A 57,234-nucleotide genomic window follows, 5' to 3' on the forward strand; every position below is an offset into this window, starting at 1 on the left:
CGTGACACAATTCCCTGGTGATGAAGAGTTGAAAGGGAAGATCATCGATACAGTAGAAAAAGGATACTACTTAGGAGAAAAAGTAATTCGCTTTGCGAAAGTTGTGATAGGAGCTTAAGATGGCAAAAAGAGATTATTACGAGGTTTTAGGAGTTAGTAAAGGCGCAACGGAAGATGAGCTAAAGAAGGCGTATCGGAAGATGGCCATCAAATACCATCCCGATAAGAACCCGGACAATAAAGAGGCAGAAGATAAATTCAAAGAAGCTGCTGAGGCCTATGAAGTGCTGAGCAATGCTGAGAAGAGAGCACAGTATGATCGGTTCGGTCATGATGGCATGCGCGGTGGATTCGGTGGCGCCGGAGGCGGCATGAATATGGATGACATCTTCTCTCAATTTGGCGACATCTTCGGTGGAGGAGGATCTCCTTTTGAAAGTTTCTTTGGTGGCGGCGGCGGTGGTCGCAGACAACGCAAAGGATCTAACCTCAGGATCAAACTAAAATTGACCTTGCAAGAAATTGCCGATGGTGTTGAGAAAAAGATCAAAGTCAATCGACTGGTTGAGGCGGATGGGGTAACCTACAAAACCTGTAATACTTGTGGCGGTTCAGGCCAGCAAAAGAAGGTGGTCAACACAATGTTGGGTCAAATGGTGTCTGCCAGTACATGTTCGGCTTGTAATGGCGCGGGCAAGACCATCGACAGACGACCTCCAGGTGTGGATAGCACAGGACTCGAAATGAAAGAAGAGATCATCCCGATCAAAATTCCAGCTGGAGTTTCGGATGGTATGCAGCTCTCCATGTCGGGTAAAGGAAACATGTCACCCGGTGGAGGAATTCCTGGTGATCTTTTGATCGTCATTGAAGAAATTGAAGACGAGCAATTGAAGCGCGATGGAAATAATGTCGTTTATGATCTATACATCAGCTTCCTCGACGCCGCACTAGGGGGTAGCATGGAAGTGCCCACCATTGATGGAAAGGTGCGTATAAAGATCGACCCGGGAACCCAAAGTGGAAAAATTCTTCGTTTGCGTGGCAAAGGCGTTAAAGACTTGAATGGTTACGGAAAAGGTGACCAGCTCATCCATGTCAATGTTTGGACACCGAAGAAGTTGACAAAAGAAGAGGAGGAAATTCTTGAAAACCTTAGAGGCTCAGTCAACTTCGAGCCTAAACCAGGGAAAGGTGAAAAAGGATTCTTTGATAAGATCAAGGAGTTCTTCTAAAACATTATAAAAAGGCTGCATCGCAGCCTTTTTCATTTTCATGTATCCTTTTTACTCGCATTTACGTTACTACAAAGTTGCTGAAAAAATAAAATGCAACCCTTAGTCAAACAGAACGTAAAGAACCCCATGTATAAAATTTTTGTACTGCTCACACTAAGTGCCTTGGTTGGGTTTGAAGCGAAGGGGCAGACACAAGAACATTTCAAGATTGAGGATCATGAAGCTGTTGATAAGATTCATTTTTACCTCAAAGCCGCCTCTGGAACATGTGAGATTCGCACCCGGAAAGGGAGCATGCCGATCAACATCATGGGGCACCATGATGAAGAATTCACCTCTTGCGAGTTTGGGGAATCAATGGATGGCGCGACCAAGCACTCCTGGTTTAAGATTGCTGATAAGGGAAACGAAGATTTCGGGACCAAACTTTCCAGAATTTTTGGTCGAAAGACAACAGATGAAGATAACTACTGGAACATTTACCTCACGGATCAAAAGCCGTACCGATTAGACCTTAATTATGGAGTAGGGAAGGCCTACGTGGATTTATCCAATATTGCCGTAGAGAACTGTCGGATCAACTCCGGAAATGCCCATGTGAAGGTTGGCTACCTCACCTTGGAGAAAAACAGAACGACAATGGATACGATGATCGTTTCTGTTGACCTAGGAGATGTGGAGATCGAAAACCTCAACTTGGCAAGAGCTTCTAACATTTTGGCAGAGGTGGGTATCGGATCCCTTGTGATGGACTTCAATCAATCGCCCATGGAACGATCTGATATCTGGGCTCGAGTAGGTGCCGGTTCTCTATACGTGAATTTACCGGAAAACGGCATGCCTGTGCTGATAAGGATGCGAGGAACTTCCTACAATAAATTCAAATTGCCAAGCGACTTCAGAGAATTGGAAGACAATGTCTTTGTCAATCCAAGCTATGATAAGGACGCCATTAACCTGGTAAGTTTCACCATAGACCTCTCTATGGGAAGCGTCATATTCAAGACCGACTAAGAGGCTATCGTTCAAAAAATCCTTTGCTCGTTGCAATATTCCGCTTAGCCCTATTCTTTTCAGGTGCTAATCATACTTTTTCATATTTGTTTGCCTTTCATCTGAGCGGAAAGGATTAATTTCAACGAAAACCAAAACAACAACGATTTGAATATTCTAGAAGCCAATAACGTGACCAAGAATTATGCGGTGCATAAAGCCTTGGACGATGTCAGCATCAGTATTCCTAAGCAATCGATCTTTGGGTTACTTGGCCCAAATGGGGCTGGCAAAACGACCTTAATTCGAATCATCAATCAGATCATCATGGCCGATGAAGGACAAATCTTCATCAATGGCGAAAAGCTCCAGCCAAAGCATATCGGAGTGATCGGATACCTGCCTGAGGAAAGAGGTCTGTATAAGAAAATGAAAGTGGGCGAGCAGCTCATGTACCTGGCGGAACTCAAAGGCTTGTCTAATGCCGAAGCCAGAAAACGGATCAAGCATTGGCTCGACCGAATGGGGCTCACGGATTGGGCTGGAAAAAAAGTAGAAGACCTTTCAAAAGGAATGGCCCAAAAAATACAGTTCATTGCAACGGTACTGCATGAGCCCGATCTTTTGATCTTAGATGAGCCTTTTTCGGGTTTCGATCCGGTCAATGCCAACCTCATCAAAGACGAAATATTTGAATTGCGAGACAAAGGGGCGACTGTTATTTTTTCCACACACAGGATGGAATCCGTTGAACAGCTTTGCGACCACATTGCCTTGATCAATAAATCGAAAAAGATCTTAGATGGTCCTAAGAAAGAGATCAAGGATTCTTTTAAGCTCCATAAATACAGCGTCAGCTACAAAGGAGATCTCGTGGGTTTAAGCAATAACTTCACAGCCTCTGAAACCAAAGAAGAGGATGGATTGAATCATTCGATCATACAGGCCAATGGGCAAAATCCAAATGAGGTATTGCAAGAGCTCATTAGTAAAGTAGAGGTACACGCATTTGTTGAAGAGGTACCCTCAGTAAATGATATTTTCATTCAAATTGTGGAAGGAGCAAATCAATGAACCAGATATTCTTAGTATTAAAAAGAGAGTACTTAACGCGTGTAAAAAAGAAGACCTTTCTTCTGGCAACGATCCTGACGCCTTTAATTTTTCCCGCCTTGATCTTGACCATCGTTTATTTTGCGACGCGAGAAAAGGAGTCAAGAAGCGAGGAATTGTTGGTTCTTGATCAAAGTGGTCTTTTTGCCGATGCCTTTGACATCACTTCTTATGATTTTCAGTATATCGAAGGAGAACTCGAAGCAGCCAAAGAAGAAATGACCGAAAGGGGGGCTTTTGGATTACTTTATATTCCAAAATTCGAGGTCAACGATGCGTCGCAGATCAACTATTCAGGATTTGAGCTGTATACGAAAACCAATGCCAGCGTAAGTGCGATCAATCGGATGGAAAGTGCCATTCGAAGTCGCCTTGAAAGCATAAAACTTCAAAATTCAGGACTGGAAAAAGAAGTCATCGATAATCTGCGTGTGCGCGTTAGCCTAGATTCCTTCAATTTGTCAGATACAGGAGAAGCCAAAAAGAGTAACTCACAATTGAGCTTTGCCATTGGTTATGGTACTGGCTTTCTGATCTACATGTTTATCTTCATCTATGGCTCTCAGATCATGCAATCTGTCTTGGATGAAAAGACCAGTAGAATTGTAGAGGTAATTGTTTCATCCGTTAGACCGTTTAACCTCATGATGGGAAAAGTACTCGGCGTAGGAGCCGTGGGCTTTACCCAATTATTGATCTGGTTTGTCCTGATCGGCACCTTGTCAACAGCAGGATTGAGTATCATGGCTGGTGGAGGTAGTGAGGCCATGATGGATGCCGCCGCGCAACAAATGCCTGCAGAAGCGGCACAGGCTATTGAACAAACGCAGCAACAAGTAATGGTTGCTGAAATTCAAGAAATGATCGCTTCAGTGCCGGTGGTGAAGATCTTGGCTTGTTTCCTTTTCTTCTTTTTGGGTGCTTATTTCTTATACGGGGCCTTGTATGCCGCGATCGGCTCTGCCGTGGATAGTATCCAAGACGCCCAGCAATTTATGTTTCCGATCATCCTGCCCATCCTAGTGGCGATCATGTCCATGTTCTTTGTATTGGATGATCCCAATGGAGGCTTAGCCGTGACGATGTCGATGATACCGTTTACATCACCGATCATCATGATGGCAAGAATACCATTTGGTGTACCTGATTGGCAATTAGCCCTCTCCATGGCCCTTTTGGTGGCAGGTTTCGTGGGCACCATTTGGGTGGCCGGACGCGTGTATCGAGTCGGTATTTTAATGTATGGTGCCAAAGTCAATTGGAAAACGATTGGCAAGTGGTTCACCATGAAAGTTTAACTGAAAGGCGTTCAATTTGAGCGCCTTTTTTCTTTCCCATGCTTACCCTCAAGCGACTTTTTCCTTACATTTCCGTATGCAAAACCCATTCAGTGGATCATTCACGGTTGATTTCTACTCGAATCAATCCACCATCAAGTGGGTCATCTTAGTTGTTGCGGCCATTATTGGACTCGCCTCTATCATCTACACCGATCGATTGGTTGAGGAGCTAAAAGCAAGGGAGCGAGAAAACATTTACCTCTGGGCACGGTCAATTGAGTTTTCGTCGAGGAGTGACCTTTCTGCCAACGACCCGGGGCTTACATTCATCAGCACCAACATCATTGCTCCTGAAAATTCGATACCCGTTATTTTGATCGATTCGCTTACACAGGAGGTGCTGCTTACCAGAAATATAGACAAGCAAAGCGATCAAACCATCCGCAATCTGATGGAGGAGATCAAAGAAGAGAATCCACCCTTTCGAATTGCCGTAAGAAATGGACCCAATGGAGAGATCACCGATATTCAATACGTCTATTACCGAAACTCGTATTTGCTAAGACAGTTAGGTACTTACCCTTTCATTCAATTGAGCGTCATCGGCATATTTGCTTTTATCGCTTATTTGGCCTTTAACTATTCGAGGAAAGCAGAACAAAATCGTGTGTGGGTTGGATTGGCAAAAGAGACCGCTCACCAATTGGGGACACCTCTCTCTTCGCTGATGGCTTGGTTGGAATACATCAAGGGCATGCCCGAGATGGCGGGGAGAGAAGACATTACCATGGAACTTGAGAAAGATGTTGAACGATTGGAAATGATCACGGCGCGCTTCTCCAGTATTGGTTCGTTGCCTGTTTTGCAAAAGCAAGACCTGGCGGAAGCCATGACCGATTGCATCAATTATTTAAAACCAAGGGTTTCCTCTAAAGTGCGCTTTCAATTGGACTCGCCTACTGTTTCTTTGCAAGCCGCCTTGAATAAGCCTTTGTTCGTTTGGGTCGTAGAGAACATTGTCAAGAACGGGATCGACGCCATGAGCGGAATTGGTGAGATCAAGATCACCATCGGGCAAGAATCAGCGAATGAAGTATTCATCGATATAGGAGATAATGGCAAGGGCATAAAAGGCAATGTAAAAGACGTGTTCAAACCCGGTTTTACCACCAAAAAGAGAGGTTGGGGTTTAGGCCTCGCGCTAGCCAAAAGAATCATTGAAAACTATCATCAGGGGAAGGTTTTTGTCAAAAGCTCCCAAGCAGATGTCGGCACCGTCTTTCGAATCATTTTACCTGCCTGAATTTCTCAGTAAAATTGACCTGTATTTTCATCATAACGGTTTGGTTTAATTGTTATTAAACTTACCTTTGCACCCAGAAAAATCAAGCGTAAGCTGCGCTGAACAAATAAATCGAAATGGCAAACATTGGAAAGATCACTCAGGTAATTGGCCCGGTAATTGACGTTAGCTTTGACGCCGAAGGAGCCCAATTGCCCAACATCCTAGACGCACTAGAAGTAACAAAAGAGAACGGCCAAGTGGTTGTTTTAGAATGTCAACAGCACCTCGGCGAAGACCGCGTAAGAACCATTGCAATGGATTCTTCAGAAGGGTTGAGAAGAGGTATGGAGGTTGTGGACCAAGGTACACCGATCTCAATGCCTGTTGGTGACGACATCAAAGGCCGACTATTCAACGTAGTAGGTGAAGCAATCGATGGTATCGAGCAACCAAAAGGAGACAAGAGATTACCGATTCACCGTTCGGCTCCGAAATTCGAAGATCTTTCTACATCAACAGAAGTGCTCTTTACGGGGATCAAAGTGATCGACTTGATCGAGCCTTATGCAAAAGGTGGTAAAATTGGATTGTTTGGTGGTGCCGGTGTGGGCAAAACGGTATTGATCCAGGAGTTGATCAACAACATTGCGAAAGCTTATTCTGGTCTATCTGTTTTTGCTGGTGTTGGAGAGCGAACTAGAGAAGGAAATGACCTGCTTCGTGAGATGATCGAATCAGGTATCGTAACCTATGGCGAAGGCTTCAATGAGTCAATGGAACAAGGCGGATGGGACCTTTCCAAAGTAGATAAAGAAAAATTAGCGGAGTCTAAAGCGACTTTCGTATTTGGTCAGATGAATGAGCCTCCAGGTGCGAGAGCAAGGGTGGCCCTTTCAGGATTGACCATGGCAGAATATTTCCGTGATGGTGATGGTGAAGGACAAGGAAAAGACATTCTTTTCTTCGTGGATAACATCTTCCGTTTCACGCAAGCAGGTTCTGAAGTTTCAGCCCTTCTCGGTCGTATGCCTTCAGCGGTAGGTTACCAGCCTACCTTGGCAACAGAGATGGGTGCCATGCAGGAAAGAATCACCTCAACAAAGAACGGATCGATCACTTCAGTACAAGCGGTTTATGTGCCTGCGGATGACTTGACTGACCCGGCTCCGGCAACAACCTTTGCTCACTTAGATGCCACAACGGTATTGTCAAGAAAAATTGCCGAGCTAGGCATTTACCCAGCGGTGGATCCTTTGGATTCTACTTCAAGAATTTTGACTGCTGACATCTTGGGTGATGAGCACTACGATTGCGCGCAACGAGTAAAAGAGACCCTTCAGCGTTACAAAGAACTGCAAGACATCATCGCCATCTTAGGTATGGACGAATTGTCTGACGAAGATAAATTGGTCGTTTCACGGGCTAGACGTGTGCAACGGTTCTTGTCACAACCTTTCCACGTAGCTGAGCAGTTTACTGGTTTGGCGGGTGTATTGGTTGACATTAAAGATACCATCAAAGGTTTTAATGAGATCCTTGACGGTAAGCACGACGACCTTCCTGAAGCTGCGTTTAACTTGGTAGGTACTATCGAGGAGGCAAGAGCAAAAGGAGAGAAAATGATGGCTGACGCCGCTAAATAAGCGCTTATGTTATTAGAAGTTGTAACACCAGATCAGAAAGTATTCGAAGGGGAAGCCACCGCGGTGACTTTTCCAGGTAGTGATGGTGAATTTCAAGTATTGAGCAATCACGCCCCGATGATCTCTGCCTTGGGTAAAGGTGAGATGAGAATCATGGCTTCCGGAAAGGAAGAAAAAGTAATGATCGACGGGGGTGTAGTCGAAGTACTCAATAACAAAGTAGTGGTTTTGGCTGAATCAGTGATAGAAGCTTAGAACGGTTAAGCGTTTCGATAGAAACCCTGACACTCTAAAGAGGTCAGGGTTTTTTTATACCCCTCTGGTCTTCGACCACCGGGGGTGGTTGGACCCTCCAGTTTCAGTCATTTTCTGACTTAGTAAGCGTATGAGAAGCATACTTTAAAGCTGCAGGCGCTAAAAACGAGTGCTAGCCATAGAAAGGTAATTAATTCTTTGACGCCCTCGTTGGTGTTGTCACCAACGAGCTATGAAGATGTTGGTGACAACACCAACATCGGCTGAATGTGAGGTAGCTTTTGGTTAAACTTTCAACGTCATTCCCGCGTATGCGGGAATCTCCCTTAGTCTATGCGTGTGTACATCGCGTACGATAAAACCACACTCGTTACAAACGAGTGCAAGTATAAGGGCTATTCAACTGATCATTTGATATCCGTCAGGGAAACGTTCATTCCACGAAATAGCTTATGATCTTGCGCGATCATGGCGCCTGAGGAAAGCGTCTTATAATTTTCCCAAGTGAATTCTAGTCCGCCAATCGGAAGAATCTGCACCCACATCTTGATGGCAACAGGTCGATAGTTGTCATCCAAGATCCACACATAAGAATCACCAGGTGTGGATCCACCAGAAGTATAGGTGACCATTAGCCCTTTTCGACCATCGGGCAATTCAACGAGGCTTCTTTCCGTACCAGGGTCAAAGGCTTTGTAAGGAGCGGCCAACCAAAAACTGTCGTTGTTGAAAAAATCAATGGCTTTTTGAACGAGTTCATTGACTTCCGCATAGGCATAGTTTTGTCCATTCGAAACGATACCTGATTGGGTCGCTGTATTGAGAATGACCTCATGATCATCCCATCGAACCGTCACCAGATCTTCTGCCTTATTCCACTCATAGTGGTGTGGGCCACGAAAGGTCCAACTGACTTGATCTGTGGCTTGCCATGCCTCGTAATTGAGGGATGCCATCATCTCCTTGGTGAGAGCATCCGCCTCTTCACCAGCTTGGCCCTCAGGAAGGGCCTCATCAGAGATGAAAAAGAAAATGGTGGCCAAAGCGATCAAACCAAGGAATAGAATGCCAATGACTTTGAGAAATTTCTTCATGACATGAAGATAGGATTTACCTAGATAAAGTGAACAACATCAAGAGTTGCAATATTCGATGACGGCCTCATTGATGCGTTGAAAGGTTTGACTTAAAATGTCTTCATCTTCCTCCAGAAGAGTGACTCGGAACCCTAAAAGCTCTGAGCTAAATGAAGAGATCGGCACCACACAGACCTGTTTTGCAGCCAATAAATAGTAAACAAAGCGTTTATCTGCTTTCATATTTTTTTCCTCCAGCCAACTCGCTAAAAGCTTTTTGAGCTGAGGATCTTCTACTTGAAGCTGCTGCTCGCCCCTGAGGACCCACGGTTTGAAGATGATGGTATTGTAGAAAGCGCCAAAGGTTTCATTGAAATTGAGGTAAGGTGGTGGAGCAGACCTCCAGCATTTTTGCGTTGGCTAAGGTTTGAAAGAGTTTATTGAACAGACTATCGGAACCTCGATTATAGAACTCAAGCCATCCGCAGCGAGAGCCTGGCCAAGGCAAGTCTTTTGATATCCCTTTCATGGAAATGCCAGGAACATCCTCTATCACTTCGGAAAGAGGAGTGTGGGTTGCTCCATTGTAGGTGATAGACCTGTAGATCTCATCAAAGATCAGGAAAAGATCAAATTTGCGCGCTATGCTTACGATGTCCTGAAGCACCTCTTTTGGATAGACCATTCCTGTCGGGTTATCGGGATTGATCACTAAAATACCGACAATGTTCGGGTTGTATTGTACCTGGTTATAGAGCTCGTCAAGGTCTGGCAACCATTTATTGGCAGGATCTAAAGGGTAGGTCAGGGCTTCTGAATTGGCATGAGCAGCTTCGCCACTGCTGTGGGTCGAATAGGCAGGCGACGGCCCAATGATTCTAGATTCCGGCTTAATGAATTGGTAAAGGGTCGCTATGCCATCTCCAAGGCCATTGAAAAAAATGATGTCGTCTTCACTGAGTTTCGTGCTTGATCGCGCATTGTTTTGATCGGCGAGGTACTTACGAATATGGCGTTCCCCCATAGAATGCGAGTAGCCGTACGTTTTGTCTTCATGGACCAAGGTGGCGATCACCTCTTTGATCCAGCTCGGAATCTGCCAATTCTTTTGAATTGGATCACCGATATTCTCCCAATAAATGGCGTGTCCTAAGTCTTGAACTTGATCGGCTTTTTTAACGATCTCACGAATTTCGTAGGATAACTCAGAAGCCCCCGGGCTGACAATGGGTTGGCGCATTCATGAAGTTCAAGTATTTCAATCTTAAATGGAAAAGCTTTTGCCCAAAAAGCCTTCAATCGATTGCCTTACATGGAAATTCGCAATTAACAATGCACAATATAATTCTGCTGACTCCCGACCGTAAACTTCTGACTCCTTAATACATCTTATCAATGTTCTTAGGCTTTATCTTGGTTTTGTCCAAGGCTAAGAATTGTTCCCAGAACTGATCCCGAGGTAGGCCCGCAGTAACAATCAATGGTTCTTTTTTGATCGGATGTTCAAAATAAAGCTTACGGGCATGGAGGTTGATGCTTTTGTCAGGGTTGGGTTTGGGAAAACCATAACGTAGATCGCCTTTGATCGGACAACCAAACTCCGACAGGTGGACACGGATCTGATGGGGTCTGCCTGTTAACGGTTCTACTTCTATCATGTAGTGGTCGTTCATTTTACCCATGACCCGAAAATTGGTCTCTGCTTTTTGTGCACCATCAACAGATTCAGCATAAGCCGTTACGATGTTTTTCGATCCGTCCTTTTTTAACCAGCTCACCAGTTTTCCTTTGTTTTGCTCGGGTCTATTTTTCACAATAGCCCAATAGGTTTTCTGCACTTTGCGGCTGGCAAATAACTTGTTCATCCGTTCCAGACCTTTTGAGGTTCTGGCAAACACCAAGACGCCAGAAACGGGTCGATCCAAGCGATGGACGGGATGAAGAAAGACAGCCCCTGGTTTCTTGTACTTTTCTTTGATGTAGTCTTTACAATAGTCAGTTAAGGTCTTATCACCCGTCTTATCTCCTTGAACAAGAATGCCACTCGGCTTATTGACGATCAGTAAGTGATTGTCTTCGTATAGCGGTTGTACGATCGGTTCCATTAGAATTCGCTTGTAAAGTGGAAGTCAATATCGGGAAAATTATCTTGTACCATCTGCAACCAGCCTTTTGATTCAGCCATAAAAACCAATTTATTGTCCTTATCTCTGGCAATATGGCGTTGCTTAGACTGTATGAATTCATCGAGTTTGGTCGGGTTTTCAGAGCTGATCCAGCAGGCTTTGTAGAGTTGCATCGGGGCAAATTCAACAGTAGCACCGTATTCATGTTTCAACCGATATTGTATCACTTCGAATTGTAGTTGACCGACCACGCCCACCGCTTTCCTGGCTCCGAGCTCAAAGCTGAACAGCTGGGCAACTCCCTCGTCCATAAGCTGCACCAAGCCTTTTTCCAGCTGCTTGGTTTTCATCGCGTCCTTGTTGATGACCTCTCTAAAGATCTCAGGTGAGAAGCTTGGAATGCCGCGATATTGCCCTTTAGCCCCTTGTGTTAGCGTGTCACCGATCTTGAAATTCCCCGTATCATACAAGCCAATGATATCCCCTGGCCAGGCTTCGTCGACAGTTTCCTTGTCTTGCGCCATAAAGGCAGTGGCTTGAGAAATTCTAAATTTTTTGTCTTGCCGGGTATGGTAATAATTGGCTCCTCGTTCAAATTTCCCTGAGCAGATCCTTAAAAAGGCGATGCGGTTGCGGTGCTTAGGGTCCATGTTGGCGTGGATCTTAAAAACGAAACCGGTAAACTCTTCGTGCGTCGGTTTGATCATGTCATCATCGAGCAACCGAGGCTTTGGATTGGGGGATATCTTTAAAAAGGTGTCCAGCAATTCCTTCACTCCAAAGTTATTCACAGCAGAACCGAAGAAAACAGGCGCCACGTCACCATTCAGATAGGCGTTAACGTCAAGCTCTCCATAAAGGTCCAGGAGCATTTCAACATCTTCACGCAATTGCTTGGCATGAGCTGCTCCTACAAATTTTTCTAGTGCTGGACTTGAAATGTCTTCGAAACGGGTCGCTTCTTCATGCAATTGTTGTTGTTTGGCTTTGAAGAGTCGCAAACTTCGGTCGTATAAGCTGTAAACGCCTCTAAAGTCTTTCCCCATGCCAATGGGCCAACTAAGTGGATGCACATTGATGCCCAGCTTGTCTTCAATTTCATCCAACAAGTCGTATGGATCACGCCCTTCGCGATCTAATTTGTTAATGAAGGAGATGACAGGAGTACTGCGCATGCGACACACTTCCATGAGCTTTTCTGTCTGCATCTCGACTCCCTTGACACAATCGATCACCATGATCACGGAGTCCACCGCTGTCAGTGTGCGATAGGTATCTTCAGCAAAATCCTGGTGACCGGGAGTATCCAGCAAATTGATCTTGGAGCCTTCGTATTCAAATGCCATGACGGAGGTGGCCACAGAAATACCACGCTGCTTCTCGATCTCCATCCAGTCAGAGCGTGCGTGCATGTCGATCTTATTGGATTTGACCGCACCGGCCTTTTGGATGGCACCCCCGAAAAGTAATAGTTTCTCCGTTAGTGTGGTTTTCCCGGCATCGGGGTGACTAATGATACCAAAAGTCCTGCGTTTTTCGATCTGCTCAGCTAGATTCATCCTCCTTAGTAATTGAGCTGCAAAAGTACTCAAATAACCAGTCTAGCCCAATTCAAAAAGACTTACTCTTCGCCTGGCTTGCGTTTCCGCTTCCATCTCTTGTGCGTCCACAGCCAATAGGCAGGAGCTTTTAAAATCTGCTTTTCTAATGCCGCAACGTGAAGTTCTGATATGCGCCCATGAGGCTCATCTAGTGGACTCTCGGTCAACACCTTAAAGGTTACGCTGAATTTACCTCGGCCGAGTTTTTCATTGTCTCCCCAGATCACAACAGCATTGCGCTCTTTAGCGAATTTTTCTGCACCAAAGGCCACGGCGGTTTCCTGTCCAAGAAAGGTTGTCCAATACACTTTTTTCGCTATTGAGGGCGATTGATCTGTCCCGAAGATGATGCCTATCGGTTCAGTAACCGTATCATAGTAACCGTCTCTTGTTTGTTTGCGGGATACCATCAAGGTGCCTCCTCTACTTCTGGATTCCAGAATGATCTTTTCAAAGAACTTATTCTTCAGCTGATGATAAATGGCAGACATTTGGTGTTTGACTCTGGGTGGAAATGCATGGGTAACAAATTCCCAGTTCGAATAATGTCCTCCACAGATGACAAGATCTCTTCTTTGTGCATAGTAGGCATCCAAGAGTTCAGGATTAGTGACTTCCATTCTGGCCATAATTTCTTCGGAACGGGCACTAAACAGCTTAATGCTCTCAACGATGATATCGAAGAAATGATGGTAAAACCTATCTCTGATTTCAGCAATTTCTTTTGTGGTTCTGTCTGGTAAGGAATTTCTAAGGTTGGCATTAACTACTTGAGTTCTGTACTTAAACAGTTTATATACGATCCAATAGAGACAATCAGAAATGAAATAGAGCGCCCTCCAGGGCAGCAAAGAAAGTGGTTTGATGAGTAAATAATAGAGAATCGCCATGACGCTAATCGGATACAAAAGTAGACTTTGTCAGCCGTTCAGCAATAATAGCACTGATTTTCTGACAAACTGTCACCAATTGTCATTAAAAATCCTTTGGCACATTCGTTGTTTAACAGTCGATGTAACATTGAAATTAAAATATTTAGTAATAGATCATGGGAAAAATAATTGGCATTGACTTAGGAACGACCAATTCATGTGTAGCCGTGATGGAGGGTAATGAGCCTGTCGTTATTCCAAATAGCGAAGGTAGAAGAACTACGCCTTCAATTGTGGCTTTCTTGGATAATGGTAATGGAGAAAGAAAAGTGGGTGATCCTGCAAAGCGTCAGGCAATCACAAATCCGCAAAACACCATCAGCTCAGTGAAGCGATTCATGGGTAAGAAACACAGTAATGTGTCGGAAGAGCTGAGAGGGATTGCATATACAGTTGAAAAAGGAAATAATGACACCGTTCGCGTCAAGATCGGTGACAGAAACTATACTCCACAGGAGCTGTCTGCTATGATCCTTCAGAAAATGAAGGCAACAGCAGAAGACTATTTAGGCACTGAGGTAACAGAAGCAGTAATTACTGTACCTGCCTACTTCAATGATGCAGAAAGACAAGCAACGAAAGAAGCAGGTCAGATCGCAGGACTTGAAGTGAAACGTATCATTAACGAACCGACTGCCGCTTCCTTGGCTTACGGTTTGGATAAAAAGGACAAAGACCAAAAGATCGCTGTTTATGACCTTGGTGGAGGTACATTTGATATCTCCATTCTTGAGCTAGGTGATGGTGTTTTTGAGGTAAAATCGACCAACGGTGATGTGCACCTGGGTGGTGATGATTTTGACCAAGTCATCATTGACTGGTTGGCTGACGAGTTCAAAAAGGATGAAGGATTAGACTTGACCAAAGATCCGATGGCATTGCAGCGTTTGAAAGAAGCTGCAGAAAAAGCCAAAGTAGAGCTTTCTTCTTCTACGTCAACAGAGATCAACCTACCGTATATCATGCCGGTTGATGGTGTACCAAAGCACTTGGTGAGAACCTTGTCAAGAGCAAAATTCGAGTCATTAGCAGATAACTTGGTCAAAAGATCAATGGCACCTGTTAAAAAGGCGCTCGAAGACGCGAACTACACCATTTCAGACATCGATGAGGTGATCTTGGTCGGTGGTTCAACTCGTATTCCTAAAATCCAGGAAGAGGTTGAAAAATTCTTCGGTAAGAAACCGTCAAAAGGAGTAAACCCTGATGAGGTGGTTGCCATTGGTGCAGCGATTCAAGGGGGTGTGTTGACTGGTGAAGTAAAAGATGTCTTGTTATTGGACGTTACTCCGCTTTCACTGGGTATCGAAACAATGGGTGGTGTATTCACCAAATTGATCGAGTCTAACACGACTATTCCTGCCAAAAAATCGGAAGTGTTCTCAACTGCGGCTGACAACCAGCCCTCTGTAGAGATTCACGTCTTGCAAGGAGAGCGCCCTATGGCCAAGGACAACCGAACCATTGGACGTTTCCACCTGAGTGATATTCCACCAGCACCAAGAGGAGTGCCTCAAATTGAAGTGACCTTTGATATTGATGCGAACGGAATCATGAATGTGTCTGCCAAAGACAAAGGAACAGGAAAAGAGCAAAACATCAGAATCGAAGCTTCTTCTGGTTTGACAGATGAGGAAATCGAAAAGATGAAGCAAGAAGCTGAGGCCAATGCTGAAGCAGATAAGAAGGAGAAGGAAAAAGTAGAAAAATTAAATACTGCCGACTCTTTGATGTTCCAAACAGAAAAGCAGCTGAAAGAATATGGTGAGAAGCTTTCTGATGGAAATAAAAAACCGATTGAAGAGGCCTTGGCTCATTTGAAAGAGGTTCACCAGAAGCAAGACTTGGAGGCCATTGACCCTGCAGTGGAAGCGTTGAATAAGGCGTGGGAAGGTGCTGCACAGGAAATGTACGCCGCACAAGGTGAAGCAGGTGAACAACCAGGTGCTGAAGCGGGTGCTGAAAGCAAAGCCGAAGGTGGAGACGATGTCTCTGATGTCGAATACGAGGAGGTGAAGTAATCCTCCCTGATCATAAATAAAAACCCTGAGATCGAAACTTCGAGATCAGGGTTTTTTTATGGACTTGAAATTTTTTGCTTAGTAAGCTTTTGCAGCAGCTACTTTATTTACCTCGGCAGGCAATGTTTTTTCCAGGGAAGATCTGAAGCTGGAATCATAGATCAAAAAGAGCCAGTCGTTGCCAAAAGCAGCATCTTCAATACCGATCAGGTAGCGTTCGGCATTGACACGTACATAACTGGCTGATTGGTTATACTCAACATTCGATTTGCCAAAGGTCTGCTCGATCATAGGCACCATCAAAGAAGCCATACTCTTCAATTCCTCAGTGTTCAATGGCAATTCGAGATCCATCTTGTATTGGATCAAGGCATATTTGTTCTTGTCATTAGAAGGAATAAATTCTTTGTTCATCACCTCAAAATCATTGAACTTAAGGTCAATTCCTGCTTGCTGCATCAGCTGAAAAACCTGAAATATTTGTGCTTTTGGCGTGTGCTCAAAGAATTTGGGATACATCAAGTTGAGTACACCGGTGTAATTCTTGTCGCCCATCATGCCCAAGAAGACATCGACTTTTTTGTCTATGAGGTCGCTATCCGTTTTGGAGAGTTGTTGGGCGTGCATCTGCGAAGCGAAGCAAACAAGAAATAGTAACGTAAACAGTTTTTTCATTTTAGTTTAATTAGGTCTTTTGTCCTTTGACGATTTGCTTTCAACATTTGTAAACGATTGAAAGTTTTGGGTGGCCAACCAAAAGCCACCACCTTGTTTATAGATGTCTTTGTTCTTTTGCCAAAGGCCTTCGAAATAATACACCCCACAACCCAATTCCAAGGCATCTTCCGAATAAAGCGTTTGGCGATGGGGAGGAGAGTTGATCCAGTTGTCGACAATGGCATCAGCAAGGTCTAAATAGGTTGCAAATAGAACGCCACCGATGGCCGTAATATTTTCAGACACGCGAGGGTTTTTAATTCCTGCCAAGTCGGCTCGCTGGGTAACACGAGCTCTTTTTTTTCTTTTGGGGTTGGAATGATCGAAGAAGTCGTCTTTTCCCATGCTCTGCGAATGATGCCAGGCCATGATCTCTAGATTTTCTTGGTAGGCCAGTGGCTTCACCCCATGCTCTACTCTGGCCTCGTTGCTGACAAAATAAACGGCCGCATTGATCAGTTGGTAATTTGGCTTTTTGAGGTTGATCGGACGATTGAATGCCTTAAAGTCTCTGAAGTTGTCTGTGCTTAATTCCGAGTAATACTTGTCTTTCCATTTGCTTTGGGCAGTTGAAGGAAGAAAAGATGACAGGCATAAGGAAGTAATCAAAAAGAGACGCAAACGCATGCACCAATGTACGCAATTCGCATGCTTTCAGCTGATTAAGTTTTAAAATCCTTCAAAAATCTTATTTTTGTTTAACCTAACTACTCTTGATTATGCATATCCATACAAAGCACCAGCTTGTGCTTGGCCTTTTTTTACTTGTTTTACTTTCTGGATGCTCGGGCATGTCTCGTATGAAGCGGGCTGATGTCGCCGTAGCTACTGCCAAATCTTACATTGGTACACCTTACAAATATGGTGGTACTACAAGGGCTGGGATAGACTGTTCGGCCTTGGTGTATCATTCCTACAAAGCCGCCAAGATCAATTTGCCGAGAACATCGGAGGAGCAATCTAAAGAGGGAGAACGCATCAGTAAAAGTAACCTGAAGGTGGGGGACATTGTGTTTTTCGCAACAGGAGATAAGAAACGGGAGATCAACCACGCAGGCATTGTGTCTTCGGCAAAAGGAGGTGAGGTCAAGTTTATCCATGCTTCTACCTCACTCGGTGTCACAGAAAGTAGCTTAAACTCCGAATACTATAAAAAGCGTTACCGTAAAGCGAAACGGGTTTTATAAAAAAAGCCCTGCATGACTGCAAGGCTTTTGTGGAGAATACCGGAGTCGAACCGGTGACCTCTACACTGCCAGTGTAGCGCTCTAGCCAGCTGAGCTAATCCCCCCAAAGGAGTGCAAATATAATCCTTCCTATCAATTCAGGAAATTGATTGGTTGAAATAAATAACGCTAATTCAACCGAACGCTTGTTTCATCTCACCTGCCCTAGGCTGTGGTTATCCTGATTATACGCCATTCTTTAATTTTATTATCTTACGTTGTGGCAATGCTGCTATTTTCATAAACACATAAAAACCAGCTACATCATGGCAAAATTAACCATCTCCCATTTGAATAAGACCTACTCCAATGGCGTAAAAGCATTGGATGACGTGTCCATCGAAATCGCTAACGGCATGTTTGGCCTTTTAGGGCCGAATGGAGCCGGGAAATCTTCCCTCATGCGCACCATTGCAACCCTGCAAGAGGCCGACAGCGGCAGCATCATGCTCGACGACCTTGATGTCATCAAGAACCCCAAAGCCTTACGCCAGGTATTGGGGTATCTGCCGCAAGAGTTTGGGGTGTACCCTCGGATTACCGCAAGCCAGTTGCTCGATCATATGGCCATTCTAAAGGGCATAGGCAACGCCAAGGAAAGAAAACAGCTGGTGAAATACCTGTTAGACAAGGTCAATCTTTATCGTCAGCGCGACAAAAGTGTCAAAAGCTTTTCAGGAGGGATGAAGCAGCGCGTGGGCATTGCCCAGGCTCTGATCGGTGACCCTAAGCTGATCATCGTAGATGAGCCCACGGCCGGATTAGATCCCGGAGAGCGAAATCGCTTTCATAATTTGCTGGCCGAAGTAGGGGAAGAGGTAATTGTCATCCTGTCGACGCACATCGTGGATGATGTGAAAGAATTATGTACAGACATGGCCATCATGAATGAAGGGCAGCTGGTGTATAAAGGCTCTCCAATCAAGGTACTTGAAGAGCTCAATGGAATGGTCTGGGAGAAGGTGATCGAACGATCTGAGCTTACTCATTATGAAGAGTCGTTTAGCATTATCTCCAACAAAATGGTTGCGGGTAAACCCATCATTCATGTGCTGGGAGAATCAAGTCCGGGAGAAGGGTTTAAACAGGTAGCACCGAGTTTAGAGGATGTCTTCTTTTCGAAAATTCAACAAACCGCAACCCTTTAATTGATCGCCATGTTTTTGACCTTCTTTTCAAAAGAGTTAGCCCATGGTTTTACACGACCCATGGTCTATATTTTTTTCGTGGTCATGGCGCTCCTTGTTTTTGGAGCAGTGACAAGCGAATTTGTTCAAATTGGTGGTGCTGTGGGGAATGTCAATGAAAACTCACCCTTTGCACTTGCGAATTATGTGACCACGCTTTCCATTTTTGGACTACTCATCGCTGCGGCTTTCTTTAACAATGCAGCGTTAAGGGATTTTAAGTATGGGTTCAATGAGATCTTATTCAGTACACCGCTGAGTAAATTTGGTTATTACTTTGGGCGTTTTTGTGGTGCCTTGATCCTCTCTTGCGTGCCCCTTTGCGGAATTTATTTTGGGCTACTGTTTGGTATTGGAGTAGGTGTACCTGCCGGTTGGATTCAACCCGATGCTGTAGGGCCACTCAATTTTGGAGCCTACATCAATACATTTCTTTTGTTCATTTTCCCCAATATGTTATTGGCCGGGGCTATTACCTATTCTTTAGCCAATAAATGGCGAAGTACGGTGATCTCTTTCGTTGGCGTCATCGTTGTCATGATGGGGTATATCATTTCGGGCACCTTACTTTCGGATATTGAAAATGAGGTTATTGGTGCGCTTTCTGATCCTTTTGGTATCAGAACATACAGCATTGAGACCAAGTACTTCACCCCAGCCGAAAAGAATACTGTATCTCCCGGCTTTAGTGGGTTGTTATTGACGAATCGCTTGATCTATACGGGGCTTTCCGTGGTCATTCTACTCGTCTCCTACTTGAGTTTTAACTTTAAGACTCAAGGTGGACGAAAGAAAAAGAAAGCTGAGCAGGCTCCTGTGGTCAGCGAGGTTTTCAATAAACCAGAAATTAGCCAGCTATTCAATGCACAAACAGCATGGGGGCAATTTAAGAGCTTCTTTACCGTAGATTTTGTCAGTATGCTGCGAAGCACCACCTTCGTCATTCTGTTCATCTTTATGTTGGTGCTAACTGTTGCCAACCTCAGTGGTGGATTTGAATATTTTGGTTTGCAATCATATCCGGTCACCTATAAAATGGTTGATGTAGTAGGGGCAGGGTCTTCGCTTTTTGTCATCATCATCTTAGTATTTTTTAGTGGGGAACTAGTTTGGCGTGCACGAGAAAGTAAAATTGCGGAGGTCATAGATGCTACTCCGCACAACGCGATGCCTGCCTTGATAGCTAAGACCCTTGCCTTATTTGTTCTTGCTTGTGGACTTTACTTATTCAATATTCTGGTGGGCATGGGATATCAGCTGCTCAATGGCTATACCCAATTTGAGTTGGATGTTTATCTTGGAGATTTTTTCTACAACTACCTACCCCTTTATCTAGTCACATGTACCTTGCTGGTCTTCATACAGGTATTGGTTAACCATAAATACATTGGTTACTTCGTTTCTATTCTCTACTTATTTGTTGTCGATCTGCTGTGGTTGGTGTTCGATTTGAATTCCAATATGCTGTCTATAGGTAGTACCCCGAGCATGCAGTATTCTGACATGAATGGTTTTGGGCCAGCAGTAACCAGTAATTTGTGGTTCAATGCCTATTGGATATCCTTTGGCGTATTGCTTCTACTATCTGCTGCTTTATTCGTAAGGAGAGGACAAATTTCAGGAAAAGAGGTGTGGAAGCTGGCGAAAAAGAATTTTAGTGGTTCTTACCGGATCTATGTGATGGTGTTCGCCATGCTATGGTTGGGTATCGCCTCTTTTGTTTATTACAATGTGCATGTATTGCATGAAGTAACGAGTGCAGATGACCGAGAGAAACGGGCAGTTGCCTATGAAAAAGCATACAAGAAGTACGAAAAGACCGCTCAACCCAAATTGGTGAATGCGGCCTACGCGATTGACATCTTCCCGAAAGATCGGGATGTCAAAGCGGAAGTGGCCATCCAACTGGTAAATACCACAAATGAAGCCATCGATTCCCTACATTTTACGGTGTCTGAAGATTGGAATCATGCAGTAATAATCGAGGAAAGTGAATTGGTCTTGGATGACAAGGAATTGGGTTATCAGATCTACTCACTTGCAAGGCCTATGTTGCCCGGTGATACTTTACCGATAACAGTAACTGCTGCATACATCACCGATGGATTTGAAAATGAAGTCAGCAACTTAAGTGTTGTGGAGAATGGTACGTTCCTGAATAATTTTTCAATCCTTCCTTCCTTTGGCTACAATGCCAATTTAGAATTGTTCGATAAAGACAAGCGCAAAGAGTATGAATTGCCTGAGAAGGTCAGGACGCCGAAGCTGCTGGAAGATTGTGGGCCGCTCTGTGAGGTCAATTACTTGAGTGATGGGAAGTCGGATTGGGTAGAGGTAGAAACGGTCATCTCAACTTCGGAAGATCAGTTGGCCATAGCACCGGGTTCTTTGATCGAGCAGTGGAAGGAGGGTGAAAGAAATTATTATCGCTACCAAGTAGACCACCCTTCCCAGAATTTCTTTGCCTTTATTTCTGCCCGTTTTGAAGTGGCAAGAAAGCAATGGAATGGCGTTGACATTGAGATCTACTATGATAAAAAACATGCTTATAACATTGATATGATGTTAGAAGCGGTAGAAAAGTCGCTTACGTATTACACAGAGAATTTTGGTCCTTATTATCACAAGCAGGCAAGGATCATCGAATTTCCCCGCTATTCTACTTTTGCACAGGCTTTTCCGGGCACCATGCCGTATTCCGAGAGTTTTGGCTTTATCATTGACCTAGAGGATGCTGATGACAATAACGTGATCGATGCGGTGATCGCCCATGAGATGGCACATCAGTGGTGGGCACATCAAGAGGTTTCAGCCAACATGCAGGGAGGAACCATGCTCACCGAAAGCTTCTCGGAGTATTCGTCATTAATGGTGATGAAACAGCAAGTGGGTCCAGTCAAAATGAAGGACTTTTTAAAGTATGACCTGGACCGCTACTTGCAGGGAAGAAGTGCTGAACGCATCAAAGAACTGCCTCTCTATAAAGTAGAGAATCAATCCTACATTCATTATGGCAAAGGCTCTGTGATCTTATATGCACTGCAAGATTACATTGGTGAAGACAAGGTGAATAAGGCCTTGCGCAACTTTTTAGAGGAATTCAAGTACTCCACGCCATACCCTACATCTCTGGATTTCTTGGATTATTTAACGCCTGAAGTGCCGGATTCATTGCACTACCTGATCGAAGACTGGTTCAAACAGATTACGCTATACGATAATCGGTTGATGTCGGCGCAGTCCGAAGAGTTGCCAAATGGCAAGTTCAAGGTGAATGTAGAGATAGAGGCTTATAAAGTACGTGCCGATACCCTTGGTAATGAGACCCGAATCGATTGGAATGATTGGGTAGATATCGGGTTCTATGCCGATGACGAGGAAAAGGAATTGATCATGGAGCAACGCGTGAAGTTCGATCAGACCAATTTTGAAATGTCTTTTGAATTGGATCAAAAACCAGTAAAAGTGGCTATTGACCCGCGTCGGATATTGATAGAACGGGTGTACTCCGATAATGTCAAGCGTGTCACGGAGAAGGAATAGAGGCCATCGGAATGTTGTGGAAGTAAAAAAGCCTTGAGTACACTCAAGGCTTTTTTACTGCTATTTCAGGGCTTCGTGAATCGGGAGCCCCGTATTGCCATTGGTTAAGCGCATATTCATCAACATGCTGATGGTAGGCGCGATGTCAGTGATGGCAATTTTCCGAACGGAGGTACTTCCTGGATTTACTCCCCAACCGTAAAAGATTATCGGAATATGGGTATCGTAGGACCAGGCATTGCCATGTCCGGTTCCTTTAGCTCTTCCCCCTTGCCAGGCAGGTTGATAGATGAGCTTGATATCGCCCGACTCTTTTGGGTGATAAGAGTTTTGCATCAATTGTCTTAGTTGCTCGTTTTGGCTATTTCTCAGCAGATCAGTACCCGTCATGGCCAAATGAACCCCATCGAATTTCATGGCGGTTTGTGCGCCAAATAGCTGCATTTCGTAAAGGTCTAGCCCTTTTTCTTCGATCAACTCATGATTTAAAAACAAGTCGGTTCCTCCTGCCACGGTGAACCATTTTTCTTCGCCAAAGCGTTCGTTGAAGGCCTGCTGGATGAAAATAGCAAAGTTTCGATTGTTGAAATTGTCGGCTTTGAACCCGTCGTTTTTCATGCGAAGTGAGTTTTCTGCGACACCGTGATCTGCACTCAAGAAGACCACGTATTCACCAGCACCAACTTTGCTATCCAATTCTTTAAATAGGCGAGCTAGCTCTTTGTCTAATCGGATGTAGGTGTCTTGTACTTCTTTGGATTGGGGTCCAAAATTATGTCCAATGTAATCCGTAGAGGAAAAGCTGACGGCTAAAAAATCAGTGACCTCATCCTTACCCAGTTTTTCTCCATCAAGGGCTTCTATGGCCAAATCAGCCAAGATCGTATTGCCATACGGAGTGCTCGGTAGCATGCCATAACCTCCATTTTCCCCGTTCAGCTCTGCCAAGTTGTAAGGAAAGGTAGGCGTCTCTTTCCCTCTAAACCCACTTTCATAAGGTGAATTGTCTTCTCCACTTTCTTGGTACTCTTTTTCATTTTTAGCCAGCTCCCATGTGTCCGTCAGGTATTTACGAGCAAGGTCTTTTTCGTTGAAGCGTTCTACCCATTTGGGAAGTTCTTCCATGTAATAGGTAGAGGTCATGAACTGCCCTGTATTTGAATCATACCAATAGGATCCATCAGAGAGGTGGCCGCCGGGTAAAGCGGAGCCTCTGTCTTTAATGGACATAGCGATCACTTTTCCTTGTTTTTGAGTAAACAGCTTCAGCTCATCCGTAATGGTGCTACTATATAAGTTGGAAGGTGAAATATTCCCTGCTCTTTCGCTACCTCCAACATTTGTGACCATGGTATCTTCTGCACAATAGACGGACCTTCCCCAAACTGGACTATACCATTGGTTATTCACAATACCATGGACAGAGGGTGTGGTGCCTGTATAAATGGACGCATGGCCTGGCCCTGTACTGGTGGAGGCGTAGTTGTAATGCGCATTTTTGGCCATGAAGCCACCTTCCACCATGCGTTTGAAGCCATCGTCACCAAAGTCATCATAAAAACGCCAGAGGTATTCTTGTTTCATCTGATCGACAACGATGCCAACGATCAGTTTGGGCTTTTCGGATTGTCCGAAACTTAACATGCCGAAGCTCATCATGACTAGGAATAGGATTGATCTTTTCATGGGAAATTGTTAATGCTAATTGCAAGCTATTTTAAAATAGTCTTCTCGTGAAAGGCTTTGTGTAAAAAGTTTATTACCATTTTTCGTGTAATAGATGACCACATAGAGGTCGGCTTCTTCCACAATCTTCAAGCTAAAAAATATGGGGTCACTTTCCGAGCCCAATACCTTGATATCATCGAAGGTGGGTTCGATGATCTCGCCTTTAGTGGAATGGAACAAACCAACGCCACTTTCTTTGGTCACCTTAATGAGGGCCCCTTCAGTGTTCCTGCGCAGCACCTCATAATCTAGCATGCCTTCGTAAAGGGCAGTTTCTGATGCGATATCATGAAAGATCCATTCCTCTTCAATGCGCACCAAGGCCACGGTATCGTTCCAGTACTTCACTTCATCAAAATCGAAGGCGGAAAGCTGCTTGTTCTGTTTGTTGATGAATCCTTTGTACTTGGCTTGACTGGCCACCAGTACCGTGTCGCTGTATAGTTCAATTAGTTTAGTGTAACTCGGCTTTATCAATAAGCGTTTGGCAGGGTTGATGATTCCTACCTTGCCGGCATCTAAAATGCTCAGGTATCCGTTTTCGTTCGAACCCACGGCATCGTAAACAAAATTGAGCAAGAAGACACCCAGGCTATCGACCAGGGCCGTATTTCTCTTTTGTAAACGCAACATGTTCGGGTCTAGTGCTGTCACTTCATTGTAGGTAGAAGAGAGGATCTCCTTGCCCCACTCGTTATAAATTCTCCTGTAGTTCTTGTTGTTTGAGAGCATGTAGAAGTCATGCACAGCAGCTTCTCCTGTTTTGATGTAATTCTGAGGTACCAAGAGTTGTCCTTTCCACTCTTTTTCAATTTGAATCCGGTTGCCGTTTTTGAATTGGGCCCATGTTGTGTCATTCCGATACAGCATGACCATGTTTTCTCCAAGAATGGATAGACTATCAAACGATTCGGTAGGAAGGTCGCCGAGCTGGTCGCGGAGCGTCCAGCCAATATCTTGCTTGGTAGCAAGCCATTTGTCATTTTCTTGAATCGCTATGACGGGTTGTTCAGCGAGCTCTTCGAACTTGTCATGAAGGACTTGAATTCCTTGTTCAGAGATCAGCTTCCAGCCATAAGGTTCTTCATAGATCTCGTAGTCCCCAAAAGGAATAATTTGTTTCAGATCAGAATCCAATACGCCTTCTTTTCCATTTTTTAAGGCCCAGATTCTGCCATTGTCTAAAACATCCAGGTCCTCGTACTCGAAAGGAATATTGACATACTCCCCAGTTAAGCTGGGGTATAAATATGAGGGTCGAACCAGGGCAATGCCCTCTTCTTTTTGAAGCCACAGGTAGCCTTCAAACCACTCTATTGCACTGTATTCAATTTCGAGGTAGTTGATTCCATTGATCGACGTAAGGCCATAAAAGTCATTTTGCTTCAGGCGGATGAAGCTATTTGAGAGCACCGTGATCTCTTGGTGGGGGTCCTTCACAATGACCTCACCGGATTTATGGATGAGCTGTTCACCTCGCTCACTTTTCAGTTTAATGAAGCCGTAGCTGGCATCCAAAGCCTCATCAAATTGGCCTTCGAAAATAATACGTCCGTTGCGTCCTTGAATTCTTTTATTGCCATTGATGCTACCGTAAATAAAGTCGGTTTCAATGGGGTCACAGAGGTAGCTGGGTGGAAGTGCACTAAATAAAGAGATGAGCTTTACCTCCCCATTTTTGTCGATAAAGGTATAGCGGCCATTGTCAAGCTTAGGGATCCAGTAGCCTTTTTCAAGCTCGATCAAATTGCGGATGGAGTCGGCCTTTCTGGGAATATTGAAATAAGACAAGAAATCTTCCGATCCGTATTCCCCTTTAAAGATGTGGTAGCCACGTGGCAAGATCTTGGCCGCAAGCGAATCGTTCGGGTATTGATTTAGAAATTCCGTGTAAGCGGCGATGGTGTTTTGAGCGGTACTTAACCGGTAAATCTCTTCTTCGACTTTCGGTCGATAAGGTGATTGAGGATAGCTCTCGAGAAAGTCAACATAGCTTTTGAGGGTGTTGTCTTCTGTCAGGTCTTGGTAGATCAAAAGCTTGTACAGGCTATCTGCAACTGCATAATCTTCGGCGCTTGGATACTCATCCATGAAGGACCGGTAACTTTGCCAGATGTTCATTTGACTAGCCTGTTCAAAGGCGATTCGATCACGTCTCTTTTTGGCTTCAGGCACTTGCTCGGCATCAGCATGAACCTTCATGAATACATTGTAGGCTTCAAGCGTGTGTTGCGCCTTCACCAGTTCGAATTTCAGGCTATCGATTTCATCCTTTTTGAGCTCCAGCTGTTCTTGGGTAACGCCATATTCAGCCAAATCTTCGAAGTCATCGACTTCTTCGATGAATGCGAATTGTGTGATCGATCGATTGATCGATTTATAGGCGGAATCGACATGGTATCCTACAAAGGCCGTGTCGGTATAAAGGCGGGCATACAACAAATGAGAGGCTGGGTTGATGCTGTCTTTTTCGAGTGACCGTTGAAGCAACTCGATGGTTTTTTCAAAATCCCCTTTTTCATATAGGCGGAAAGCCCTTTTGGGAATTTCAACATTCCAAAAAGTAACGAAAAATAATGTCGTCAGTGTAAAGATCAGCTTTCCCCTCACCATCAATTCTTTAGGCCTGCAAACTTAATCAATGCATAGTCAAAATGCATACTTACGGTTTAATTATCATGTTTAATACCAAAGTCTCTGACAAGCCGAAGTCTAGTGTTAAAAAATTAGTAATTCACCCCAATATGGCCTTATTTTAAACGAAAGGTCAAAACAACAGATGCAAATTCGTATTGCGCTATTCCACATACTAGTGGCTTATTTTAGCCTTTGCAGCTTACATACCCAAGCTCAGGAAAATCAAGAGCGAGTGCTCATTGGTGATCCGACAAAGAGTGCCACAGGTAGGGTGCGTGTGACGGGTGTTATTTCAGGAAAAGAAGAAAAGACAGGACTTTTTTCCGCGACGCTCGCTGTCCAGGGCACCAATGGAGGCGCTGTAACCGATGCTGAGGGCAAATTTGAATTGACCATAGCGCCAGGAGAATACGTTTTTATCGTCCAGTTTTTAGGGAAAAAAATTCAACGAGTCCCTGTACGCATCGTCGGGAATGGACAGTTTAACCTGAGTTTAGAAGATGAATCGGTTGCTTTAGATGGCATCACTATCGAAGCAGAGGGCCCTGATCGAAACATTGCTCAGATCAGTGCGGGGGTCAATAAAATCAACCTGAAAGAGATCGAAAGCCTTCCCACTTTTATGGGAGAGGTGGATGTCATTCAAAGTCTGCAGACGCTACCTGGAGTTTCCTCCGTGGGAGAAGGGGCGAGCGGCTTCAATGTCAGAGGGGGTAGGACAGATCAAAATCTTATCCTGCAGGATGGAGCCATTCTGTTTAATGCCAACCACGTATTGGGCTTCTTTTCGAGTTTCAACCCCGACGCAACCGAGACGTTTACGCTGTATAAAGGCAATATGCCTGCCCAATTTGGAGGTAGAGTGGCCTCCGTCCTAGATGTGCGAATGAAAGAAGGAAACTCACAAGAGATGAACGTAAAAGGTGGGCTCGGAATGGTGGCTAGTCGCATATCCATTGAAGGCCCATTGAACCAGGGCAAAACACGATTGATGGTAGCTGGCCGAGCGTCGTATTCGGATTGGGTGCTGCAACAGGCAAAAAATATCGATGTGGTGAACAGTGAGGTACGGTTTCATGACCTGAATGTAAAGATCAGTCACCGGCTTGCTGAAGACCATAAGCTGACCCTGAGCTACTACAAGAGCGGTGACTTCTTTAATTTTGCCAATGATTTTGGGTTTCGCTGGAATACAGACCTGGGCAATCTGAATTGGCGTTGGAGTATCAATGATAATTTGGTCTCATCTAGTCGGTTGGTTCGGGGTAATTATACGAGTCAACTCTTCGATCCTACCGGTATCGACGCATCAGAAGTGGATAATGGAATGGCGTATTGGCAAGGGAATCAAACCTTTTATTACAGCCTCAACTCTAAACATAACCTGACGTTTGGAGCCGATTGGGTAGGCTATGACGCCCACCCTGAGATTGTTCGGCCTATAGGAGCAGATTCCGGCATCTTGCCTGAACGAGTAGAAAAAGAACAGGGAAATGAATTTGGGATTTTTTTGAACGATCAGTTTGATGTGACCGATCGCTTGGGGATTTCTTTGGGTGTACGATATTCGATGTTTTTTAATAGCGGCCCTTATCGGGTATACCAGTATGCGCCCGGAAATGAATTGACCACGGATCGAATTACCGACACGATTGACTATCAAAAAGGCGATCTGATCAAACAATACGGTGGTATTGAACCAAGGCTCGGTATTCGATATAAACTCACTGAAACGAGTTCTGTGAAGGCAAGTGTGAACAGAACACTGCAGTATATTCATACACTTTCAAATGCCACGGCAGCTACACCAACAGACGTGCTGCAATTGAGCAATACCTATTTTGAGCCCTTAATTTCGAATAACTTCTCTATTGGTTATTTCAAGAACTTCAAGGATAACCTCTGGGAGTTCTCTCTGGAAGGTTATTACCGAAGGATGGAGAACTTATTGGATTACAAGGATTTTGCAGAGTTATTAGTCAATGATCATTTGGAAACGGATGTCGTTGCGGGTGAAGGACGAGCTTATGGCATTGAACTCTTTTTGAAAAAGACAAAAGGGAAACTTACGGGCTGGTTGGCTTATACCTTATCGAGAACGGAATTAAAGGTTCAAGGTGAAACACAAGAAACCAATATCAATAATGGAGATTGGTATCCTGCTAACTTTGATCGAACCCACAACTTATCTTTTGTTTCCACGCTGACGCTCAAAGGAGCCAGTTCCTTCAATTGGAACATTGTGTATTCGACAGGACGACCGATCAATGGAATTGAGTCGAGTTATCAAGCAGGCAGTACCTTTGTGCCTCATTTTTCCGAACGAAATCAATACAGAATTCCAGATTATTTTAGAATTGACCTCAGTTTGACCTTTGGACGGGACATTCTTAAAGAAGAGCTCCGAGCCAAACGTGACGACAAGAAGTACAAAGGCACGGTAACTTTGGGCGTTTACAATATTCTAGGGAGAAGAAATCCCTATTCAATTTATTTTCAGACCCCTGAGAATTCGAGCTTTTTACCGCAACCGCATCGTCTGACCGTGCTGGGTGCTGCATTTCCTACCTTAACCTATAATTTTCAATTCTGATGAATAGGTTTATGGTGATCGGATTCTTGGTTTTGTTTGGCTGTTCAGAAATCATTGAGCTAGAAACACAGCAAAATGGAGGCCTTTTGGTTGTTAGCGGTCAATTGACAAATGGACGTTTCGGTAATCAAGTGATGATAAGTCTTACCAGTGATGGTGGACTTCCACCTGAGCCTGTTAGTAGTTTACAGGTCTACCTTCACCACCTTGAAGGAGAGACGGTTTTGTTCAAGGAAATTGAACCGGGCCTTTATGAACCTAATGGAATCGTTTCGAATAGAAAGCCAGGAGAAACCTTCTGGATCTCTTTCGAAAAGGACGGCAAAACCTATAAATCCAACCCTCAAACTATGCAACAACATGTGGCAAAAGATGAATTGTATTGGGATGTGCAAGTACTACAACGCATTTCTGATGCGGGTGTAGCTTATGAGGAAGAGGTTGTGCGCTTATTTGCTAATGTTTCCTTTCAACAGTTGCCGGAAGACTTTTTTTTAAGATGGCGGATTGAAGAGGTTTTTAATGTACAAGAAGCCTACTTACCACCACAGAATTTTATGTTTTTCCCTAAGCAGTGCTATGTGAAAAATGATTTAAAAACGCAGCAAATCATGTTGCTCGATGGAAGTAAGCTTAAAAACCTTAGTCTCAATGGTCGGGAAATAATTGAAAGAAAAGTTGACCGTAGTTTTCAGTTCAAGCACTACTTCAACCTCATTCAGTTAGCACTGACTGAAGAGAGTTATGTGTATTGGGAGAGGGTCAATGCCTTAACTGATAGAGCAGGGTCTATATTTGACGTGCCACCGGCTCCGGTTCCAGGAAATATTAAGAGTAGTGACCCAAATGAAAAAGTACTCGGTATTTTTGAAGTGGTGAGTCTAGACACCACTCGCACGTTATTAACCAATAATGATATTCCTTATTTCTTTGTAAATCCCTGCTCTACTGCAGGAGCGACACGATACTTTGAATTAGTGAGCGTACCATTTAATTGTATCAAGTGTTTGATAGATGAGCGAATTATTGCCGAGGAATGTGTGGAATGCCTAAGTATCGAAAATAGTACTTTAAACCGCCCAAGTTATTTTTAATGAGATTGACCTTAACCATACTCGCTGTCTTATTCTGCTTCGCATGTTCTGAAGTAATAGAATTAGAAACAGACCAAACTGGAGGAGAACTCGTTATCTTCGGACGTATCAGCAATAGCCAACTGGGCAATTATGTGGAAGTTTCACGGACAGGCCCCAATGGGGAGCCACCAGTACCCATTAACGATGCTTTGGTCAGGATCTATGATGAAGCAGGAAATTCTGAGAGGCTTGTGTTGCGTAGTGATGGGCGCTATGAGTTGGAAGACAATGTGCTGAATCGGGCAATTGGTGATGAACTGAGCTTGGAGGTAAGCCTTGAAGGAAAGGTATACACAAGTCCGCTACAGCGCATCAATCCGGTGGTGGCAAGGGATGAATTGACTTGGAAAGAAGCCATTGAAACCGAAATTACCAGTACGCGAACAGAGATAGAGCAATGGGTCGTACAGCTGTATCTCTCTTCCCAGATCAACCCCTTACCGGACGAATTTTACATTCGCTGGACTCTTGAAGAGGCCTATGCTCACAAGGCCAGCGATCTTCCGCGCTCTCATTTTCCACGGTTTACGCCTACTCGTTGTTATGTGATCAATGATCTCAGTGAACAAAATATATTTTTATTGGATGGCCAGAGTGTTCGAAATACCTCACTTAATAACCGGTATTTGATCAGTAGAAAGATCGATAGAACCTTTGCCGTAAAGCACTATTTCAACGTCATTCAGTCGGCAATGAATAGAGAGTCTTATGAATATTGGGCTCGGGTCAATGACCTTATTGCAAGATCGGGCTCCATATTTGATGTTCCTCCTGCGGCCATACCGAGCAATATTTTCAGTTCCGATCCAGCTGAACGCGTACTTGGTCATTTTGAGGTGATCGGGGTGGATACGACCCGCCTATTGATGACCAATAATGACATTCCGATCTTCTTTGAAGATCCATGTAAGGTTGATACACCAAGTAAGTTCAGGGCCGTGACGAGAGTACCTTTTGAATGCGTGGGGTGTCTTGTGGAGCAGAAGATCCTTCCCCTGGAATGTATATTTTGTGGGCTTGCCCCCGGGTTTACTACTAAAAGACCAAGCTATTTCTAATGACGATCAATACCAGGATTGCCGAGCTTATCAAAGCCTTCAAAGATACGGAGAGCGGTTTTGCCAAACGCTTAGGGGTTTCTACTTCTGTGATGTTCAACATTGTGAATCCTAAAGGACGGCAAAGCTACCCAAGTGGTCCTGTGTTGGAGAAGATATTGGCCTTGGAATTGGAGGGGAAAAGGATATCGGCAGAATGGTTAATGCGTGGAGAGGGAGAGATGTTGCAGTCTTCTGTGAATTTTCAAGAACCTGAGGAGGCCTTGGCTTATTTGGCTCAGGCAATTGCCGAGTTGAAGCTGAAGTCCACAGAAAAGTAGGCGAATTGGTGATCAAGGGTTATTTTTGTCTAAAATTCAGAATCATGAAAAGAATATTTTTTGCACTAGTCGTATTAGCTGCTTTTGCTTGTACTGAGACAAAAGAGGAAGCAATTGAGGGTACCTTGGTTGGAAAATATGGCGAAGAGATCACCGAAGACGGGACCATTTCTACTGACGATATGGTCGCAATGTTGGCGAAGTCCGACTCCGTCGCGGTGAAAGTAAAAGGAGAGATCACCGCTACCTGTGCGATGAAGGGTTGTTGGATGAACCTTGTGATGCCTAATGGGGATGAAATGCGCGTGACCTTTAAGGATTATGGCTTCTTTGTGCCGAAGGAAGGCATGGAAGGCAATTTGGCCATTATTGATGGTGTGGTGACAAGGACATTAACCGATGTAGCCACATTAAAACATTATGCTGAAGATGCTGGCAAACCACAAGAAGAGATTGACGCCATCACTGAAGACAAGGAAGAATTGGCTTTTGTTGCTAACGGTGTGATTATCTATGACATTTCAGAAGAAGAAACGGAATAATTAAAAAGGACTATTAATTTATCCAAAGCCACTTTCTTCGGGAAGTGGCTTTTTTCATGCAACCCTTTGTAAAAAGTTGACATCTTTAGGCTAAGGATGCAACCTCTTGGGTTGATTTCCATCTATTAGACAAACAACAAAAGGTCATGAAAACAAAACGATATACTCGATTTGCATTTGCGCTACTAGCCATTGCATTCACAACCAATCTCCCTGCACAAACTCAAGTCAAAGCCTCTCAAGTCATGAAGGCCATAAAAAATGGTGAAACCATCGCTTACGAAAACGTCACAATTACTGGCGTACTAGACTTCACCTTTATGGACGATAAATTGGATGAGTTCCCCAGAAGAAGTCGATGGTGGAGGGATGGTACCAATGAGGTGAAAGAAACCATTGAATCTAAGGTCACTTTTAAGAATGTCGTTTTTGAAGAGGATGTCTTGGCTTATTTCCACGATAAAAGGTCGGGCTACACCTTTACGGCTGATTTTGAGCAGGAGGTAATTTTTGAGAATTGTCAGTTTTTGAGGGATGCCATGTTCAAGTATTCTGTTTTTGAAGAAGGGGCTACCTTCTCAGGGTCTAAGTTTCAGCGTGAGAATAGCTTCAAGTATGCTGAATTTGAGTCGAGAGCAGATTTCGCGAACACCTATTTCGATGATGATGCAATGTTCAAGTACACCGAATTTAACGAGGGTGTAAGCTTTAGGAAGGCCGTTTTCGACGGTTCTGTTGACATGAAGTATACCAAAGTACGTGGAGATTTGGACATTGAAGACATGGATGTACGTTGGGATATTATCACCAAGTATGCAGAGGTCAATGGACGTTCCTTTACACGTTATCTCATCAATAACTAAGGCAAAAAAGGTGAATTGAAGAGAGCCGTCCGATCAGGATGGCTTTTTTTATCATCGACTATTCTTAATGAACTCATTGGCCATCATGTTCAGTTGAACACGATAAGGAATAAACTTTCCGAAGAACTTAACGATGCGGGTAAGTCGTCCAGGTACGATGACCTGTTTTCCCTTTAATACCTGCTTCAACGCATAGGTAGCCACTTCCTCTGGTAACAAGGCACTTTTTCTTGCGACAAGCCCGAGCTCTTGTGTTCTTTTTTTGACATCATCATTGGTAAGAACACCACCAGGACATAGTACCGAAACGCTGACATTGCTGTCTTCCAATTCCTTGTTCAAAGATCTGGAGAAAGAGAGTACAAAGCGTTTGGTAGCCGCGTAGATGCTCTTGTAGGGCACATCATAAAAAGCTGCCATACTTGCCACATTCAGTACATAGCCACGGTTTTGATTTTTAAGAACAGGAAGAAAACGATGTGTCAAGCCCACCAGAGAACACATGTTGAGCTGCATTTGTCCGTGGTAAAAACTGAAAGGCATGCTTTCAAACGAACCGGAATTTCCAAGGCCGGCATTGTTGATCAAAAGATTGACCTGATAGCCTTTGTTGAAGCACCAATCAAAAATTAGTTTAGAACCATCCTGCTCCATCAAGTTGACTCCTAAATGGTCAAATGTCTGCTCTGGGAATTTATTTTTTAGTTTGCTGGTAACCTCTTCAAGAGTTGGTTCTGGTAGAGCAACCAACAGCACATGATGACCTTGCGCGGCACATTCTTCTGCAAAAGCTCTGCCAATGCCGCTACTTGCCCCTGTGACTAATGTAAATACGGAGGTTCTACTCATTCACTTAACCAATCTATTGTTTGGCGGATGCCATCCTTTAGGGATGTTCTTTGATATCCTAATTCATTTTCAGCCTTGGCACTACTCACTGACCATTTGTAGAGGTACTTTTTGACCCATCCTGGGGTGATCAGAGGTTGTCTGCCAAAGTTGTTTGCCAAGAAGAGCTGGATTTTGCCAAAGGCTAGCAAAACGCCTAAAGGCATTTTGTAAAGCTTAAACCTTCTGCCACCAATAGCTGCAATGGTGTCGAAGAGCTCAAAGTAGGTAGCATCTTCACCACCAAGTAAATACCTTTCTCCTGCTCGGCCCTTTTCCATGGCCAATACATGGCCATTGATGACATCATCAACAAAAACGTAGTTGCCTGTGCTCATTCCGTCTCCTGGAATGAACTTCCATTTGCCTTCGGTGTATTGCTTGATGAGTTTGGTGACGGAATTACTCACATTCAACGGTCCGGGGCCGTAGACACGGGTCGGATTCACGATCACGACATGCTGCCCATTTGCCACATATTCCTTGATCTTTAGCTCCGATTCGTACTTGGTTTGTTCATAGGCGGTGAAAAAGTCGACTTGCCTGGGGGTATCTTCATGAACAGGACCATCTACTGCCGGACCAATCACTCCTGCGGTTGAAGTGACCAGGATTTTTTTGACCTTTTTCTTTTTGGCAGCGTTTAGAATATTGAGCGTTCCCTCAATATTAACTTTCTCAAAGGTATCCCCTTTGGCCCAAACACTTGCGAAGGCTGCCAGGTGGTACACTTCGTCGGTTTCGTGCATGCCTACTTCTAGTGCACCAAGCGAGAAAAGATCTCCCTCAACAAATGAAATGTTCGGGTGTTGGAGGTCTTTGGCTTTGTTTTTTGACCTGATCAACGCAACCACCTGATTTCCATCATCAGCCAATTTTTTAGCTAGCTTTTGACCGATAAATCCGGTGCCTCCAGTAATGAAGATTTTTTTACTCATCAGACCACTTTCATTTCAGGGTGATGCTTCAAGGAAAAGAAGAAGTTCGACAATGCCAACGTAATGTGTACAAAAAAGGCTACCCATAAGGTTCCAGTGGTCAGGGTGACCAAGCATAAGATAATGCCTAAAGGAACTGCTCCTATCGTTTCTTCCAAGTTCTTCGGTACATGAACCAATGCGTAGATGGCTGCATTCAAAATGATTGCTGGCCACTCACCCAAGAGTGGGACCGTGGCGAATAACAGGATTCCTCGGAACATTAATTCATAGCCGAAAAGATAAGCCATCCAGGTGAAGGCATTGGTTGCAACCATCTTTTTAGTCCACTCCTTTTCTCGGACGTTTGGATAGAAGGCTAAATTCTTTTCCTTTTTAGAATTAAAATAATTCATTGGAATGATCAGGCAGGCCAACCCAAGAATCCAGTATAGAGAGATCAAGTGTTCTTGAAAACCCAAGCCGTAGTCGGATGGCGTATTGTTGGTGATCAAAAGCATGACGAAAAATGGGATGACTCCGATCGTCAAGCAGCCCAGGTAGCGCGTCATCCATAAAAACTTAGTGAGTCCTTTGATCTCGCCGTACCTTGCAAGGTAGTTGCCTTTGATCTTATCCGAGATCGAGACGAAGTGGTAAATACTAAATCCAAGGGTAACAAGGGCAATAGCTAGCGACGGCTCAAGATACTCGGATTGCCAAATGGGTAAATTCATAGTAGATGTCCCTTTCAGGATTTGGCAAAAATAAAAAACATTGATTGGATATAAGGCTGGGGCATTTATAAATTGGGTTAAAATTTCAGTTCATGCGCATTGTAGCTCTTATTTTTCTTGGTTCATTCTCCTTCTCACTTTTTAGTCAAAACCTTCCACCTGAAGAACTACTTGAACGTAGCATCGCCTTTCACGATCCAATGAATCAGTGGGCCTCTTTGCAGATGGAATTGGTGCTGCGAATGGAAACACCCAATGGCAAACCCAGAATAAGTAAAGTAAACATCAACAAGGAGGAAGGAACGTTTGAGGTTAGCTATGTAAGCAAAGGGCATCTGTTAACCTACCGGGTTGACCCATTCGATTCTGCTCAGGTCTATGCCGATTTTCAGCTAGCCACTAATCAAAAAACGACGGATTCCTTGGACCTCACTTCTGCAAGAGCCAGGCGATGGCGAGATTATTATACCTATCTCTATGGCTTGCCTATGAAGATAAAAGATGAAGGAACCATTCTTGGTGAGCAAGTGAACAACGAGTACTTCAATGGTCAGGCTGTGCTGGCTCTTAAGGTGAATTACTCACCTGAGGTGGGTAAAGACAGCTGGTATTTCTATTTCCACCCCGAAACCTATGCCTTAGTGGGGTATCGTTTTTATCATGATGAAGCCATCAACGATGGCGAATACATTGTGCTGGATGAAATGGAGATTCAGCGCGGGATGCGGATTCCTAAAAACAGGTATTGGTATGTCAATGAAGACGGTCGTTTCTTAGGCGCTGATATGATGCTTTCGCTTCGTGTGAATTAGGACATTCCCAACTCACCCAAACCTTTTACTTTTTCTTCTTTTTCAACGAATTGATGAACTGAGCCCAAGCAAAAGGGTTCAACAATGGATTGGTGGCTGGTCCTGCTTGTTGCTGAAGGTTATAGAATTGTTGGTTCATCATGTAGCGATAATTCATGCCCGGCGAACCTTCAATTGACATCGTACGGACCATGTCTTGTATGGTCTCGGGTTGAAAATCATTCAATAATTGTGTCTGTTCTTCATTTAGGTTCATGGCCAAAATGGCCTCTTTGAAGATATCTTCAGTAGGGAACGGATTGATCTCTACATCTGCCAGCTGGGTGATCTCTTCCTCTAAAGCAAAAATGACGGTCACTCGGTCTCCCTGATCACTAGGAACAGTGTATTGAATGTTTTTGTAGCCGATCACAGAGATCAGTAGTGTGTCGCCCGCATAAAAGGGCTTACTGAACCATCCCTTGTAATCAGAAGGCGTTCCTCGTCCTGTTTTTGGGTTGTAAATATTGGCTAATGGAATCACGCGTGAGCTGTCCGCATTCATGACAATTCCCGATAATTGAACGATGAGTCGGTTCTCTCGATCTTGCGCATGCGCTTTCTCGCTCGATAGTAAGCCAAAGGCAAACAAGCAGAGTATGAGGCAATATTTTAACATGCGAACCTTCAAGATGGTCTTTGTTGCTTTCTTAACGGATATTTCAACTTTTAGATTTAAAAAAGCTATTTTCGTTCAACGATACAATAATAACACCTAAGTGCCGGAAGTCATTAATTCGCTTTACTATTCTTCTCTGCTTAACAATAATTAACCCCCATGCGCCTCAAAAATTTTAGCCTTAGTTACGGTACACAAATTTTCAAGTCGATGTCCGAAGAGGCAAGGGTAAGGATATTGCATTTACTGTACCGAAATGGCGAAATGACCATTTCTGATTTGGAGCATATCTTAGATTTCACACAGACTAAAACCTCAAGGCACATCACGTATTTAAGGAATTCCAATATCATCAATGCTCGAAAGGTTGATCAATGGGTGTTTTACTCCATTCGAGAAGAGGTAGAGGATGTGCTGACGCAGCTTTTTAGCTTTCTCAATAAGGACGCTGCGCTTTTAAAAGACCAAGAAGTGTATCAAATTCTGGAATCTAATCGAGAGTTGGCCAAGAACCGCGTGCAAGGGAGAGGTTATTTTGCCTGAACAAGCTGAGTGATTTCATGTTTTCATTGCTGTGAATTACAAGCACCTATTTTTCGACCTGGACCATACCTTATGGGACTATGATGCCAATGCAGCGTCTTCGCTAAGTGAACTGGCGATTCATTTTCAATTGGATAGGTTGCCTTCCTTTACCATTGAGCAATTCGTTAGCACCTTTTTTGAGGTCAATTTTGAACTTTGGGACCTTTACAATAAGCATACGATTCAACGAAAAGATATTCGCCAACGACGTTTTCCCATGATCTTCAAACGAATGGGCTATCAGTTTAGCGACGTACCGGAGACCTTAGAGGAAGATTATGTCAGTCTATGCCCGACAAAGCCTAATACCTTTCCTCATGTGCACGAGGTATTGGATTATTTAAAAGGGAAATACCGCTTGCACATTATCACCAATGGGTTTAATGGCATACAAGAAACCAAGTTGAAGTCTGCCGGTATTCGCGAGCATTTTGATGTGATCGTGACCTCCGAATCAGCGAACCAGCGGAAACCAAGTCCTGATATTTTTCATTTGGCAATGGAATGGGCAGAGGCCACGGTGGAAGAATCGATGATGATCGGAGATAATTTGAATTCTGATATTCTGGGCGCGCAATCTGTGGGCATGGACCATGTTTGGTTCAATCCGAGTCGATTCGCAACTTCCGTTACATTTCAGCACGAAATAGTGAACCTTCTTGAGTTGAAAGACATTCTCTAAGAGGGGACTTTTTGCTTCCCCAAGGTGATGCTTATATTTGCCGCAAGAGATTTATAATCAATAAAAAAGTAAACTATGGCGACTGGATTCTTTAATGTACCAATAGCAGAGAATGAACCGATCAATTCGTATGCTCCGGGTACCCCTGAACGTGAAAGCCTGCAGGCGAAACTTGCAGAAATGCGTTCTCAAACAGTAGACGTTCCAATGTTCATTGGAGGAAAAGAGGTAAGAACTGATAATAAAGTTCCGATGTCTCCTCCACACGATCATCAACATATTCTAGGGCATTTCTCGCAAGGAGATGCTTCACATGTGGAGGCGGCAATTGATGCTGCAATGGCAGCAAAACCTGCCTGGGCGAACATGAGCTGGGAGAATCGTGCGGCCATCTTCTTGAAAGCGGCCGATCTCATTGCAGGCCCGTACCGTGACAAACTGAACGCAGCGACCATGCTCGGGCAATCGAAGAATGCTTACCAAGCGGAGATCGACTCGGCTTGTGAGATCATCGATTTCTTGCGATTCAATGTGGAATACATGTCGGATATCTACAGACAGCAGCCGGAATCATCTCCAGGTGTATGGAATCGTGTAGAGCAAAGACCATTGGAGGGATTTGTTTTTGCCTTGACACCATTCAACTTCACCGCTATCGCCGGCAACTTGCCAACGGCTCCTGCCATGATGGGCAATACGGTGGTATGGAAACCAGCTTTTACACAAGTCTATTCCGCCAACGTCTTGATGGAAGTGTTCCGTGAAGCGGGCGTACCTGCTGGTGTGATCAACTTGGTCTTTGTGGATGGACCAACTACAGGTGACATTGTGTTCAAACACAAGGATTTTGGTGGTATCCACTTTACCGGTTCTACTGGTGTATTCCAACACATTTGGAAAACCATCGGAGAAAATATCTTCAACTATCGTTCTTATCCTAGAATTGTTGGAGAAACAGGAGGTAAGGATTTCATCATGGTGCATGAATCGGCGAAGCCAAAGGCTGTTGCTACGGCGATCACCCGTGGAGCCTTCGAATTCCAAGGGCAAAAGTGTTCGGCTGCTTCAAGAGCATACATTCCGTCGAACATGTGGAATGAAGTGAAAGACTATGTAGTCGAAGATTTGAAAACCTTCAAAATGGGAGGTACTGAAGACTTCTCCAACTTTATTACCGCAGTCATTGATGAAAAGTCATTCGATAAAATTGCCAAATACATTGACAATGCAAAGTCGAGTGATAAAGTAGAAGTGGTCGCCGGAGGTGGTTACGACAAATCGAAAGGTTACTTCATCGAACCTACGGTATTGTTGACAACGGATCCAAAATACACGACCATGTGTGAAGAGATCTTTGGTCCAGTAATCACTATTTACGTCTATGAGCCAAAAGATTATGATGCGACATTGAAGTTAGTCGATGAAACTTCTCCTTACGCCTTGACGGGTGCCATTTTCTCACAAGATCGTTATGCTTTAGAAGTAGCAGTAAAGGCTTTAGAACAATCTGCTGGTAATTTCTACATCAACGATAAGCCGACAGGTGCTGTTGTAGGCCAGCAGCCATTTGGTGGCGCAAGAGGTTCGGGCACAAATGACAAAGCGGGTTCTATGATCAACTTATTGCGTTGGGTATCTCCACGTTTGATTAAAGAGACCTTCGTTTCTCCGGAGGATTATAGGTATCCTTTCCTAGGCGAGTAGTCGTTTATGAACGCATGATGCTGGGAAAGGCCAAACAAATTCCAGCCGAAATAAAGAGATCCGGTGCTCATGTAAGTGCCGGATTTTTTATTGCTATGCTACCTCTTTCGAAAGGAGGCTAGGGCTGCTAAGTGACTTTTTATATCTTAGGCTATGCAAAATGAAATTGAGTCGGCAAGCACTTTTTTTAATGAAGAACTGCCCAAAGCACTAGCTCGCTTGACCGCTGAAGCAACCCCCGCCTGGGGTTTAATGACTCCTCAGCACATGGTTGAACACCTGATTGTCACGTATAAGATGTCTATTGGACGAATCAAGATTCCATTAGCAGTTCCGCCAGAAGATGCTGAAAAGAACAAAACCTATTTAGTCAAAGACGCACCCATGCGGAGAAATGTTGGTTCTCCAATCGGTAATAATGACCTGCAACCATTACGCTTCGAGAGTCTTAGCCAAGCCGTTGATAAACTGAAGGAGGAGGTGCTGAAGTTTGAGGAGTTTAGACAACAGAACCCTGAATTTCATGCTGTTCACCCCTATGGTGGGTCAATGAACATCAATGAGTGGTTGTTATTTCATCGTAAGCACGTTAAGCATCATTTGATTCAATTTGAATTGATCGCTGATTATGCCTGATGTGCTCCATTTTAGGAAGTTGGAGGCTTTGTTTGCCGCAGCCCCCATTAATCAAGCGCTGATAAAGGAAGCAAAAATTCGGGTGAAGGAAGGCTTTGCAGAATTGAGCTTGCCTATCCGACAAGAGTATTATCATGGAGCCATGAGTCTACATGGGGCCATCTACTTCAAACTATTAGACGATGCCGCCTATTTTGCTGCAGCCTCAATGGAAACGCAGTACTTTATGGTGACCAAGCGTTATCAGATTGACTTTAGGCGACCCGTAACGGGCGGTGTCTTAAAAGCAAGCGGTGAATTGGTTTCGGCCGGAGAATCAGATTGGCTAGCCAAGTCGGAGATCGTGAATGAAAACGGTCAGCTCGTGGCTTCCGGTCAAGGGGTGTTTGTGAAAAGTAGGCTCAAACTCAATGATCAGAAGGGCTATTCATCCTGAGTATAAGTTCTTCGTCAGAAGAATGCACCACTGAGCGGCCGAGTGTAACTTTTTTTCAAAGAAGGAGTCTTACTTACAAGTGAAACTCAAAACAAATTCAGGTCAACATGAAAGAATTAATCACCCTTTGCCTTATCCTGACCACCGCAGTGTCGGTAATGGCGCAACAAAAAGTAAAAGAGAAAGACATTATTGGAGAATGGGTTCTCGTCCTTGATATCGATCGGAAGGACATTGAAAAAGAAATAGAAGAAGAGGAAAACTGGCTAGCCCGGTCGTTCGCGAAAAGTGTTTCTAATTTTGCACTCGACATCGTAGAAAGCATCGACATTGAATTCGAATTCAGAAAAAATGGAGACCTTCGCATTGAGCTGGAGATTTTCGGGGAAAGAGAAGTAGAGTATGCCCAGTGGTACATCAACAGAGAGGGTGAATTGGTCATTGAAGGCGAAGATGAAGACCGCATCCAAATCGACGACATTGATGTCTTTATGATGGAGGATGGTAAATTGGTTGCCTACGAAAAAGGCAGAGGCGGTAAACGCCATGTTAAAGAAGAGATCTATTTAAAGAGAAAGCAGTAGGCCTTAAGGCCATAAAAATAGAGAGCTGCCATGAATAACATGGCGGCTCTTTTTATGCATTAGATCGAATACTGCTTGAGTCGTTCATGGGTCTGATAATCCATGGCGGCGAGTTGTTCTACATTGTGGTTTTTAAAGAAGTGCTCCCGTACGTCAAGCAATTCATCGTAAGGACCCCTTGGGGCAATCAACTTGACCATGATGGGGGCGCATTCGAGCATGATGAACAGACCAATAATGAAAAGATTAGCCATTGCCATTCCTTTGTTTCCTTTTCCCAGGACGCTAAGTGCTTCCAATTGAGCAGCGAATCCATCCCAAGGATTTCGTTTGATGGCTGTGACTTCGTTTTGTTGAGCTTTTCCTAAGGAGTCTAAGGCCTGTTGTTCACTTGTGATTAGCGGTAGGAGGCGTTCTTCGAGTTGATCCAATTCTTGTTGTGCTCTATTTGCGTCATCTTTTTTCAATTGGTAGATAGGTCCGGCATTTCGTTGCCTGCTGCCCCCGGTGCCGTCGGCCTCTTTTCGGGCTTCCTCAAAGAGCAGATCGCGTTGCTGTGCTTTAGCCGACAATTCGGCTTTCCATTCGTCTAGGTTGTTTTGGCCACGGCTAAGCAAGGCCTGGTAGCGCAAATCAACTGCTGCAATCTCCTTTTGGTAAATTTGCTCCTCTAGTATGACCAATTTGCGATCGATCTCTTTTTTGAAAATGCGAAGTTCTAACGGTTTGGAAATGACGATCGCCAGCATAACGGCCAAGAGAATTCGAGGGGAGGCTTGTAGCAGCTCTAACCATTTCTTACCTGAGCGTTTACGAAGTGTTGCTACAATAAAGCGGTCTAAGTTGAAGATAATGGCGCCCCATAAGATGCCAAAACCAATTGACCACCAGGCGTTTTCGAATACGGTGTAAAAGGCGTATCCGCCGGAAAGGGCCGCCAATAGACCAGTGAAGAAAATCGCTGCACCAATACCGGTAAATTTAGAAGAGTCGGTAGGGCATCGCTTTAATAGGGATAGGTTGCTTCCGGAACAGAACCAGAAGAATTCTTTGAGTTGTTTCATGCGTTGAGAGTTGAGTTGACCTTTTGGGATTATACCCTTGCTCTCAAAAACGAGACTCTGATAGATATGTTGTATAAATCAGTACCTTTTTATGCACAGTACTCAAAATGGTTGTCTAAGGACTATAATTGAAGCATCATATTATTACAGGCCGTATTGATCGATGAGGTAAAGAAGAGAAGCCATGGCGGCGGCTCCCATTTCTAATTCCCTCTGATTGACGGCTTCAAAATTGTCAATCGGTGTGTGGTGGTATTTGAAGTAGCGTTGGCTATCCGGTATGTATCCGATCAGTGGTACATTTTGAGTGCGCAGTGGACTGATGTCGGCACCACCACCGCCTCTTTTGAATTGATAGATGCCAAAGGGTTCAAATAATTTCTTCCAACTGAAGAGCTTATTTTGTTGCTCAGGTGTGCCTGAAATGCCAAAACCGATAGGCAAGAAACCGCCTCGGTCAGATTCCATGGCAGCGATGTGTTTTTCGTTCAGCTGTTCGGCTATTTCAGCATACTTTCTTCCTCCACGTAAGCCATTTTCTTCATTCATGAACATGACGGCTCTTATCGTTCTTTTGGGTCGGTAGTTCAAGGCCTTGTACAACCGGAGGACCTCTATCGATTGCATGCACCCTGCGCCATCGTCGTGTGCGCCTTCGGATAAGTCCCACGAATCCAAATGACCACCAACGGCAATGATTTCATCGGGAAATTCTGAGCCCCTGATCTCACCCACCACATTGTACGAAAGTACATCCGGAAGGGTCTGAGCACTCGTTTCAAAATAGAATTGCAAACTCGGATCATCTTGGAGCAGATCACTCAATTGATCGGCGGCATTGGTGGTAATGGCAAGCGCCGGGATCTTGGGCACATTCAAGGCGTAGTTTGTACTACCGGTGTGCAGCACATCGTCTTTGAAAGAGCTCAAAGAACGAACGATCACTCCGATAGCCCCATATTTTGCTGCTTCTGAAGGACCGCTTCCACGCTGGCTGGATGCACCAGAATAGGCGCCGAAGGTATCGATGAGTTTAGGGTCCATTGGCCGATTAAAGAACACGATCTTTCCTTTAACACCTGCTTCACCTAAGGCTGCTAACTCTTGAAAGTCCTTTACTTCTACGACTTCAGCTACTGTACCTGACGGTCCTGTTCCTACAGCATTTCCCAAAGAGGTCACCTTCACTTCGAGGGAGCCTAATTTTTTTGAATTGACGATCCGACCGACTTCTCTCTCCCCTCTAACCCAATGCGGAACCATGACCGGTTGAAGGTATACCGTATCAAACCCTAGGGCCATCATTTGTTGCCGGGTCCATTCTACTGCTGCTGCGGCTTGCGGAGAACCTGCTAATCTTCCACCTATGTTCTTTGTCAGGTAGCGTAGCATCTCATAGCTCTGGCCTCTTTCGAGGGCTTCATCGAAAATTGCTCGCACCATTTGGGCATCAGCGTCAGTTTGTGCAGGCGTTGAGAAAGACATTAAGCAGGCGACAAGTATTAGCGCGATACGTTTCATTAGCAGTAGTTGAGATTCCAGAATTTTTTATTTGACCAAAATCTACGAATAAAAAATTTGGAATGGGGTGCCATCAATGAGGTACAAAACAGAATTTGAAGATATTGAATTGTCCCGTTGTGTTCAGAACAGCAAAGAGTCAGTATCAATCAACTACTTCAGCCTCACTCATTACATACATGAGTTGGGTCGGGTCATCTGCATTGAGTCTGAGTTTTCCCGTCACAGTGATTCGATCTTCAGTGAAGTCGTATTCCTCTTCTGTGAACACTTCTACCACAGTTTCTGGTCCTGCACCTCCACAAAAGAAACAATTCGCAAACGGCAAAGCGGATAGGACAAAGTAGTTCTCGCCTCTTAATTCGTCTAAAGGGATCATCCAGCCTTTAAGGGTGATCACTTGTCCATCTAGCGCTTTAACCTCTTCGCTAAATGTTGGGTAATCAATTTCGAAGTTCATCACTTCATCAAAACGTTTCTCGATGGTCACTTTTGACAAGGTCTTCCATGCATTGTCGTTTTGCCAGAGGCTAATGAATAGAAAGAGGGATGTCAACAACAGCTTCATTACTTGATCAGATCTAGTACTCTATTGAATCTAAGTTTTTCAAAGAAGCCAGCATTTGGATTAGTGCGATCAATTGACCAGAAAATGAACAGGGGCTTACCCACAATATGGTCGTACGGGACAAAACCCCATGACCTAGAATCCAATGAATTGTGTCTGTTGTCTCCGATCATGAAATAATAGCCCTGTTTAAAGGTATATTCTGAGATAAGCTCTCCATCTATGGCGATTGTTCCGGCGTTGATCTCCACATTGTCATTGCCATCATATTCTTTAATGGCTTCTCCATAGAGCTTAACGTTTTCTGGCGTAAGCGGGATGGTCATCCCTTTCTCAGGCATGACTATCGGTCCGAAATTGTCACGGGTCCAACCTAGTTCGGCATTCATGAGCACATCATCTATTTCACCCGGCTCATGAATAACTTCAGTAACACTTTGGATAAAGGCTAATTTCTCCAAGGCTTTAGCTTTTTCTGCCGTGGTGTTCATGTAAAAACCACGTTTCCCTTTGTAGGAGTAAACGGCGTTGGCATTGGTGGCGTAGGTATCATTCGGGTTCTCGTCGTAGTAGTCTGTGATGCCGATTTCTCGCATAAATCGTTGGTTAACTCCTCGGTCAGTTTCGACAAAGTAGCCGGTCAAGGCATTTGGAGCATCTTCTACCAATTTCCCGTTGACATAGATCTTTTTATCAATGATCTGTAGGGTGTCTCCCGGAGTGCTTAAGCATCGTTTGACATAAAAGGTCTTCATGTCGACCGGAAAACCATTTTTATAGTCCGGTGGCCAATTGAATACAACAGGCTCTCCAACTCGTGGTTTACGAATCCCCGGAAAACGGAAAGTCGGCAGTTGAATAGCATCTGAATAGGAAGGTATACCTGTGCCCCAGAAGTCTTGATGAGCCAGAGGAAACTGGATCAAGGTTCTAGGTGAACGAGGACCAAAATGCACTTTACTGACGAAAAGGTGGTCGCCGATGAGCATAGAATTTTCCATTGAACCTGTTGGAATGGCATAAGCTTCTATAAAAAGTCCACGGATGATGGTCACAGCGATCAGTGCGAAAAGAATATCATCGAATAACTCTCTGAAGAAGCCTTTTTTCTTTTTCGGTTCTGATTGATTTTTCTTTTTAAACTTGAGAAAGTCTAGCATGGTCCTTTTCGAAATAAGGCGTAAAGGTATTATTTTTTGCAAGATTAATGATGCCTAATGCATCATTCATTTTGCATTTACGTGTGATGTCTACAGAAGGTTAGTGGTTCAATACACCAGTGGTTTTATTTATTGCTACGCCTTCGCTTACTTCGTCTTTGAAAATGATCAAGTTAGAACAGCTCAGTTTTGGGTATTCCAATCATAAGATCTTATCCATTCCACAATTGGAGGTGCGAGATGATGAGCATTTGATGATCTTGGGAAAATCAGGAAGTGGTAAAACGACGCTTCTGCATATTTTGGGAGGTCTATTGGCGCCCAATGAGGGGAGGGTAGTGATCGGTCAATCGGAAATTTACACCCTTTCGTCTGCTCAGCGCGACAAGTACCGTGGACAAAACATCGGCTTGATCTTTCAAAAGCCTCACTTGATCACTGCCCTGACCGTACAAGACAATTTGCTTTTAGCCCAATACTTGGCTGGGGCTGCACAAGACAAAGGGCGTATTAAAGAGGTGCTGGAAGAACTAGACCTGAGTGCTCATCGATTAAAAAAGGTGAGGGCCTTGAGCCAAGGAGAACAGCAGCGGGTTACCATAGCCCGAGCCTTGATCAATCGACCCCGAGTCATTCTGGCGGATGAACCGACAGCGAGCTTAGATGATGACAATGCCCTTCGGGTGATCCGCATGCTTAAGGAAAAAGCGAAAGATTACCACGCGGCCTTGGTGATCGCCACACACGACCAACGAGTCAAAGATGAATTTGATGTTCAACTTAACCTGACAAGCACATGAACCTTTTTGTCTTAAGTTGGAATTACATCAAAGCCAAGCCACTCAATACGGCCTTGAATATCCTGTTAATGAGCCTAGGGATTGCCATCATTATGGTATTGATCTTGCTCAATGTGCAGTTGGAAGAGAATTTGGCCAAGAATAAGCGGGGTGTCGACTTGGTGGTTGGAGCCAAAGGAAGTCCACTCCAATTGATATTGGCAAACGTATATCACATTGACTTCCCAACGGGTAATATTAAGCTGGATGAAGCAAAAGCCTTGACACATAACCGTCTCATTAAGCAGGCCATTCCACTGGCCTTGGGTGACAATTACGAAGGATTTCGAATTGCCGGTACCAATCATGACTATGTGAAACTTTACGATGCGGAAATCGCGGAAGGTGCTTTGTGGAAGTACAACCTGGATTGTGTGATTGGCGCGAATGTGGCGAAAAAGCTAAAAATGAAGGTAGGAGACGCCTTCAACGGCTCGCATGGTATGTCAGTAGCAGATATGCCGCACGAAGAACAAAATTACCAAGTGGTGGGGATCCTTCAACCAAGCGGTTCTGCCCTCGATAATCTCATATTGACCAATGTAGAAAGTGTTTGGGCCGTACATGAACATGACGCGGAAGACGAAGAGCATACCCATGAAAAGGAACTAGGCTCAGCGTATGAAAGCGGCTTACCCATAGGTGATGCAGAGGCAGAGATCACGTCTATGCTTTTGCAGTTTAGGTCTCCTCTAGGCGCCGTTCAATTACCACGACTCATCAATAGCAACACCAACATGCAAGCCGCTTCACCAGCCTTTGAGACCCAGCGGCTATTCTCCCTTCTTGGCATTGGGGTAGACATGCTGATGGCCTTTGCTTACATCATCATCGGAATCTCGGGTTTGAGTATTTTCATTTCCTTGTATAATGCATTGAAGGACCGAAAGTATGACCTGGCCATTATGCGTTCACTCGGTGCTTCTCAGGGCAAGCTTTTCGTCCATGTGATCCTGGAGGGCATCATAATAACTGTAATGGGAGGCTTCATTGGATTATTGTTGGGGCATGCCTTGATGGAAGGACTTGCCGGACTCTATGAAAAGTCGGATGATATTGGGATATCTGGATTCATTTTTGTGAACCAAGAAATATATGTGCTGTTAATAGCAATAGGGGTAGGTATCGTTGCCTCCTTGATTCCGGCGATAAATGCATACAAAACGGACATTTCAAACGTATTGGCAGATGATTAGAAAAATAAAGACCATCGGATATTTTTTAGGCTTCTTCGTATTGACTTTTGCCACAACTGCGCAAGAGGTTAAAATGAAAGGAGCACAGCTTTGGAAAACCTTAGCAGATGTCAAATACGAGATTCAGCAAGATGAGTATGGAGATTTGTATGTGCCCGTGTTCAGCGAAGAGGTAAAGAAAGTGGAAGGTCAGCTTGTTGAGGTGGAAGGCTTTATTATTCCTTTTGAAGGAATGTTCAAACCAGAACAACTCATCCTGTCTTCTCTACCCATCAGTGAGTGTTTCTTCTGTGGAAGTGGTGGTCCGGAAACAGTGATGGAGATCACCATGAAGGAAGGTGAAAAGATGAAATACAAGACCAAAAGGGTGAAGATTCGTGGAAAGCTTGTGTTGAACGCCAAAAACCCAGATAAGCTCATGTACATGTTGGTTGAGGGAGAAGATTTGGGCTTGGCAGACGGTGCGTATTAGTTTGGTGATCTTAGACTTGTGTCTTGAGACAGCAAAATTTGTCCATCCTTCCACATTCTTGTAACTGAAATTACACTCCGTTTCTTTTCCTATTGTAGATTTGCCTCAACTTATGATTATGAAAAAAGTATTCCCTTTACTTCTCTTAATTTTTGTTGCCGTGTCTTGCGGTGGTTATGATACCCAAAGCAAGGTCGACGAGGTGCTGAGCATTCATGATGAGGTCATGCCAAAGATGGGCGAGGTCATGAACCTGAAACGACAGGTTTTGGCAGAAGCTCAAAAGGTAACGGATAGTGCTGAGGTAACTGATTTGCGCACATTAGCGAAGGAGTTGGATGATGCCAATAGCAGCATGATGGTATGGATGCGCGAATGGTCAAAGAATTCACAACCCCATGTGAAAGAGGAAACCACCATCGAGGAACGAGAGGCTTTCTTCCAAGAAGAGATGGAAAAGGTTCTGATGGTCAAAGAAAACATCAATAACTCGATTGCAGCTGCTAAAAAGAAGCTCCAGTAGTTATTTTCCGAGGAATCTAGTTCTCTTCTGCTTCCAGTGAGGATTGGATTTTTTGGACGGACAACACGTCGGACTGGTTTCCCCAGGCATTCCCGATATAGGTCAATAGCATTTGAATCTCTTGGTTGGTCAAATTGGGATTGGCCGGCATCGGCTGATTGTATGCTTTTCCATTGACTTCAATAGGGCCTTTTTGACCATATTTAATGATCCTTGCGGCTCTTTCTAGATCATTTAATAAATAATCTGCCTTGGCCAAAGGCGGAATCAATTGCCCCAAACCATTACCATCTTGCATGTGGCAATTTTGGCAATAGCGCTCGTAAAGCTGGCGGCCATTGGTATACAGCTGAAGTTCCTTTTGATCAAGCCGTTCAAGCGTTTGCTCGTTTACAGATTTTTCTCCCCCACAACTAAAAAGTACGAGTGTGAGTGCCAGTGTCAGCAAGAGTACTTGCCTAAGACCGTGCAACTGGAAGCGTATGGCTTGAGACTTATTCATATTCCGCCAAAAGTTTAGGGATATCGGCCATGAGCTCATCAACATCGAATGCTTTCGTGCCGTCATAAATGCCTCGAATCCGGCGTTCCTTATCGACCAATAGGAAGGCACCACTATGGATGAACCCGCCCGGTGCATCGCTGTCTTCTCCTACCGGCACCATGTAGCCTTCTTCGCTACCAATGCGGTAAATAGCATCTTTATCCCCCGTAACAAAATGCCAGGTCTGGTTGTCAGGAACGCCAATGTTCATGGAATAATTCTTCAAATAAGCCACAGTGTCATGTTCCGGATCAATGGTGTGCGATAGTATGGCGAAGGCTGGATTGTCTTTGAACTCCTCATACACCCGCAGCATCTGTTGTTTCATGACCGGGCAAATGGTGGGACATGTGCCGAAAAAGAAATCAGCAACATAGATCTTGTTTTCAAATGTCTTTTCTGTGACGATCATGCTGTCTTGATCAACAAATGAAAATTCAGGAATAGTGTGATAAATAGTGTCGATCTGCCCATTCACCTCCTTATATTCTTTTCTGCCCAGAACAGGAAGCTTACTTTCTCCAGAGCTACCACAGCTGAGTAAAATTGAGGCTGATATTGAGAAGATCAGCACAAGCTTTATCGTGTTTGAAAATGCTTTTGACATACTATTTGGATTTACGTTCTCTCACTTTCTTATACCATTTGATGGCAATCATCAGTCCCACTGTTACTCCAACAAAACCTAGCGTTCCTTTGATCCAATCCAACTGATTTTTTAATGCGATCAAAAAAACGACGGCGATCAAAATCAGCGTCGCCACCTCATTGATCACTCTCAACTGAGTAGAAGTGAATTTAGCAACCCCATTTTGCAACTGGCTGTAGATGCGCTGACAATAGAAGTGGTATACATAGAGCAGCAAGACAAACGTCAGTTTGATGTGCATGTAAGGAAGTTTCAGCATGGTGGGGTACTGCCAAATCATCGTTGTGCCTAGAATCAAGGTGATGATCGCAGAGGGCCAGGTAATAATGGTCCATAATCTTTTGGCCATCAGGGCTAACTGGGTTGAAAGAATTGATCTTTCCGGCTCGTTTTTACCCAATGCCTCTGTTTGATAAATGAATAAACGCACAATGTAAAAGAGCCCTGCAAACCAAGTGACAATGAAGATGATGTGTAAGGCTTTGATGTAGGGGTCGGCCATATGGCAAAGTTAGGGATGAATGTTAAGTGTTGAATGATGAATGTCTAAAATTCAAAGGAGTGTCATGGTCAAATCGAAGGTTCTTTCTTTTTTATCACCTGGATCTCATCACCAACGTGAACACTGCCTTCCTCTTTGGGTATAAAATTCTCACCAAAAAGAATCTTGTGTCCAACTTTCCGGTAAGTAGACAGCGTTTTTAGGGGTTCTTTTCCCACTGTGCCAGTTTTTGGGTCAATGGTGGTCATCACACAACGGGCACAGGGCTTCACTCCATAAAGGGTCTGCTTTGCTGTTCTGATCTCTCTCCAACTGTCTTCTTCATGGGCTTCAATTCCTGAGACGATGATATTGGCTCGGAACCGATTGACCCCTAATGGATCGTCTAATTTTGAATTCAATAGCTCCATCGAGGCTTTGCTGATGATCAGGATGGGATAGCCATCGGCAAAACTCACTTTGTCTTGTTCAGTGATCGCATACCGCGGGTCGGCCGGCCGTACACTTGCTTCGTGCATGTACATCAGGCGTACCGGCATTTGCAGAAAAGTGGAGAACCAATCATCTGCAATGGAAGTTACTGGTCGAGCGGGCACCGTATCATCCCAGATGGTCACTTCCTCAGCAGTGGTTTCTGGTTCGCCCAAGGCAAATTCTAGAGGAGGGAGTTGACCACTTCGATCGGTGATGGTCATGTACACTTTACCCAAATGAGGTTGTAAAAGTGCCAATCGCGCATGTTCTCTTTGGCTGACAAAACGATTAGTCTGATCGACCAGCACCCAACGGCGGTCATAAGCCAACCCTCTTGAGGTTACCTCCGATCTTTCTAGATCTATTCCACCTAAGGACTTGATCGGGTATATATGTAAAGACTCAATGTTGATCATCTCCAGTATTTATAACGACTGACGGAACGTAACTTCATCTGGTAGCCATACCAAGTGTTCTGCTCTTGCATAAGGTTCGGGTATTCCTTGTCGAACGTATAGCTGTTCTCCTTGTTTTCACCAAAGGTAACGCTGACCCTCCATACACTGTCTTCTTCTGTCACTAGGTAGTTGGCCTTGGTAACTTCAGGGCGGAAGGTTTTGGTATTGATCTGGCTATTGACAGTGGCTTTTTCAAAACGCAGTCCATCTTCAAAACTTAGCGCTCTTAGCACATAAGGTAATTGATCTTCCCACCAAAAATCGTTGCCCTCTAGTTCCATGTAGCCGTCACCATAACCATCAAAGTAGCTATTGTAGTCGTAAGCATAACCGGATGGGGTTAGTTCGAATTGCTTGAAGGTATTTCCACACCATTCTTGACCGGTATGGGTCATTTTGTGGAGTTGCTCGGGTTGCTCTCTTTTGTAGAAGAGTGAGGTGAGGTAGTGATATGGATAATTGGGAGTTGGGATATCCGCAAATCGATTCACTTTGATCACAGAGAAAAGATCATGTCGGTCGTAGTCGTCCGTTTTCACATTAAAACTCGTATTGAATTCTTCCTTCACGGTGATCATTGGGTTTTCAAACGTTCTCGGCGAGCCATAGATCACCATTTGAGCATCATAAATAGCGACTTCGGCTTGCCCATCTTCCCATAGTTTATCCATTGCCCAATTTTGATCAATGAAAGGAGAGGGCGTATAGGTTACCTCTTCTTCTTGTTGTTGTGGCGTACAGGATTGGACAACTCCGATTATAATTATACCAAAGAGTATATTTTTCATTTTTCCATTATTTATTTTGCCCAATCCCCCAGGTCTGCCTCTACATCTACATCACTTATGGTTGGCAGCAGGGCGTAGGTTAAGCCGAGCTCTTTTATCGTTTCGACGGTGTCTTTAAACACGGTTGACGTACTCCATTGTTTATCGGTGAAAAGAGCGGGTTCAAGAGCCTTCATTCCCAACAGGTAATAGCCGCCGTCAACAGAAGGTCCAATGGTGAAATCATTGGTGGTTAACTGATCGAACGCTTGTTCAATGTGCGATGTCTTGAGATCCCAACAATCGCTACCGATAATGCACGCTTTTTCATAGCCTTGGGCAAAAGCATGTTGAAACGCTGTACTCATCTTTGCCCCAAGATGATCTTGCACCTGAAGGTATTTATCGAATCGTTCATTTTCCCAAAGGTCATCGCGATCGATATAATCGTTGTAATAGACTTGCAGATCTACAGCAAGCGGCGTCACCACCTCACGGGTTTTGTGCAGCAGCATGTCATAGATCCTTAGGGCTTTTTCTTTACCGATGGTTTTCGCCAACCTTGTTTTGGCTTTTCCCAGTTCAGGATTTTTTACAAAAATGATCAAAGTCGATGTAGACATATCAGTATACGGCAGTTCCTTTTCTTAAGAAGGGTGCGAGTGTTGAAGAGTAGGTATGTAGACTGTCCGTTCGGTTTCCATCGGTCCTCACCAAGGGATAGCCTTGGTTTTTCCAATGGAGAAGTCCTCCTTTTAGCTCATAAATATGCGTAAAGCCCAGATTTACCAGGACTTTGGCCAAACTATTGCTCCGAACGCTCGCTGTGCAATAAACTAAGATCGGATCATTAGGGTTCAGCTTTTCAATGATTTCAGGGGAATATCGCTTGGCTTGGTCCATGTGGCTTACCTGATATTCTTCTTCACTTCTCACGTCAATTATTACTGGTTCTTCTATCTCGATCAAGGAGATCGCGTCTTCTGCGTTCAGACGCTCTACGCCCTTTTGCGACCAAAAGGTGTAGACCCCGCGTTCATAGACCAAGAAGCTAAGCAGCATGGTCAATAAAATAGCAGAAATGGTAATGAGTAGAACTCGACGTTTCACTAAGGCAAATTAATGAATGTAGCTCAAGATGTTAGACTGCCTTAGAAATACCGATGAAAATCTGTTTATTTTGGGCTATTGAATATGCGCAAGAAACGCTTAACGACCGAAGCCTACATTTCGGGCATTCTCCAAGGAGATCGGCTGACGCTCAGCCGTGCAATCACTTTGATCGAAAGTCGGAACCCTGCCGATCTCCAGCAGGCAGAGGAAGTGCTTCAAGGCGTTTTGCCGCAAACAGGAAATGCTGTCCGCATTGGCATTACCGGTGTACCTGGGGTTGGAAAAAGCACTTTTATTGAGGCGTTTGGATCTCATTTGACTTCCCAAGACAAGAAGATCGCTGTATTGACCATTGACCCGAGTAGCCAAAAGACCAAAGGCAGTATACTTGGGGACAAGACTCGAATGGAAAGTTTGGCTCGAGATCCAAAGGCCTTTATACGTCCTACTGCATCAGGATCTACCTTGGGTGGAGTAAGCAACAAGACACGGGAAGTCATGCTATTATGCGAAGCGGCAGGATTCGATTTGATCTTGATCGAGACTGTTGGTGTCGGACAGTCTGAAACTTTAGTGCATGGCATGGTAGATTTCTTCTTGCTATTGATGTTATCTGGAGCGGGTGATGAGTTGCAAGGCATTAAAAAGGGCATCATGGAAATGGCCCATGCGGTGGTGATCAACAAGGCGGACGGAGACAACGTCAAAGCAGCCAAACGGGCCAAAGCAGAGTATCAAAATGCCTTGCATTTATTTCCGGTTGATCCTTCTGGTTGGATTCCTCAAGTCAAACTTTGCTCTTCTTTACACAATGAAGGTGTTGTTGAAATATGGACGATGATCCAAGAACATGCAGAGAAAATGGCGCTGAATGGGTTTCTGGAAAAAAACCGTCAAGAGCAACAACTGAACTGGTTCAAGGAGAATTTACAGGAACTTCTGGCCAATGCCTTTTATGCTGATGACAATGTCCAACATGACTTACCAACCATTAGGCAAAAAGTAGCCAATGGGGAGCTACCCGCTTTGAATGCTGCCCATCTTTTGATCGAGAAGTTTTTCAAATCCTAAGCTTTTAGGAGCGCAGAGTGCTCAGGACATGTTTACAGCTTTTCTCCAAAGGTTAATAGGTTGCTGTCCGGGTCGAGCAAGGCGAATTCTTTCTGTCCCCAAGGTTTCACCGATAAGTGGCCGTTTGGGTGAATGGCCGTTTTGTTCTCAAGTAGTGTCTGATAGTAGGCGTCGATCGCATCCACTCGAATATAAACCTGTCCATAGTTTTCTTTAGGATCGAGGGCTCTGAACTCAAAGAAGTGAATCTCAATTTGATCTTTTGCCAACATCAAATAGCCATCGTAGTCCATCTTCCCAAGCTGCTCAAAGCCAAGTTGATCGATGTAATACGAGCGAGTGATCGCTTTATTCCGCATAGGGAGTTTTGGATGGATATGGGTGAGCATAGGGAGAGAAGTTGAATGAATAATTTGTTAAACTTGTCGCAAAGGAAAGGTAAACCTATTTGCCCACTAAGAATAAAGTAATCCCGACCTTTAGTAGCAATTGCTGCTTCAAAGCCGGGATCGGTCATGGTAGGTTGGGGCCATTGGCTTTTAGCTCTTGGCCAGTGGCTGTCAGTCTAATGTCTATCTAATACGGTCTAAATACTTGTACTACTGGCCTTTCTTAACTGAAGAGGCACCAGAAGTACTCGAGTTAACAGTAGGGTTACCTCTGTACCGAACATCCGAAGCTCCTGAAGCTCGCACATCCAGTTCATCTGATACCGTCACCCGCGCTGAACCCGCACCACTCAATCGGATATCAGCGTACTCGCTTTCCAAGTCGTAGGCAGCATAAGAGGTAGCGCCAGACGAACGCATCGACTGATTTTTTGCACTTCCTTTCATTTTGATCTCGCTGGCGCCGGAGGCCTCGATCTCTAAGTCTTCAACTTCTACCTCGATCTGTGCTACGCTTGCACCTGACATATTGACTTTTAATCGATCTCCCTTCAGAGGGTCGAATGTGGTGAATTTCACAGCACCGCTGAGGCTAATGAAATCCAAAGACTTTACCGTGATGTACAAACGAGGAGAGTTCTTCATTCTTCGCGTTTCGCGCGAGTCTCTGATGCGAATGGATAATCGGCCATTTCGCACTTCTGATTCGATCTCATCGATATAGCGCTCCTCTGCTTCTATTTCCAAGGATTCTGTATTGCCAACACTGAGTTCAACCACAAAAGCACTGGAGATGCTCAGTTCGTGAAAATTGGAGACAGTTCTTGTTTCTCGAACTTGGCCAACGAGGGTCTGCGCGCAGAAGGCTAAGAGTATGATCAGGCCTAAACGGGAATACATTAATTTCTTCATTTCCTATTATTTGCTTTAAAGATGTCCAAAGAAAAAGAAGGTTGCATCTGGAATAAACAATTATCTCGAAAGCTTCTGAAACTAATTTTGATTAATTTCCATTCTAGAAGACCAGCACTTGGCGTTTGCTTTTAGGAACAGAACACGCCCACACAGCTTCATGGAGCATATTGTCATTATAGGGAACGGAATTGCAGGCATTACCACGGCACGCTATGTGAGGAAAAGGAGTAATTACCGCATCACTGTTATTTCTGGCGAAACGGACCACTTTTTTTCGCGCACAGCACTGATGTACATTTACATGGGCCATATGAAATATGAGCATACCAAGCCTTATGAAGATTGGTTTTGGGGAAAAAATCGAATCGAATTAAAAAAGGCCTGGGTAGAGACCGTCAATACAGATCGGAAACAATTGGTGCTGTCTTCTGGAGAGCTCATTGACTATGACAAACTGGTACTCGCTACCGGTTCTAAACCCAATAAGTTTGGTTGGCCTGGACAAGACCTGGTTGGTGTACAAGGGCTGTATAGCTACCAAGACCTTGAGTTGATGGAGGAGAATACCAAAGCTGTTGAGCGAGCCATCATCGTGGGGGGTGGTTTGATCGGTATTGAAATGGCCGAAATGTTGCGCTCAAGAAATATACCCGTGACCTTTTTGGTACGTGAAGCAAGCTTTTGGGACAATGTGCTGCCTGAGGAGGAATCTCAGATGATCAATCGGCACATTGCAGAACACCATGTCGACTTAAGATTGGGTACAGAGCTCAAGGAAATTTTATCTGATGACACCGGTAAAGTTAAGGCCGTCGTTACTGGAACGGGTGAAGAGATTTCCTGTCAATTTGTAGGGCTTACGGCAGGCGTATCACCAAATGTTGACTGGTTGAAAGATTCGACCATTGAACTCAATCGTGGCATTTTGGTGGATGACAAACTCCAAACCAATATTCCGGATGTTTATGCCGCTGGTGACTGTGTGGAGTTCAGGCAGGCGCCCAAGGGTAGAAAAAGCATAGAACAGGTTTGGTACACCGGCCGTATGATGGGAGAAGCGCTCGCAGCCACGTTGACAGGTAAGCCTACTACCTATCGGCCAGGTCCTTGGTTCAACTCTGCGAAATTCTTTGATATTGAGTACCAAACCTACGGGTCAGTAAGTCCTCTGAAACCAACCGATGAGGAAGACTTTTATTGGGAGCATTCGAGTGGTAAAATTTCATTACGACTGCGATGGAAAAGGGACGGTGGACA

Annotated in this window: 56 protein-coding genes, 1 tRNA gene and 1 pseudogene (2 of these 58 cut by a window edge); 31 read left to right on the forward strand and 27 right to left on the reverse strand. The window is 44.3% G+C overall.

The annotated features are described in order from the left end of the window. From AC2D6U_RS13100 to atpC, 8 genes are all read left to right on the forward strand, one after another. A protein-coding gene (locus AC2D6U_RS13100) for a nucleotide exchange factor GrpE (RefSeq protein WP_484721439.1) crosses the window boundary here: on the forward strand, positions 1-118 show its final stretch. 476 nt of this gene lie to the left of the window's left edge; the window shows 118 of its 594 coding nt (coding positions 477-594); its start codon lies beyond the left edge, outside the window; its stop codon occupies positions 116-118. A gap of 1 nt (position 119) precedes the next feature. Then, positions 120-1,235 (forward strand): molecular chaperone DnaJ, encoded by a 1,116-nt coding sequence (gene dnaJ, locus AC2D6U_RS13105; RefSeq protein WP_484721440.1) that lies wholly within the window; start codon positions 120-122, stop codon positions 1,233-1,235. A 129-nt stretch (positions 1,236-1,364) separates the two neighbouring features. After that, positions 1,365-2,252 (forward strand): hypothetical protein, encoded by an 888-nt coding sequence (locus AC2D6U_RS13110; RefSeq protein ID WP_484721441.1) that lies wholly within the window; start codon positions 1,365-1,367, stop codon positions 2,250-2,252. Between the two features lie 147 nt (positions 2,253-2,399). Then, positions 2,400-3,305 carry an ABC transporter ATP-binding protein gene (locus AC2D6U_RS13115; protein ID WP_484721442.1) on the forward strand — a complete coding sequence of 302 codons (906 nt, stop codon included), beginning with the start codon at positions 2,400-2,402 and terminating at the stop codon, positions 3,303-3,305. Continuing rightward, positions 3,302-4,642: an ABC transporter permease gene (locus AC2D6U_RS13120; protein ID WP_484721443.1), complete on the forward strand. Its 1,341-nt coding sequence runs from the start codon at positions 3,302-3,304 to the stop codon at positions 4,640-4,642. The genes AC2D6U_RS13115 and AC2D6U_RS13120 overlap by 4 nt, the downstream gene beginning before the upstream one ends. Positions 4,643-4,718: 76 nt before the next feature. Further along, a complete protein-coding gene (locus AC2D6U_RS13125; RefSeq protein ID WP_484721444.1) occupies positions 4,719-5,927 on the forward strand; it encodes an ATP-binding protein in 1,209 nt (402 codons plus the stop codon). Between the two features lie 116 nt (positions 5,928-6,043). After that, entirely contained in the window at positions 6,044-7,552 is a 1,509-nt protein-coding gene (atpD, locus tag AC2D6U_RS13130) for a F0F1 ATP synthase subunit beta (protein ID WP_484721445.1), read from the forward strand. Between the two features lie 6 nt (positions 7,553-7,558). Then, on the forward strand, positions 7,559-7,807 hold the full coding sequence (gene atpC, locus AC2D6U_RS13135; RefSeq protein WP_484721446.1) for an ATP synthase F1 subunit epsilon: 249 nt from the start codon (positions 7,559-7,561) through the stop codon (positions 7,805-7,807). A 407-nt stretch (positions 7,808-8,214) separates the two neighbouring features. On the opposite strand, the gene AC2D6U_RS13140 is transcribed toward atpC, so the two are convergent. The 5 genes and pseudogenes from AC2D6U_RS13140 to AC2D6U_RS13160 form a co-directional block, all read right to left on the reverse strand. Beyond that, complete coding sequence (locus AC2D6U_RS13140) at positions 8,215-8,901, reverse strand: hypothetical protein (protein WP_484721447.1); 687 nt, start codon at positions 8,899-8,901, stop codon at positions 8,215-8,217. A 39-nt stretch (positions 8,902-8,940) separates the two neighbouring features. Then, positions 8,941-10,123: pseudogene (locus AC2D6U_RS13145) on the reverse strand (pyridoxal phosphate-dependent aminotransferase). Positions 10,124-10,262: 139 nt separating this feature from the next. Next, a complete protein-coding gene (locus AC2D6U_RS13150; RefSeq protein ID WP_484721448.1) occupies positions 10,263-10,988 on the reverse strand; it encodes an RluA family pseudouridine synthase in 726 nt (241 codons plus the stop codon). Beyond that, positions 10,988-12,568, reverse strand: a complete 1,581-nt coding sequence (locus AC2D6U_RS13155; protein WP_484721449.1) for a peptide chain release factor 3 — start codon at positions 12,566-12,568, stop codon at positions 10,988-10,990. The genes AC2D6U_RS13150 and AC2D6U_RS13155 overlap by 1 nt, the downstream gene beginning before the upstream one ends. Before the next feature lie 62 nt (positions 12,569-12,630). Beyond that, positions 12,631-13,518 (reverse strand): lysophospholipid acyltransferase family protein, encoded by an 888-nt coding sequence (locus AC2D6U_RS13160; protein WP_484721450.1) that lies wholly within the window; start codon positions 13,516-13,518, stop codon positions 12,631-12,633. 140 nt (positions 13,519-13,658) lie between these two features. On the opposite strand from AC2D6U_RS13160, the gene dnaK reads away from it, so the two are divergent. Further along, the gene (gene dnaK, locus AC2D6U_RS13165) at positions 13,659-15,563 is read left to right on the forward strand and encodes a molecular chaperone DnaK (protein WP_484721451.1); all 1,905 of its coding nucleotides are present in this window, start codon (positions 13,659-13,661) and stop codon (positions 15,561-15,563) included. Between the two features lie 78 nt (positions 15,564-15,641). On the opposite strand, the gene AC2D6U_RS13170 is transcribed toward dnaK, so the two are convergent. Together AC2D6U_RS13170 and AC2D6U_RS13175 are read right to left on the reverse strand one after the other, a co-directional pair. After that, positions 15,642-16,238 carry a hypothetical protein gene (locus AC2D6U_RS13170; protein ID WP_484721452.1) on the reverse strand — a complete coding sequence of 199 codons (597 nt, stop codon included), beginning with the start codon at positions 16,236-16,238 and terminating at the stop codon, positions 15,642-15,644. A 6-nt stretch (positions 16,239-16,244) separates the two neighbouring features. Next, positions 16,245-16,907 carry a CAP domain-containing protein gene (locus tag AC2D6U_RS13175; RefSeq protein WP_484721453.1) on the reverse strand — a complete coding sequence of 221 codons (663 nt, stop codon included), beginning with the start codon at positions 16,905-16,907 and terminating at the stop codon, positions 16,245-16,247. A gap of 92 nt (positions 16,908-16,999) precedes the next feature. Here AC2D6U_RS13175 and AC2D6U_RS13180 point away from each other — a divergent pair, with 92 nt between their 5' ends. Continuing rightward, on the forward strand, positions 17,000-17,467 hold the full coding sequence (locus tag AC2D6U_RS13180; protein WP_484721454.1) for a C40 family peptidase: 468 nt from the start codon (positions 17,000-17,002) through the stop codon (positions 17,465-17,467). Between the two features lie 30 nt (positions 17,468-17,497). On the opposite strand, the gene AC2D6U_RS13185 is transcribed toward AC2D6U_RS13180, so the two are convergent. Beyond that, positions 17,498-17,571: transfer RNA gene (locus tag AC2D6U_RS13185), tRNA-Ala, on the reverse strand. A gap of 201 nt (positions 17,572-17,772) precedes the next feature. On the opposite strand from AC2D6U_RS13185, the gene AC2D6U_RS13190 reads away from it, so the two are divergent. Together AC2D6U_RS13190 and AC2D6U_RS13195 are read left to right on the forward strand one after the other, a co-directional pair. Beyond that, positions 17,773-18,654 carry an ABC transporter ATP-binding protein gene (locus AC2D6U_RS13190; RefSeq protein WP_484721455.1) on the forward strand — a complete coding sequence of 294 codons (882 nt, stop codon included), beginning with the start codon at positions 17,773-17,775 and terminating at the stop codon, positions 18,652-18,654. A 9-nt stretch (positions 18,655-18,663) separates the two neighbouring features. After that, positions 18,664-22,236 (forward strand): ABC transporter permease/M1 family aminopeptidase, encoded by a 3,573-nt coding sequence (locus tag AC2D6U_RS13195; protein ID WP_484721456.1) that lies wholly within the window; start codon positions 18,664-18,666, stop codon positions 22,234-22,236. Between the two features lie 60 nt (positions 22,237-22,296). Here AC2D6U_RS13195 and pafA read toward each other — a convergent pair whose 3' ends face one another. Both pafA and AC2D6U_RS13205 read right to left on the reverse strand, forming a co-directional pair. Next, the gene (gene pafA / locus AC2D6U_RS13200) at positions 22,297-23,922 is read right to left on the reverse strand and encodes an alkaline phosphatase PafA (RefSeq protein WP_484721457.1); all 1,626 of its coding nucleotides are present in this window, start codon (positions 23,920-23,922) and stop codon (positions 22,297-22,299) included. Positions 23,923-23,937: 15 nt separating this feature from the next. Continuing rightward, positions 23,938-26,577 (reverse strand): WG repeat-containing protein, encoded by a 2,640-nt coding sequence (locus tag AC2D6U_RS13205; protein WP_484721458.1) that lies wholly within the window; start codon positions 26,575-26,577, stop codon positions 23,938-23,940. Positions 26,578-26,743: 166 nt separating this feature from the next. Here AC2D6U_RS13205 and AC2D6U_RS13210 point away from each other — a divergent pair, with 166 nt between their 5' ends. From AC2D6U_RS13210 to AC2D6U_RS13235, 6 genes are all read left to right on the forward strand, one after another. Then, on the forward strand, positions 26,744-29,194 hold the full coding sequence (locus AC2D6U_RS13210; RefSeq protein ID WP_484721459.1) for a TonB-dependent receptor: 2,451 nt from the start codon (positions 26,744-26,746) through the stop codon (positions 29,192-29,194). After that, positions 29,194-30,288 carry a DUF4249 family protein gene (locus tag AC2D6U_RS13215; RefSeq protein ID WP_484721460.1) on the forward strand — a complete coding sequence of 365 codons (1,095 nt, stop codon included), beginning with the start codon at positions 29,194-29,196 and terminating at the stop codon, positions 30,286-30,288. Before AC2D6U_RS13210 ends, AC2D6U_RS13215 begins: the two co-directional genes overlap by 1 nt. Then, on the forward strand, positions 30,288-31,388 hold the full coding sequence (locus AC2D6U_RS13220; RefSeq protein WP_484721461.1) for a DUF4249 family protein: 1,101 nt from the start codon (positions 30,288-30,290) through the stop codon (positions 31,386-31,388). Before AC2D6U_RS13215 ends, AC2D6U_RS13220 begins: the two co-directional genes overlap by 1 nt. Then, positions 31,388-31,708 (forward strand): hypothetical protein, encoded by a 321-nt coding sequence (locus tag AC2D6U_RS13225; RefSeq protein ID WP_484721462.1) that lies wholly within the window; start codon positions 31,388-31,390, stop codon positions 31,706-31,708. Before AC2D6U_RS13220 ends, AC2D6U_RS13225 begins: the two co-directional genes overlap by 1 nt. 44 nt (positions 31,709-31,752) lie before the next feature. After that, positions 31,753-32,250: a DUF4920 domain-containing protein gene (locus AC2D6U_RS13230; protein WP_484721463.1), complete on the forward strand. Its 498-nt coding sequence runs from the start codon at positions 31,753-31,755 to the stop codon at positions 32,248-32,250. Positions 32,251-32,396: 146 nt separating this feature from the next. Then, positions 32,397-33,113 carry a pentapeptide repeat-containing protein gene (locus AC2D6U_RS13235; protein ID WP_484721464.1) on the forward strand — a complete coding sequence of 239 codons (717 nt, stop codon included), beginning with the start codon at positions 32,397-32,399 and terminating at the stop codon, positions 33,111-33,113. 51 nt (positions 33,114-33,164) lie between these two features. On the opposite strand, the gene AC2D6U_RS13240 is transcribed toward AC2D6U_RS13235, so the two are convergent. The 3 genes from AC2D6U_RS13240 to AC2D6U_RS13250 are packed head-to-tail and all read right to left on the reverse strand — an operon-like array spanning position 33,165 to position 35,655. Then, the gene (locus AC2D6U_RS13240; protein ID WP_484721465.1) at positions 33,165-33,962 is read right to left on the reverse strand and encodes an SDR family NAD(P)-dependent oxidoreductase; all 798 of its coding nucleotides are present in this window, start codon (positions 33,960-33,962) and stop codon (positions 33,165-33,167) included. After that, positions 33,959-34,939 (reverse strand): SDR family oxidoreductase, encoded by a 981-nt coding sequence (locus AC2D6U_RS13245; RefSeq protein ID WP_484721466.1) that lies wholly within the window; start codon positions 34,937-34,939, stop codon positions 33,959-33,961. Before AC2D6U_RS13245 ends, AC2D6U_RS13240 begins: the two co-directional genes overlap by 4 nt. Further along, on the reverse strand, positions 34,939-35,655 hold the full coding sequence (locus AC2D6U_RS13250) for a CPBP family glutamic-type intramembrane protease (protein ID WP_484721467.1): 717 nt from the start codon (positions 35,653-35,655) through the stop codon (positions 34,939-34,941). The genes AC2D6U_RS13245 and AC2D6U_RS13250 overlap by 1 nt, the downstream gene beginning before the upstream one ends. A gap of 92 nt (positions 35,656-35,747) precedes the next feature. Between AC2D6U_RS13250 and AC2D6U_RS13255 the strand changes: the two genes are divergently transcribed. After that, entirely contained in the window at positions 35,748-36,467 is a 720-nt protein-coding gene (locus tag AC2D6U_RS13255) for a DUF6503 family protein (protein ID WP_484721468.1), read from the forward strand. A 25-nt stretch (positions 36,468-36,492) separates the two neighbouring features. Here AC2D6U_RS13255 and AC2D6U_RS13260 read toward each other — a convergent pair whose 3' ends face one another. Beyond that, positions 36,493-37,125: a carboxypeptidase-like regulatory domain-containing protein gene (locus AC2D6U_RS13260; RefSeq protein WP_484721469.1), complete on the reverse strand. Its 633-nt coding sequence runs from the start codon at positions 37,123-37,125 to the stop codon at positions 36,493-36,495. A 159-nt stretch (positions 37,126-37,284) separates the two neighbouring features. Here AC2D6U_RS13260 and AC2D6U_RS13265 point away from each other — a divergent pair, with 159 nt between their 5' ends. From AC2D6U_RS13265 to AC2D6U_RS13290, 6 genes are all read left to right on the forward strand, one after another. Beyond that, positions 37,285-37,668 (forward strand): ArsR/SmtB family transcription factor, encoded by a 384-nt coding sequence (locus AC2D6U_RS13265; RefSeq protein WP_484721470.1) that lies wholly within the window; start codon positions 37,285-37,287, stop codon positions 37,666-37,668. Between the two features lie 31 nt (positions 37,669-37,699). Next, positions 37,700-38,392 carry a YjjG family noncanonical pyrimidine nucleotidase gene (locus tag AC2D6U_RS13270; RefSeq protein WP_484721471.1) on the forward strand — a complete coding sequence of 231 codons (693 nt, stop codon included), beginning with the start codon at positions 37,700-37,702 and terminating at the stop codon, positions 38,390-38,392. 75 nt (positions 38,393-38,467) lie between these two features. Further along, positions 38,468-40,096 (forward strand): L-glutamate gamma-semialdehyde dehydrogenase, encoded by a 1,629-nt coding sequence (gene pruA / locus AC2D6U_RS13275; protein WP_484721472.1) that lies wholly within the window; start codon positions 38,468-38,470, stop codon positions 40,094-40,096. A 153-nt stretch (positions 40,097-40,249) separates the two neighbouring features. Next, positions 40,250-40,732: a hypothetical protein gene (locus AC2D6U_RS13280; protein WP_484721473.1), complete on the forward strand. Its 483-nt coding sequence runs from the start codon at positions 40,250-40,252 to the stop codon at positions 40,730-40,732. Continuing rightward, entirely contained in the window at positions 40,725-41,168 is a 444-nt protein-coding gene (locus AC2D6U_RS13285) for a PaaI family thioesterase (protein ID WP_484721474.1), read from the forward strand. Before AC2D6U_RS13280 ends, AC2D6U_RS13285 begins: the two co-directional genes overlap by 8 nt. A gap of 107 nt (positions 41,169-41,275) precedes the next feature. Continuing rightward, entirely contained in the window at positions 41,276-41,752 is a 477-nt protein-coding gene (locus AC2D6U_RS13290) for a hypothetical protein (protein ID WP_484721475.1), read from the forward strand. Between the two features lie 59 nt (positions 41,753-41,811). Here AC2D6U_RS13290 and AC2D6U_RS13295 read toward each other — a convergent pair whose 3' ends face one another. The 4 genes from AC2D6U_RS13295 to lepB form a co-directional block, all read right to left on the reverse strand. Beyond that, entirely contained in the window at positions 41,812-42,816 is a 1,005-nt protein-coding gene (locus tag AC2D6U_RS13295) for a DUF4407 domain-containing protein (protein ID WP_484721476.1), read from the reverse strand. A gap of 144 nt (positions 42,817-42,960) precedes the next feature. Continuing rightward, entirely contained in the window at positions 42,961-44,337 is a 1,377-nt protein-coding gene (locus AC2D6U_RS13300) for a M28 family peptidase (protein ID WP_484721477.1), read from the reverse strand. A gap of 145 nt (positions 44,338-44,482) precedes the next feature. Next, positions 44,483-44,905: a hypothetical protein gene (locus AC2D6U_RS13305; RefSeq protein WP_484721478.1), complete on the reverse strand. Its 423-nt coding sequence runs from the start codon at positions 44,903-44,905 to the stop codon at positions 44,483-44,485. Further along, positions 44,905-46,065, reverse strand: coding sequence for a signal peptidase I (gene lepB / locus AC2D6U_RS13310; protein WP_484721479.1), 1,161 nt, complete (start codon positions 46,063-46,065; stop codon positions 44,905-44,907). Before lepB ends, AC2D6U_RS13305 begins: the two co-directional genes overlap by 1 nt. A 164-nt stretch (positions 46,066-46,229) precedes the next feature. On the opposite strand from lepB, the gene AC2D6U_RS13315 reads away from it, so the two are divergent. The 4 genes from AC2D6U_RS13315 to AC2D6U_RS13330 all read left to right on the forward strand — a co-directional run bounded on the left by AC2D6U_RS13315 (position 46,230) and on the right by AC2D6U_RS13330 (position 49,095). Beyond that, a complete protein-coding gene (locus AC2D6U_RS13315; protein WP_484721480.1) occupies positions 46,230-46,865 on the forward strand; it encodes an ABC transporter ATP-binding protein in 636 nt (211 codons plus the stop codon). Beyond that, positions 46,862-48,100 carry an ABC transporter permease gene (locus AC2D6U_RS13320; RefSeq protein ID WP_484721481.1) on the forward strand — a complete coding sequence of 413 codons (1,239 nt, stop codon included), beginning with the start codon at positions 46,862-46,864 and terminating at the stop codon, positions 48,098-48,100. The genes AC2D6U_RS13315 and AC2D6U_RS13320 overlap by 4 nt, the downstream gene beginning before the upstream one ends. Continuing rightward, a complete protein-coding gene (locus AC2D6U_RS13325; protein WP_484721482.1) occupies positions 48,093-48,572 on the forward strand; it encodes a hypothetical protein in 480 nt (159 codons plus the stop codon). Before AC2D6U_RS13320 ends, AC2D6U_RS13325 begins: the two co-directional genes overlap by 8 nt. Before the next feature lie 118 nt (positions 48,573-48,690). Beyond that, positions 48,691-49,095 carry a hypothetical protein gene (locus AC2D6U_RS13330; protein ID WP_484721483.1) on the forward strand — a complete coding sequence of 135 codons (405 nt, stop codon included), beginning with the start codon at positions 48,691-48,693 and terminating at the stop codon, positions 49,093-49,095. A gap of 16 nt (positions 49,096-49,111) precedes the next feature. Here the strand turns inward: AC2D6U_RS13330 and AC2D6U_RS13335 are convergent, their stop codons facing one another. The 7 genes from AC2D6U_RS13335 to AC2D6U_RS13365 all read right to left on the reverse strand — a co-directional run bounded on the left by AC2D6U_RS13335 (position 49,112) and on the right by AC2D6U_RS13365 (position 53,599). After that, positions 49,112-49,597: a c-type cytochrome gene (locus tag AC2D6U_RS13335; RefSeq protein WP_484721484.1), complete on the reverse strand. Its 486-nt coding sequence runs from the start codon at positions 49,595-49,597 to the stop codon at positions 49,112-49,114. After that, entirely contained in the window at positions 49,590-50,246 is a 657-nt protein-coding gene (locus tag AC2D6U_RS13340) for an SCO family protein (protein ID WP_484721485.1), read from the reverse strand. Before AC2D6U_RS13340 ends, AC2D6U_RS13335 begins: the two co-directional genes overlap by 8 nt. Position 50,247: 1 nt before the next feature. Continuing rightward, on the reverse strand, positions 50,248-50,790 hold the full coding sequence (locus AC2D6U_RS13345; protein WP_484721486.1) for a CopD family protein: 543 nt from the start codon (positions 50,788-50,790) through the stop codon (positions 50,248-50,250). Between the two features lie 68 nt (positions 50,791-50,858). Next, complete coding sequence (locus AC2D6U_RS13350; RefSeq protein WP_484721487.1) at positions 50,859-51,680, reverse strand: MOSC domain-containing protein; 822 nt, start codon at positions 51,678-51,680, stop codon at positions 50,859-50,861. After that, complete coding sequence (locus tag AC2D6U_RS13355) at positions 51,677-52,510, reverse strand: hypothetical protein (protein ID WP_484721488.1); 834 nt, start codon at positions 52,508-52,510, stop codon at positions 51,677-51,679. The genes AC2D6U_RS13350 and AC2D6U_RS13355 overlap by 4 nt, the downstream gene beginning before the upstream one ends. A gap of 11 nt (positions 52,511-52,521) precedes the next feature. Next, entirely contained in the window at positions 52,522-53,112 is a 591-nt protein-coding gene (locus AC2D6U_RS13360; RefSeq protein ID WP_484721489.1) for a TIGR04282 family arsenosugar biosynthesis glycosyltransferase, read from the reverse strand. Position 53,113: 1 nt separating this feature from the next. Beyond that, positions 53,114-53,599 (reverse strand): rhodanese-like domain-containing protein, encoded by a 486-nt coding sequence (locus tag AC2D6U_RS13365; RefSeq protein ID WP_484721490.1) that lies wholly within the window; start codon positions 53,597-53,599, stop codon positions 53,114-53,116. Between the two features lie 84 nt (positions 53,600-53,683). Here AC2D6U_RS13365 and meaB point away from each other — a divergent pair, with 84 nt between their 5' ends. After that, positions 53,684-54,673, forward strand: coding sequence for a methylmalonyl Co-A mutase-associated GTPase MeaB (gene meaB / locus AC2D6U_RS13370; RefSeq protein WP_484721491.1), 990 nt, complete (start codon positions 53,684-53,686; stop codon positions 54,671-54,673). A gap of 32 nt (positions 54,674-54,705) precedes the next feature. Here the strand turns inward: meaB and AC2D6U_RS13375 are convergent, their stop codons facing one another. Further along, on the reverse strand, positions 54,706-55,062 hold the full coding sequence (locus AC2D6U_RS13375; protein WP_484721492.1) for a bleomycin resistance protein: 357 nt from the start codon (positions 55,060-55,062) through the stop codon (positions 54,706-54,708). A 210-nt stretch (positions 55,063-55,272) separates the two neighbouring features. Continuing rightward, the gene (locus AC2D6U_RS13380) at positions 55,273-55,974 is read right to left on the reverse strand and encodes a head GIN domain-containing protein (protein WP_484721493.1); all 702 of its coding nucleotides are present in this window, start codon (positions 55,972-55,974) and stop codon (positions 55,273-55,275) included. A gap of 160 nt (positions 55,975-56,134) precedes the next feature. Here AC2D6U_RS13380 and AC2D6U_RS13385 point away from each other — a divergent pair, with 160 nt between their 5' ends. Then, positions 56,135-57,234, forward strand: the 5' portion of a protein-coding gene (locus tag AC2D6U_RS13385; protein ID WP_484721494.1) for an NAD(P)/FAD-dependent oxidoreductase. Its footprint extends 235 nt past the window's final position; only the first 1,100 of its 1,335 coding nucleotides appear in the window; it begins with the start codon at positions 56,135-56,137; its stop codon lies beyond the right edge, outside the window.

This window comes from Roseivirga sp. YIW32, from assembly GCF_057219245.1.

Bases quoted from the DNA above. Each gene is read 5' to 3' on its own strand.
- dnaJ (WP_484721440.1), top strand. From the start codon at position 120: ATGGCAAAAAGAGATTATTACGAGGTTTTAGGAGTTAGTAAAGGCGCA.
- AC2D6U_RS13110 (WP_484721441.1), top strand. From the start codon at position 1,365: ATGTATAAAATTTTTGTACTGCTCACACTAAGTGCCTTGGTTGGGTTT.
- AC2D6U_RS13120 (WP_484721443.1), top strand. From the start codon at position 3,302: ATGAACCAGATATTCTTAGTATTAAAAAGAGAGTACTTAACGCGTGTA.
- AC2D6U_RS13125 (WP_484721444.1), top strand. From the start codon at position 4,719: ATGCAAAACCCATTCAGTGGATCATTCACGGTTGATTTCTACTCGAAT.
- atpD (WP_484721445.1), top strand. From the start codon at position 6,044: ATGGCAAACATTGGAAAGATCACTCAGGTAATTGGCCCGGTAATTGAC.
- atpC (WP_484721446.1), top strand. From the start codon at position 7,559: ATGTTATTAGAAGTTGTAACACCAGATCAGAAAGTATTCGAAGGGGAA.
- AC2D6U_RS13140 (WP_484721447.1), bottom strand. From the start codon at position 8,901: ATGAAGAAATTTCTCAAAGTCATTGGCATTCTATTCCTTGGTTTGATC.
- AC2D6U_RS13150 (WP_484721448.1), bottom strand. From the start codon at position 10,988: ATGGAACCGATCGTACAACCGCTATACGAAGACAATCACTTACTGATC.
- AC2D6U_RS13155 (WP_484721449.1), bottom strand. From the start codon at position 12,568: ATGAATCTAGCTGAGCAGATCGAAAAACGCAGGACTTTTGGTATCATT.
- dnaK (WP_484721451.1), top strand. From the start codon at position 13,659: ATGGGAAAAATAATTGGCATTGACTTAGGAACGACCAATTCATGTGTA.
- AC2D6U_RS13170 (WP_484721452.1), bottom strand. From the start codon at position 16,238: ATGAAAAAACTGTTTACGTTACTATTTCTTGTTTGCTTCGCTTCGCAG.
- AC2D6U_RS13175 (WP_484721453.1), bottom strand. From the start codon at position 16,907: ATGCGTTTGCGTCTCTTTTTGATTACTTCCTTATGCCTGTCATCTTTT.
- AC2D6U_RS13180 (WP_484721454.1), top strand. From the start codon at position 17,000: ATGCATATCCATACAAAGCACCAGCTTGTGCTTGGCCTTTTTTTACTT.
- AC2D6U_RS13190 (WP_484721455.1), top strand. From the start codon at position 17,773: ATGGCAAAATTAACCATCTCCCATTTGAATAAGACCTACTCCAATGGC.
- AC2D6U_RS13195 (WP_484721456.1), top strand. From the start codon at position 18,664: ATGTTTTTGACCTTCTTTTCAAAAGAGTTAGCCCATGGTTTTACACGA.
- pafA (WP_484721457.1), bottom strand. From the start codon at position 23,922: ATGAAAAGATCAATCCTATTCCTAGTCATGATGAGCTTCGGCATGTTA.
- AC2D6U_RS13205 (WP_484721458.1), bottom strand. From the start codon at position 26,577: ATGGTGAGGGGAAAGCTGATCTTTACACTGACGACATTATTTTTCGTT.
- AC2D6U_RS13210 (WP_484721459.1), top strand. From the start codon at position 26,744: ATGCAAATTCGTATTGCGCTATTCCACATACTAGTGGCTTATTTTAGC.
- AC2D6U_RS13215 (WP_484721460.1), top strand. From the start codon at position 29,194: ATGAATAGGTTTATGGTGATCGGATTCTTGGTTTTGTTTGGCTGTTCA.
- AC2D6U_RS13220 (WP_484721461.1), top strand. From the start codon at position 30,288: ATGAGATTGACCTTAACCATACTCGCTGTCTTATTCTGCTTCGCATGT.
- AC2D6U_RS13225 (WP_484721462.1), top strand. From the start codon at position 31,388: ATGACGATCAATACCAGGATTGCCGAGCTTATCAAAGCCTTCAAAGAT.
- AC2D6U_RS13230 (WP_484721463.1), top strand. From the start codon at position 31,753: ATGAAAAGAATATTTTTTGCACTAGTCGTATTAGCTGCTTTTGCTTGT.
- AC2D6U_RS13235 (WP_484721464.1), top strand. From the start codon at position 32,397: ATGAAAACAAAACGATATACTCGATTTGCATTTGCGCTACTAGCCATT.
- AC2D6U_RS13240 (WP_484721465.1), bottom strand. From the start codon at position 33,962: ATGAGTAGAACCTCCGTATTTACATTAGTCACAGGGGCAAGTAGCGGC.
- AC2D6U_RS13245 (WP_484721466.1), bottom strand. From the start codon at position 34,939: ATGAGTAAAAAAATCTTCATTACTGGAGGCACCGGATTTATCGGTCAA.
- AC2D6U_RS13250 (WP_484721467.1), bottom strand. From the start codon at position 35,655: ATGAATTTACCCATTTGGCAATCCGAGTATCTTGAGCCGTCGCTAGCT.
- AC2D6U_RS13255 (WP_484721468.1), top strand. From the start codon at position 35,748: ATGCGCATTGTAGCTCTTATTTTTCTTGGTTCATTCTCCTTCTCACTT.
- AC2D6U_RS13260 (WP_484721469.1), bottom strand. From the start codon at position 37,125: ATGTTAAAATATTGCCTCATACTCTGCTTGTTTGCCTTTGGCTTACTA.
- AC2D6U_RS13265 (WP_484721470.1), top strand. From the start codon at position 37,285: ATGCGCCTCAAAAATTTTAGCCTTAGTTACGGTACACAAATTTTCAAG.
- pruA (WP_484721472.1), top strand. From the start codon at position 38,468: ATGGCGACTGGATTCTTTAATGTACCAATAGCAGAGAATGAACCGATC.
- AC2D6U_RS13280 (WP_484721473.1), top strand. From the start codon at position 40,250: ATGCAAAATGAAATTGAGTCGGCAAGCACTTTTTTTAATGAAGAACTG.
- AC2D6U_RS13285 (WP_484721474.1), top strand. From the start codon at position 40,725: ATGCCTGATGTGCTCCATTTTAGGAAGTTGGAGGCTTTGTTTGCCGCA.
- AC2D6U_RS13290 (WP_484721475.1), top strand. From the start codon at position 41,276: ATGAAAGAATTAATCACCCTTTGCCTTATCCTGACCACCGCAGTGTCG.
- AC2D6U_RS13295 (WP_484721476.1), bottom strand. From the start codon at position 42,816: ATGAAACAACTCAAAGAATTCTTCTGGTTCTGTTCCGGAAGCAACCTA.
- AC2D6U_RS13300 (WP_484721477.1), bottom strand. From the start codon at position 44,337: ATGAAACGTATCGCGCTAATACTTGTCGCCTGCTTAATGTCTTTCTCA.
- AC2D6U_RS13305 (WP_484721478.1), bottom strand. From the start codon at position 44,905: ATGAAGCTGTTGTTGACATCCCTCTTTCTATTCATTAGCCTCTGGCAA.
- lepB (WP_484721479.1), bottom strand. From the start codon at position 46,065: ATGCTAGACTTTCTCAAGTTTAAAAAGAAAAATCAATCAGAACCGAAA.
- AC2D6U_RS13315 (WP_484721480.1), top strand. From the start codon at position 46,230: ATGATCAAGTTAGAACAGCTCAGTTTTGGGTATTCCAATCATAAGATC.
- AC2D6U_RS13320 (WP_484721481.1), top strand. From the start codon at position 46,862: ATGAACCTTTTTGTCTTAAGTTGGAATTACATCAAAGCCAAGCCACTC.
- AC2D6U_RS13325 (WP_484721482.1), top strand. From the start codon at position 48,093: ATGATTAGAAAAATAAAGACCATCGGATATTTTTTAGGCTTCTTCGTA.
- AC2D6U_RS13330 (WP_484721483.1), top strand. From the start codon at position 48,691: ATGAAAAAAGTATTCCCTTTACTTCTCTTAATTTTTGTTGCCGTGTCT.
- AC2D6U_RS13335 (WP_484721484.1), bottom strand. From the start codon at position 49,597: ATGAATAAGTCTCAAGCCATACGCTTCCAGTTGCACGGTCTTAGGCAA.
- AC2D6U_RS13340 (WP_484721485.1), bottom strand. From the start codon at position 50,246: ATGTCAAAAGCATTTTCAAACACGATAAAGCTTGTGCTGATCTTCTCA.
- AC2D6U_RS13345 (WP_484721486.1), bottom strand. From the start codon at position 50,790: ATGGCCGACCCCTACATCAAAGCCTTACACATCATCTTCATTGTCACT.
- AC2D6U_RS13350 (WP_484721487.1), bottom strand. From the start codon at position 51,680: ATGATCAACATTGAGTCTTTACATATATACCCGATCAAGTCCTTAGGT.
- AC2D6U_RS13355 (WP_484721488.1), bottom strand. From the start codon at position 52,510: ATGAAAAATATACTCTTTGGTATAATTATAATCGGAGTTGTCCAATCC.
- AC2D6U_RS13360 (WP_484721489.1), bottom strand. From the start codon at position 53,112: ATGTCTACATCGACTTTGATCATTTTTGTAAAAAATCCTGAACTGGGA.
- meaB (WP_484721491.1), top strand. From the start codon at position 53,684: ATGCGCAAGAAACGCTTAACGACCGAAGCCTACATTTCGGGCATTCTC.
- AC2D6U_RS13375 (WP_484721492.1), bottom strand. From the start codon at position 55,062: ATGCTCACCCATATCCATCCAAAACTCCCTATGCGGAATAAAGCGATC.
- AC2D6U_RS13380 (WP_484721493.1), bottom strand. From the start codon at position 55,974: ATGAAGAAATTAATGTATTCCCGTTTAGGCCTGATCATACTCTTAGCC.